The following is a 57,671-nucleotide window of genomic DNA, read 5'->3' as shown; positions in this document are numbered from 1 at the left end:
CCGTGCTGGCCGCCTCCGCGCCGCACCTCGCCGCCGGCACGGCCGTGAACAGCCCCAGGGCCGGCCATGGCGGTGGCGGTCCGGTGCGGATAGACGACGTCCAGCGGACCGCTGTCGTGGACGGACAGCAGCTGGACCTGACCTATCTCGAATTCGAACTGCTCGCCCATCTCGTGGCACACCCTCACCGGGTGCACACCCGCGACCAGCTGGTGACCACGGTCTGGGGTTACGGGCATGTGGGCGACGGGCGGACCGTCGATGTCCATGTGGCCCGGCTGCGCCGCAAGCTGGGCGCCGAGCACCGCCACACCATCCAGACGGTACGGCGGGTCGGGTACAAGTACGCACCCTGATCTCGCACTGATCCCGCACCGAGCCTGAGCGCGAGCCCGAGCCTGAGCCCTGCCGGCCGGACCGGCAGGGCTCAGTGCGCGCCACGGATGACGCGCGAGGGATGACTCAGTGCGCGCGCCGCCGCGTCCGGGAGCGGGCCAGCAGCCCCAGCGCCCCGTCCAGGACGAGGAACGCCAGCAGGCTGACGCCCAGCAGCGGGACGAACCAGCCGGCCATGGCCGTGACCGCCAGGAGCGGCAGCAGCACGGTCAGCGGCACCTTCCGCCAGGCACCGCGCGGCATCGCTCTGCCCGCGCTCAGCTTCCGCTCCTTGGTGGGCCTGCGCAGCCACCACATCCGGTAGCCCCAGAGGATGATCAGGATCAGCGCGAGGGCGAGGACCGCGAGCGCCAGCTGATTGACGAGCCCGAGGAAGACACCCATGTGGGCGTCGATACCGAACCGGGTGAGCTGGGCGAGCACGGGATAGTCGGCGAAGCGCAGCTCGTCCATGACCATGCCGTTGGCCGGATCGATGGCGACCGAGTCGAGCCGGACCGGGAACTGGGTGTCCGTCTCCGCGACGACATAGCCGCGGCCATCGGTCGGCAGGGTCACCGCGAGCGGCCCGTCGAGACCGGCCTGACGGGCGGCGACGACCGCCAGATCGGCTCCGACGTCCGCCCCGTCCATGCCGGGCATGTCCTCCATCCCCGGCATGGACTCGTGCCCTTCGTGGCCGCCGCCCGACCCGCTGGCGCCTGGTTCGAGGGTGGCGGTGACGACCGGGGTGGCGCCGCCGAGCTGGTCCTGGACCGCGCCGATGTTCTCGCCGGCGAACCGCGACCAGGTCAGGCCCGTCGCGGAGAGCAGGACGAGTCCGGTCACGGCCCACAGCCCGAGCGAGCCGTGCAGGGAGAGGGTCCTGCGGCGGCCGGTGGCCCCGCGCTCGGGCGTGAGCATCGCCCGCTTCGAGGTCCGCTTGCGCGCGGTCCAGAGCAGCAGTCCGCCGAGGGCCACCACCCACAGCCAGCTGGCGGCGAGTTCGCTGTAGATACGGCCGGGCTCACCCAGCTGGAGATGGCGGTGCAGCTCGGAGAGCCAGGTGCGCAGCGGCAGGGCGCCCGAACTGCCGTAGCTGGTCAGCTCTCCCCGCACCTCGGCGGTGTACGGATCGACGAAGACGGCGAGGGACTTGCCCTCCTCGACCCCGGGGGTGGTCATCAGGACCCGGGTGGTCGCGCCGTCCTCGGCCGAGGGGCGTACGGAAGTGACCGTGCCGTCCGGGTGGGCGGCGCGTGCGGCGTCGAGCTGGGCGGAGAGCGGGACGGTACGGTCGCCGACCGGTACCCGCAGCTCATGACGGTAGACCACCTTCTCCGCCTGGTAGGAGAGCGCGTAGAGGAATCCGCTGGTGGCGGCGACCAGCAGCAGCGGGGCGATCAGCAGGCCCGCGTAGAAGTGCAGGCGCAGCACGAGGGGCCGCAGGGAACTCCAGGCGGACGGGGTGCCCGGAGCGGTTTCGGGCGCGGCGGTGGGCCGTTCGGACTCGATCCCCTGTACGGGGTCGTCAATGGCCATGACTGTCCTAGGTGTTGGCGTCGGCATGGGGAAAGGGGCCCCGGGCCTGCCGACGGTCAGACAGTGATGGTGACGGTGGCTCCCGGAGCCGTGGCGTGAGAGGTACGGGGCGCGGGCGGGCCCCGCCGCGACAGGGTGTGCGCGAGGACGACGCCACGGAAGCGGTGCGCGGCGGGGGCGCCGGGCACGGGCCGTACGAGCCGGGGCGCAGCGGGCAGCCCGACCGGGGTGAGCAGCAGCCGCAGCGGGGTGAAGGCCAGGGCGCCGAGGGCGTGCGTGAGCCGGAAGAGCGCGGCCTCGCCCCGGGCCAGCCAGAGCGCGCAGACGGCGGCGGCGAGGAGGTGCGCGGCGGCCATCGCGGCCGGGCCGTCGACGAGGGCGGCCAGCGCGGCCGGCTCCCCCTCGGGCCCGGCGCCCGGGTCCATGCTCATACCGGAGCCCATGCTCATGGCCGTACCGCCGGCGGTATGGGGGTCGTGCGGGGCGGCGGACAGTCCGTACGGCGGCGCCCCCGCGAAGAGCAGATGCAGGGCGCCCTGGACGGTGAGCAGTCCGGCGCCGATGGAGCGCACGCCCCGCCGCCGCCCGCTCGCGAGCCAGGCGACGCCGCCGGTCACGCCGAAAGCCGCCAGCAGCGCGCCGGGCGGGATCTCATGCCCGGATGTGAACGAATGCCCCACCGCCGCCAATGTCACGCATACCGCCGCGAAGGCCGCGGCCCGTAGGGCGCGCATCGGCGACCGGGCATCTGTCATGGTCCGCATATGCTGCCATCCCGGCAGGTGCGCGCGGCAGATGCCAAAAGCACACGATTCCCCTGGCAGCGAATTCGGCTGTCCTTGTCGTCGGCCTCGGGGCAGAGTCGGCTCCATGAGACTCCTGATTCTCGGTGGTACGGAATTCGTGGGCCGCGCTGTCACGGAGGCGGCGCTCGCCCGCGGTTGGCAGGTGACCGTCTTCCACCGCGGACGGCACGAAGCCCCTGCGGGTGTGACCTCTCTGCTCGGTGACCGCACCGCCCCGGACGGTCTGGCGGCCCTCGCCGACGGTGAGTGGGACGCGGTCGTCGACACCTGGTCGGCCGCGCCGGCCGCGGTGCACGCGGCGGCGCGGCTGCTGGCGGACCGGGCCGGCCGGTACGCGTACATCTCCAGCCGGTCGGTGTACAGGTATCCCAGCCCGGCCGGACTCCCGGAGGACGGCCCGCTGGTGGAGGGCGCGTCGGCGGAGGCCGGGCAGATCTCGTACCCCCTGGACAAGCGGGGCGGCGAGCTGGCGGCCGAGGCGGTCTTCGGGGACCGGGCGCTGCTCGTACGCGCCGGCCTGATCCTCGGCCCCGGCGAGAACATCGGCCGGCTGCCGTGGTGGCTGGGCCGGATCGCGAAGGGCGGTCCTGTGCTGGCCCCCGGGCCGCGCGACAACCCGTTGCAGTACATCGACGCGCGCGATCTCGCCGAATGGACCCTGGACGCGGTGCGGGACGGTCTGGGCGGCGCGTACAACCTGGTCAGCCCGGCCGGGCACACCACCATGGGGGAACTGCTGGAGGCGTGCGTACGGGTCACCGGCTCCGGCGCCGAGCTGCGCTGGACCGCCCCGGAGCCGATCCTCGACGCGGGGATCGAGCCCTGGACGGACCTGCCGGTCTGGCTGCCGCCGGGCGAGCTGCACGCCGCCATGCACCGCGGCGATGTCTCCAAGGCCCTGGCGGCCGGGCTGCGGTGCCGCCCCGTGGCCCGGACGGTGGCGGACACCTGGGCCTGGCTCCTCTCGATCGGTGGCGAGGCCCCGCAGCGCCCGGACCGCCCGCCGGTGGGTCTGGCACCGGAGCTGGAAGCCAAGGTGCTGGGCCGGTGACGCGGGGCCGGTGACACCGGGGCAGCGACGCCGGGCAGTGACGGCTGGTCAGTGCGCCGGGCCGGGTGGCGCACTGACCGGTGACGCCGGGTCAGTGGCCTTCCAGGACCACCCCGGGTATCGCCGGTGCCAGGGCCTGGCGCAGCTCGGCGACGCCCTGATGCCAGAGGCCGTTCTCACCGTCCGCGTCGACCCAGAGATCGCGAAGCTCGGACTTGTCCGCGACGACCCGGTCCAGGGCCCGGACCGCGAGGGCCCTCAGCTCCACGGGAAACCGCGGCAGCGGCTCGTCGGGGCCGTACACCGTCTCCACGGGCGGGCCCCCGGGGCACTGCGCGGCGACCAGCGCGGCCGCCGCGACGGCCACCACTCCTTCGTCACTGTCCAGATAGCCGTCGGCGCCGATCGCGCCGAGCAGCGCCTCGCGCACGATCTCCGTACGCCGCCCCTCGGTCGCCTCGTCCAGGTCCGCGGAGAAGTCCGCCGCGGTGTCGTTGTCGAAGTGGCCGGTGTCCCAGGTCCCCATTGCAGCCCCCTGATCGTTCTTCATCCCGTTGCCCCTGATCGTGCCAGGAGCCACTGACAATCGGCCCCGCGCACGAGTCGGCCCGGGCGCCCCCCGTAGGACGCCCGGGCCGACCGCTCGGCGGATCAGCTCGGCGGATCAGCTCACCGGGGCGGCGTGCCGCGGGCCCTCCGGCGCGTCCGCCGCCTCGTCCTGCTCGCCGTGTCCGAGCTCCGGCAGCCACCGCAGCCACTTCGGCGTACGCCAGTTCCGCTCCCCCAGCAGCGCCATCACGGAGGGCAGCAGCACCATCCGTACGAGCGTCGCGTCCAGCAGCACGGCCACCGCGAGTCCCACGCCCATCTGCTGCATGTCCTGCATGGACAGCGTCCCGAAGACCGCGAAGACGGCGACCATGATCGCGGCGGCGCCCGTCACCGCGCCCGCCGTGCGGCGGATGCCCTCACGGATCGCGGCCCGGGTGTCCAGGCCCCGGTCGCGGGCCTCCCGGATCCGGGACACCACGAACACGTGGTAGTCCATCGACAGTCCGAACAGCACCACCAGCACGAACAGCGGCATCCAGCTCTCGATCGCGCCGACCCCCTCGGAGCCGATCAGCTCCGCGCCCCAGCCGTGCTGGAAGACCGCGACCATGACGCCGTACGCGGCCACCACGGACAGCAGGTTCAGCACGATCGCGGTGACGGCGATGACGTACGACCGGAAGCAGAACAGCATCAGCAGGAAGGTCACCACGGTGATGAAGACGAAGACCGGGACGATGCCGCGCTTCAGCTGATCGTTGAAGTCGACGGACCCCGCGAGCGCACCGGTGACATGGACCTCCGCGCCGGTGTCACCGAAGACGGCGGGCACCCGCTCGTCCCGCAGCTCCGCCAGGGCCTCCTTCGACCGCGCGTCGCTGCCGTTCCCGGCAAGCGGCACCTCGATCTCCGCGATGTTCCGCGCCGGGTGCACGGTCACCGTGTCGAACTCCGCCAGCGCCTCCCGGACCCCGGCGGACCCGATGTCGTCGGCCTTCACGACCACCCGGGCAGGAGCGGGTCCGCCGGGGAAGGCCGTGGTGATGTTCCGGTACGCGACGGACAGCGAGGAGTCCGAGCCGAACTGCTTCTCCAGCCCGAGCTCTTCCGTCTTCATGCCGAGCGCCGGCGCGGCCAGCGCCAGCAGCACCGCGACCGCCGCCACCGCGAAGAGCTTCGGCCGGGCCAGGACGGGCGCCAGCAGCGCACCCGCCACGGCGCCGGTCTCCCGCGCCCCCTTCTTCTTCCGGCGGTTCAGGAACGGCACCCGTCCGGCGTCGATACGGTCACCGAGCCAGGCGAGCAGCGCGGGCAGGACGGTCACGGAGCCGAGCATCGCGATGAAGACGACCAGAATCGTGGCGAGGGCGAAGCCCTTGAAGAGCATCAGCCCGGACAGGAACATCCCGGCCATCGCGACCATCACCGTCACCCCGGAGACCAGCACGGCCCGGCCGCTGGTCGCCGCCGCGATGCGCAGTGCGGTCTCGGCGTCACGTCCCGCGGCGCGCTCGTCGCGCTCGCGCCGCAGATAGAACAGGCAGTAGTCGACGCCGACGGCGAGGCCCATCAGGAACATCACGGAGTACGTGGTCTGGAAGAGATGCAGCTGATGGCTGGCGAGGGACAGCAGTCCGAAGGCGGCCATGCACGCGGTGAGCGCGAGCCCGACGGGCAGCAGCGCGGCGACCACGGCCCCGAAGGCGACCAGCAGGATGCCCAGCGCCAGGGGTACGGCAGTGAGCTCGGCCTTCTTGAGGTCGTCGGCCAGCAGATCGCCGAGCCACTTGCCCGAGCTGGCGTCGCCGAACTGGTAGAACCGCACGTCCTGGTGGGTCTCTCCGGCGTCCCGTACGGCGTCGAGGACGGGCTGTACCCGGTCGGGCGCGGTCGTCGGATCGCCCTTGATCTCGAAGCGGATCAGCGCGCTCCTGCCGTCGGCCGAGGCGAGCGGCTTGTCGATCTTCTGCGTCTCGCCCGTCGCGCGCAGGCCCTCGGTCACGTCGCGGGCCGCGTTCTCCCAGCCGCCCGCGGTCCGGCCGCTGATCATGAGCAGCTCCCCGGCCGGATGTTCGATCCCGGCGTCGTCGAGGATCTTCTCGGCCTTCGCCGACTCACCCGCGCCCTGCTCGGAGGCGGACATCTCGACCATGCCCGAGGCGCCGCCGACGCCCGCCGTCAGCACGACGAACAGCAGCCAGCCGATGATCGCGGTCTTGCGGTGGTGCGCGCTCCACACGCCGATTCGTGCCGCGAGGTTCTTCCTCATGGCGTTTCGCCCCCAGTGGTAAGCAGAGTTGAGCAACGGATGTGTCAGCTACGACGCTAGAAACCGGAGGCCGCCCGCCCCAGCCGTCAAAGCCCCTGATCGGGGGTGGTGCTGGCTACACCACCGGCCGGGGGGAGACCCGGCTGCCGGCGCGGGGCGGGTCCGGCCAGACTGAGGGCCGTGCCCGGAGGTCGGGCCGTCGGGGGCCGTCCCGGCCGGCGAAGGGGAGAGACCACCATGAAGACGAGGACGCGACGTTCGCTGGAGGCGGTCGGGCAAGGGCTGGCGCTGTCGGTCATCTCGCTGGCCGGCTCGATCACGCTGTTCGTGGTGGCGGTGGTCTCGATCTGCCTCATCCTGCTGGGTGTCGGTGTCCTCACCACCCCGGCCGTACTGACGGCGGTCAGGGCGCACGCCAATCAGCGCAGGCTGCTGGCCGCGAAGTGGTCGGGCGTACGGATCCCCGTCCCGTACCGCGCCTTCCCGCCGGACCTGCGCGGCGGGATCACCGGGCAGGTGGAGCGCTGCTCCCTGCTGCTGAAGGACCCGGCGACCTGGCGTGATCTGGGCTGGCTGCTGGCCGACATGACCGCGGGCTTCATCACCGCCGTCTTCTCCTGCGGCCTGCTCCTCTACGCGGTGGAGGGTTTCGTGCTGGCCGCGGGGCTGTGGCGGGTGTTCACGGACGACCGGTACTGGTACGCGTTCGTCCCGGTCTCCAGCCAGCTGACCGGACTCGCCGCGGCGGCCCTCGGCCTGGTGCTGTTCGCGCTCGGTCTGCGCTACAACACGGACCTGCTGCGGCTGCACTTCACCCTGGCCAGGACGCTGCTGGCGCCGCGTCATGACCAGGAACTGGCCCTGCGGATCGAGCGGCTCACCGAGTCCCGGCACGACGCCGTGGACACCTCGGCGGCCGAACTGCGCCGCATCGAGCGCGATCTGCACGACGGGGCGCAGGCCCGGCTGGTCGCTGTGGGCATGGACCTGTCCACCATCGAGGCGCTCATCGAGAAGGACCCGGCCAGGGCCAAGGAGCTGATCGGCAAGGCCCGCCAGTCCTCCAAGGAGGCGCTGACGGAACTGCGCGACCTGGTACGCGGCATCCATCCACCGGTGCTCGCCGAGCGCGGTCTCGGGGACGCGGTGAAGGCGCTGGCGCTACGGCTGCCGGTGGAGACCGAGGTCGATGTCGAGCTGCCCGGCCGGGCCGGCGCCCCGGTCGAGTCGGCCGCGTACTTCGCGATCAGTGAGGCGCTGGCCAACGCGGTGAAGCACGCCGCCGCGGACCGGATCTGGGTCGATCTCTCGTACGCCGAGGGGATGCTGCGGGTCGCGGTCACCGACAACGGCGGCGGTGGCGCGGCGATCGGAACCGGCTCCGGACTGAGCGGACTGGAGCGCCGGCTCGGTACATTCGACGGCATCCTGGCCGTCAGCAGCCCCGCCGGCGGTCCCACCATGGTGACCATGGAGATTCCTTGCGAGTTGTCCTAGCCGAAGATCTCTTCCTACTGCGCGACGGTCTGGTCCGGATGCTCGAAGCGTACGACTTCGAGATCCTGGCGGCGGTGGAGAGCGGGCCCGAACTGACCAGGGCCCTGGCCGAGTTGGAGCCGGACGTCGCCGTCGTCGACGTCCGGCTCCCGCCGTCCCACACGGACGAGGGTTTGCAGTGCGCACTCGCCGCGCGGCGTGCCCGGCCCGGTCTGCCGGTCCTCGTCCTGTCCCAGCACGTCGAGCAGTTGTACGCGCGCGAACTGCTGGCGGACGGCAACGGCGGGATCGGCTATCTGCTGAAGGACCGGGTCTTCGACGCGGACCAGTTCATCGACGCGGTACGGAGGGTCGCGGCGGGCGGCACGGCGATGGATCCCCAGGTGATCGCGCAACTGCTCTCCCGCCGCGCCCAGGACAAGCCGATCGGCGGTCTGACGCCACGGGAGCGCGAGGTCATGGAGCTGATGGCGCAGGGCAGGTCCAATGCCGCCATCGCCGGCCAGCTCGTGGTCACGGAACGGGCGGTGGCCAAGCACACCTCGAACATCTTCGGGAAGCTGGGCCTGCCGGTGTCGGACGACGACAACCGCCGGGTGCTGGCGGTGCTCGCCTATCTGGACCGCGGCCGGTAGGTCCTGTCCCCACGGACGCGCCTCACCCCGCAATGGGTATGTCCGCCCGGTTTGTTGAGCGAGTTCTTCATGAATTCCCGCGACGGCTGAACAGGCCGCGCGGCACGTCCGTATGCAACGGAGCGCTTCGCTTCACCCCCTGCCGAGATTTCCCTGTTCACGGCGACGAAGCTTGAGGAGTTCCATGGCACGCGCATCGAGAAAACGTTCCACACTGGCAAACCGGGCGATTGCCGCCTCGGCTGCCTTGCTCCTGGGCGGGGGTGGGCTGGTAGCGGTCAATGTTTACGCATCCGCGGGTGAAGGCTCGGCCGGCAAGCCTCCGCAGCAGCAGACCGAGAATGCCGGGCAGCAGATGTCGACCATCGACTGCCCGGATGTGGCGAACGAACTCACGGACGTACCGGAAGCGGCGCGCGCGGAGGTCGACCGGGAGCTGGCGGCGATCGACGGCCAGATCACGGACGCGTACCAGCAGTTCGCCGATCAGAAGGCGCAGATCGAGCGGGATCCCGCAATCGCCGACAATGCCATTCTCAATCCGCTGAAGGGCAAGCGGCTGGCCGCCCTCGACCGGATCGCCCTCGCGATCGGCCGGGTCGGGGAGCCGCCGCAGGGCCTTGAGGCGCTCGCACCGTGCACCCTGCGGGCCGACGACAGCGGCCAGGGCCAGGATCCGGGCCAGAACGACGGCCAGGACCAGGGCCAGGGTGACGGCCAAGGTGACGGCCAGGGCGGTGACCAGGGCGATGACCAAGGTGACGGCCAAGGTGATGACCAGGCCGGCGGTCAGGGCGGCAACGGCCCTGAAGCCGCCGACTTCGTCGACATCACGACCGTCCAGCCGAACACCAAGCAGCCCCGGCCGCGCCGCGGCGCGTCGAGAGGCGCGTTCACCACCGATTGCGGGCGGAACGAGGCCGGAAAGTTCAATTCGGACAATGTCATCGTCGCCCCAGGTGTGAGCAATGGCGCACACCATATGCACGATTACGTCGGCAATCAGGCCAATGACGCGTTCGCCAGCGACGACGCTCTCGCCAACGGAGAGAGCAGCTGCCGCAATCAGGGTGACAAGTCGACCTACTACTGGCCGGTGCTCCGTCTCCAGAACGGACAGGCCGAGGCGGACGCCAATGCGGACGGCGGCGGCAAGGAAGGCAATGTCGGAGAGATCCAGACTCCGGCCCAGGTCACACTGAAATTCGTCGGCAGCCCGGTCTCCCGGGTCACCGCGATGCCGCGCTTCCTGCGCGTCATCACCGGTGACGCCAAGGCATTCGTCAACGGCGACGCCAACGCCAATGCCTCGTGGAGTTGCACCGGATTCGAGAACCGCCAGCTCAAGGACAAATACCCGATCTGCCCCGAGGGCAGCAAGGTGGTCCGTACCTTCAATTTCCAGAGCTGCTGGGACGGCCAGAACACCGACAGCGCCAACCACCGCACCCATGTGGCGTTCGCCGATAAGAACGGCCGGTGCCAGAACGGATTCCGGGCGATTCCGCAGCTCCAGCAGCGCATTGTGTACGACGTGCCGCCGGGGCCCGGGTTCGCCGTGGACTCCTTCCCCGAGCAGCTGCACAAGCCCGTCACCGACCACGGTGACTTCATCAACGTCTTCGATCAGCGTCTGATGAACCGGGTGGTGAGCTGCATCAACAGCGGACGCAAGTGCCGCTGACCCTAGCCCCTGTCTGACACATCCCGCCTGGCTCGCGGGGCCTGGCACGCACACTCGCCGCGTTGTCGGAGTCATCCAAGTACGTCCAGTACGAGGACGATCCTCCGCCTTGCGATTGCACGCACCAGACCCCGCGAGCCCCGCCCTGCGGGCGGACGGCGCTCTGTGTCAGACAGGACCTAGCCTGCGCGGTCAGCTCGTGTGGTGACCGGAGTGACTCTCGTTCCCCCCGCCGCCACCACTGACCCCCGAGTGGTGGCGGGACGAGCCGGTCTCCACCGTCCCACCGAGCCGGCCGCGCAGCGCCGCGACCACCTTCGCGTCGCCGACCGCGACCCACTTCCTGCCGACGAGATACGAACCGCCGTAGTCATTGGCCTCGTTGATCCACTCGCGCTGGCCGCGGTCGGTGGCGAAGGTGGCCAGCACGTACTTCCCGTCGTCCGTCGTGCAGTTGGCCTGCCGCAGCTCCGTCGCGTCGGTCTGCAGGTCAGGCTCGCACTCCGCCCGCGAGGCGATCTCTTCGAGGCTCCCGGTTGCCGTCTTCGGCACCTCGGGGGCCTCGTCGTCGTTCGCGCCACAGCCCGCGATCAGGGCCAGGGCCAGGACTGCAAGTACCACTCGGGGTCGCTCCGTACGCATGCGGCCATCGTGCCCCGTGAGCACCCCGTCGCGCCGGGGAACGGCAGGACCGGGGTGACCATCGGACCATCCGCTCGTTCTGCTGGACGTGCGCCCACACGAAGACGTCACCGCTCCCGTGTCCCCCGGTTCCGCTCCCGCGCTCGTCGGCGTCGAACAGGCCGAGGCGGCCCTCGTCGAGCACTACCCCCGTCTCGTACGGATCGCCTATCTCGTCCTGCCGCCGTCACTCGACCGCCAGCGGCGTGTCCTGACCGCGCACGCGCTGGCGCAGCGCTCGCTGCCGCGCGGCCGTACGGCGGGCGACGCCCCGGGGATCCCCGCGCCGCGCCGTATCGAAGGGGCCGCGCAGGACCCCCTGTACGCCTGTCTGCGCGGGCGGGTACTGCGCCAGGCACTGGACGCCGGGCGTCCGCCGCTCCGCCGGGCCCTGCCCAGGCGCGCCCAACTGCCGCCGCTGCTGCCGCACGTATGGGGGCTACGGCTGTTCCCGCGCGCGGGCGGGGCGGACGAACTCGCCCTGGAACAGCGGCTGTCCGCCCTCTCCGGCGCGGCGCGCGCGGCGTTCGCCCTGCGCGCTCTCGACCGGCTGACGGACGCGGAGGTACGGCAGGTGCTCGGCGCGGCGGGCGCCGACGACGTGGACACGGCGCTTGCCGAGGCGGCCGGCGCCGGGACGGCGGACGCCGCCGCGCTGCTGCTCTCACCCGAGTTCGATCCCTGCTCCTTGCAGGCCAGGCCCACCGATCTGGCCCGCCGCCGGCGGCGGGTGAGGGCCGTGCTCGCCGCCGGCGCGGCGGCACTCGTCTGCGGCGCGCTCCTCGCGCTGCCCGGCGGCGGCTGGGGCCCCGATGGTGCGGCGGCGCCCGCGTACACCCGTAACGCCGCGGCCCAATCGGCCCTCGACCCGGCCAAGGTGCGGCGGATCGCGCCCGCCGCGTGGCAGATCTCGACCCGTACGGACTTCTCCGTCTGGCCCACGCGCGGCGCGCTGGCCGAGGATCGCGGCCTGCTGCGCCGGGCGCTGGCGGTCTGGGCCAGGCCCGGCGCCTCGGTACGGGTCTCGGCGACCCCCACCACCCCGTCGGGTCCGCCGATGGGATCGCCGCAGCTGCTGTACGCGGGCACGGTCGACGGGGCGCGGGTGGTGCTCTTCCACGACGGACTGCGGGTCGTGCGGTACGCGGAGTCCGAGGACGGCGGCGAGGCGGCCCTCGACTTCGCGCGGGCCGACGGCGCGGACGGCGCGGCCTCGGGTGCGCTGGTCGCGGGCCGCTCGGGCGGCGACGTCCGCTATCTGACGGCGCCGTGGGTGCGCCGTACGTCCGTACGCGACCTGCTCGACCCGGCAGGGTCCGCGCGGCCGCTGCGCCGCGACGCGGACGGGGTGACCGATCCGCTGGCCAGCCCGGCGACGGCCCGCGACTGCCGGTCCTGGAACACGCTGTCGGTACGCGACGGATCCACGGACCGGCTGCTCAGCGACCTCGGCGAGCTGATCCCGGCGCGGCTGACGTCCGGGCCGCCGTCGGCGCCGCTGGACGTGACGAGCGCGGCGGACCGGGCGACGTGGGCCAGGACGGCCTGTCTGCTGCCGGCGGTGCGCTCGCACGGCGTACGGTCCGTGAACTCCTGGCAGTACGCGCGCCAGCCGCTGCCGGAGTCCAACGGCACCGCCAACTGGCTGTGCACCCGCGCGGAGACCTGGCGGGGCAGGGGCAGCCGGGTGCTCGCGCAGTTCCAGGCGCCGTCCCGGCGGCCGGCCGCCCCGGGGGCCGTAGCGGCGCGGGCGGAGGACTCACCGGCGTGCGGGGTCCGGGATCCGCGGGTGCTGGCCGGTGTGCTGTGGAAGTCGCGGGGCGGCCGGTGGTACGTGCTGGCGGCGGGCAGCTCACAGTTCCGCGCGCTGGTGACGTCGGGAGGGGTACGGGGGGAGGCGGCGGGCAACGTGCTGGCGGTACGGGCGAAGCGCGGGGCGCGGGCGGAGCTGTGGGGCCGCGTCTCGGACGGCACCCGGCTGGGCGTCCTGCGGTAACGACGGGTGGCCGGGGGCCCGCACCGGCCCCCTGACCCCGTGGGCGCGACCCCGTTACGGCAGCAGGAGCCAGTCCGCCCCCAGCGCGGCCACCAGGCCCGCGCCCAGCAGCCAGGTGCCCAGGCGGGTCCGCCCGTGACGGCTCAGCTCGATCACCACGCCGCACAGGATCATCGCCAGCCCGTACACCCCGACCACCAGGACCGACGTCCGCTGCGCCAGACGTACCGCCAGCAGCACCGCCAGCGCCGCCAGCAGCACCGATGCGAGCGCGACCCGGGCGGCCCGGGCCTGACGTGGGGTCAGGCCGGTGCGCTCCGCCTCCGGTTCGGGCTCCGGTATCGGCGTGTCCACGGCTTCGTCCTGGTCAGATGCGCTCATGGACCGGGAGCGTAACGGACACGCCCGGAGACCGCCTCCCAGGTACGGGGCTGCCCGGTCAGGCGTAGACCACCGTGATCGAGGTGAAGCCGAGGGACCGCAGCAGGCCCTGGAGCATGGCGGTGGTGTTCTTCTCGGCGCGCGCGGTGAGTTCGCTGTCCTTCGCGGCGTCTCCGATGTGCCGCGCGGCCAGCCGGTTCACGGCCCGCTCGTCGGCCGGGTTGTCGGAGAAGAGATCGCCGAGCCGGTCGAGCAGCCCCCGTTCCTTGGAGACCGCGTACGAACGGTCCGCGTCGAGCGCAGGCTTGCCCAGCTGGGCGTGCGGCAGCCGGATCGTCGCGGTGGTGCGGGCCTCGTTGACCTGGACGTTGTCCTTGGCGATCCCGCTGAAGTCCACGTAGGAGCCGACGGTGCCGGCGCCCACATAGAGGGTCCGGGTGCCGCGGATCGCGTCCGGCAGGTACTTGGCGTCCTTCTCCAGGTCCACGACGACCTGGAAGTTGCCGGAGGCCGCCTCGTACCGGTCCAGGTCCTGGATGGATGTGAGCAGGGTCGGTCCCGTACGGTCCTGTGTCTCCTCGCCGAACAGGTCGCCGAACCCGGGCAGCAGGTCGAGGCGGCTGCCGAGGAAGAGCAGCGCGGCCACGACGAGGAGTGCGATGGGCAGTGTGCTCCACCGGGACAGACGCGACGCGCGCGTCCGCTTCCGGCTCTCTTCGGGTTTCACGTCGGTGGACGTCATACCTACCAGGTTTTCCCGCACGGGCCGGTTCACACAGTCACGTTCAGGTCTCCGAAGGCAGATGCCCCCGGAGCGCGCGGGCGAGCCCGCTCTCACCGTCGTCGACCAGGCCGCGGTGGAACGCGTCGTCGTAGGCGAGATTGCCGGCCGCCGCGCGGGCCCGCCGTTCGCACTCGGCGCGGACCGGCGCGAGCTCCGGCGTACCGCGCTGCGGGTGGCCGACCATGCGCCAGTACGCCTGGCCGGTGCCGTAGGCGTGCGCGGCCCGTTCGCCGTCGCCCTGGGCGGCGATGGCGGCCGCCAGCAGGTCGAGGCCGAGCGCGATGCCGAAGCTGTCGCCCAGCAGCTGCTTGGCGCCGATCATCGAGCGGGCGTGCGCCTCCGCCTCGTACGGACGGTCCTGCAGCAGACGCACCAGCGCGAGCTGGTAGTCGGCGTAGGAGCGGGTCCAGTACTCGTCGTGGTCCAGGCAGAGCCTTCGCAGGTCCGCGGCCTCCGCGCCCGCCTCGTCGAGCTTGCCGGTCGCGGTGAGCGCGAAGATACGGATCAGCCGGCAGCGCAGCCGGGACGGGGAGCCGAAGGGTTCGCCCGGCAGGGCGAGCAGGGCGCGCTCGGCCACGGTGAGGGCGGCCTGCGGGCGGCTCATCATCAGATAGGTGATGCCGAGGAGATAGGCCGCGGAGAGCATGGCTTCGGGGTCCTGCTCGTGCCACGCGGCCAGGCCACACCGCTCGCCGAGCCGGTGGGCGGTCTCGTGGTCGCCCTGGAGCACGACGGTCATGCCGAGCGCCCAGAGGGCGCGGGTGCGGTGCGGTCCCGCGGTGCGGTCGGCGTCCAGCGCGCGTTCCAGATAGATCCGCGCCTCGTGCAGATGGCCGCAGCAGAACCAGAAGAAGCCGACCCGGCCCGCCATGTGCACGGCCGCCTCCGGGTCTTCGGCGAGCAGGTGGTTGAGGGCGGCGCACAGGTCGGCGTGGGTGTCGGCGATCCGCCGGTACCAGGCGACCTGCGCGGGCCCCAGCCACGCGTCGTGGGCCTGCCGGGCGAGCTCGGCGAAGTAGGCGGCGTGCCGGTCGGCGAGCAGCCGTTCCTCGCCGAGTTCCGCCAGCCACATGGCGCCGTACTCCCGGATGGTGTCGAGCATCCGGTAGCGGGTGCCGTCCAGCCGCACCACGGACTGGGCGACGAGTCCGGCCAGGGCCGTACCGACGTCGTCGGTGGTGAGGGGGCCGCCGGCGCAGACGGCCCGCGCGTCGACCGGGTCGATGTCGCCGCGGAAGACGGAGAGCCTGGCCCACAGGAGGCGTTCCAGGGGGGCGCACAGCTCGTGGCTCCAGCCGATGGCGGTGCGCAGGGCGCGGTGGCGCTCGGGCCAGGCGTTCTCGTTGGTGAGCAGGTCGAGCCGGAAGGTGAGCAGGTCGGCGATCTGCTCGACGGAGTTCTCGTCGAGCCGGGCGCAGGCGAGTTCGACGGCGAGCGGGATGCCTTCGAGCCGGCGGCAGATCTGGACGGCGGCCGCGGCGGTCCCCGGATCGTCCAGGGACACCTGGGGCGCCGCGTCGGCGGCGCGGTCGCGGAAGAGCTGGAGGGCGTCCTCGTCGCCTTCCAGCGGCAGCGGCGGTACGTCCAGGAGGTGTTCGCCCTTGGCGCCGAGGGGCTGTCTGCTGGTGGTGAGGACGGTGAGCCCGGGGGCGGCGGTGAGCAGTTCGCCGACGAGATGGCCGCAGGCGGGCACCATCCGCTCGCAGGAGTCGAGGACGAGCAGCAGCCGCCGGTCCGCGAGCCATTCGCAGAGCGCCTCGATGGGCATGCGCAGGAAGTAGTCGGAGAGCCCGACGGCGTCGGAGACGGTGGCGAGCAGCAGCCGGTCGTCGTAGAGCGAGGAGAGGTCGGCCCACCAGACCCCGTCGGGGTAGCGCCCGCGCGACGCGGCGCCCCGGCCGGCGGCGCGCAGCGCCAGCCGGCTCTTGCCGACGCCGCCGCTGCCGGTCAGGGTGATCAGCCTGTGCTCTGTGAGCGCGCGTTCGAGACGGACCAGTTCGGTCCCGCGTCCTACGAAGCTGGTCGTTTCTTCGGGAAGGTTCCCCACCACGGGGACAGTCTGGACCAGGTGAGGTTCAGTCCTGACCCCCATGGTGGGAAACAGTCACAAACGACCGGAAGTGGTTCTTGTCCGGTCAGTTCGGCTCACTGACGCGCCGCGAAAACCGCAACGGTCCGCGCGGGCACCGTGAAGGTTCCCGAACTCCTTTCGTATGCCGATTCCTTGACCGTACGGTCCGCTCCCCCGGCCTGGACCGGGTGCAGCGCGTACGGCTGTCCGGCGAGCCCGGCCACCCGCTGGCTCTGCGCCCGCGGGGTCGCGTTGAAGACCACCACGAGCTCGCCGAGCCGCATGGTGATCACTCCCGGTGTCTCGTCGGGCCCGGAGAGCGGGAAGGCCAGCGCGGACTGGACCGCCTCCGTGGAGGTGAGGCTGAAAGCCCGCTCCGTGGACCGGATCCGCTGGAGGTCCTGGTACGCGGCGGAGGCACCGGTGATCTCCGGGCAGCCCACGGTCAGCGCCGGCTTGCCCAGCAGGGACGCGGCGAACGGCCACTTGTCCTCGTTGTCGGCCGCGGGCGGCAGCCCCCGGCCGAAGCCGTTGCCGTCCCGGCAGTCCCAGTGGATCGCGTTGAACCAGTCGCCGCTGTCGTACGAGTTGCGGTCGAGGGACTTGGAGCGCAGCAGGTCCGACCCGGCCTGGGAGAGCGCCGGGCCCTGGGAGAGCGTGGCGGTCGCCATCGCGAGGACCTGCATCCTGGCCCGGTCCGCGGCCGTCACCGAGGGCGGCAGCTTGAAGGCGAGCGTGTCGTAGAGGGTCTCGTTGTCGTGGGCGTCGGCGTAGGCGAGGGCGTCGCCGGGGACGTCGGCGTAGCCGGCCGGTGCGCCGTTGTAGTCGATCTCCGAGCCGCGAGCCGTACGGCCGGAGGTGTCGGTGAAGGAGTATCCGGCGAGGTTGCCGGTCAGACCCACCTTGATCAGGTCCTGGTAGTGCAGCAGCCGGGCCTTCTGCTCGGCCGGGGTGCCGTTGGCCGGTGAGGAGTTGGGGTCGGTGTAGAGGCCGGAGGCGAAGCCCTGGACCCCCGGGTCCTCGTCGAAGGGGCTGCCGCCGCGCACGGCGTCGCGGGCCCGGTCCGAGAAGGTCGCGATGCCGGTGCCGGCCATGTGCTTCTGGGTGGCCTGGACGAAGCGGGCGTCGTCGGCGATCTCGCCGAAGTTCCACCCCTCGCCGTAGAGGACGATCTCCTTGCCGTTGACGCCGTCCTTGGCCACGGTCAGCGCGTCCAGCGCCTTCCGTACGGCGAGGATGTTGGCCTTCGGGTGGTGGCCCATCAGGTCGAAGCGGAAGCCGTCGACCTTGTACTCGCGCGCCCAGGTGACGACCGAGTCGACGACGAGCTTGCCCATCATGGCGTTCTCGGGCGCGGTGTTGGCGCAGCAGGTGGAGGTGGCGACGGTGCCGTCCTCCAGCAGCCGCTGGTAGTAGCCGGGCACGATCCGGTCGAGGACGGACTTGTCGTCCTGGCCGCTCGCCACGGTGTGGTTGTAGACGACGTCCATGACCGTGCGCAGCCCGGTGCCGTTGAGCGACCCCACCATCTGGCGGAACTCGACCGTACGGCGCGTCCCTTCCGGGTCGGAGGCGTACGAACCCTCGGGCACGGTGTAGTGCAGCGGGTCGTAGCCCCAGTTGTACGCGTCCTTCGCGGCGCTCTTCGCGACGCAGGCCTGCTGCTCCGGCGAGTCGGGCGCATACACCTTCAGGTCACAGGCGGGCGTCTCCTGTTCGGACGCGCGCTCCGGGATGGTCCCGATGTCGAAGGCCGGGAGGAGATGGACGTACGACGTGCCGGACGCGGCGAGCGCGCGCAGCTGCTTCATCCCGTCGGAGCCGGTGTCCGTGAAGGCCGCGTAGCGGCCCGGGTGGCCGGACGTGGGGTCCGCGATCGAGAAGTCGCGGATGTGCAGCTCCTGGATCTGCGCGTCGCGCAGCGGGACAGCCGCGGGCTTCTTGAGCGCGGACCATCCCGCGGGCGCCAGCTTCGGATCGGCGAGGTCGACGACCAGACTGCGGGCCGAGCCGGTGGTGAGCGCGGTCGAGTACGGGTCGGTGACCTTGTTGGTGACGACCTTCTGGACGCTCGGCGCCCAGACCTTGACGGCGTAGCGGTACGGCTTGCCCGCCCAGCTCTTCGGGCCGCTGACCGACCAGACACCCGAGGCGGGGTCGCGCTTCATGGCGACGGTACGGCCGTCGAGTTCGAGGTCGACCCGCTGGGCGGTCGGTGCCCACAGGGAGAGCGTCGGGCGGCCGTGTGCGAACACCGGGCCGAGGTCGGCCTCGACCGCCCGCGCGCTGTACAGATCGTCGAGGACGCCCGGCGTCTGTACACCGGTCGCCGCGAGCAGCGCGCCGTTCGCGGCCCGCTGGGTGGCGATCAGCTGGCCGGACAGCGACTCGCGGACCCTGTCCCGGTCCCGTACGTCCACGGTGAAGGCCGGGTAGTCCTTCAGATGGGGGTACGCGGCCTTCTGCGCGTCGGTCAGGGCCGAGGGGTTCAGCCGGAGCCACCGGCCCTCGTCGGACAGCGCGCCGTCCTTGACCGTGATGCCGCCGTCACGGGCGTACACCAGCTGCTGGCTGGTCGCGGCGGTCGCCTTCACCTTCCAGACGACGGTGTCCGCGTCGAGCCACTGGGCCTCGGCCTTCGCCAGGTCCAGGACCGGTCCGGAACCGGTCTGCGGCAGCAGGTACGTGGGCTGCCCGGCCAGCAGCCACACCTCGTTGCCGTAGGTCGCGAGGTCCAGCGACCGGTCGGTCGGGAGGTCCTTCTCGTCGCCCTTGTGCAGGATGTAGCTGAGCGAGGTGGCGCCTTCGGCGAGCGGCACCTCGAAGGTCACCCCGTAGGCGTCCTCCTTCACCGGCGGCAGCGGCTTCGCCCAGTCGGTCGGCTCCTTGGCGCCGGTCCAGGTGTGCAGGCCCCAGCCGTCGTAGTCGCCGTCGGCCCGCTGGTAGTGGAGGACGGCCTTGGTGGTGTCCTGCGGCGGGTACGCGCCGTCGGGTGCCTGGTCGGTCTGTCCGTCCCGGCCCTCCTCGATCCAGACCTCTCCGGTCTTCGCGAGGTCGACGGTCCGCTCGGGACCGTCGGTGGCGCCGTCCTTCGCGACGGTGTACGGGACGGCCGACGCGCCGTCGGGGACCTTGACCCAGGCGAAGGCGCCGTAGGCGTCCCGCCCGGTGAAGGGCGCGGTCAGCTCGCCGGAGCGCAGCTGCCAGCCGTCGTAGTCGCCGGCCGGGCGCTTGTAGTGGACGACCGCGTAGTCACGCTCGACGGCCGACGGCTTCTCGGGCGGCGGGACCTGGCCCGTGGTGCTCGATGCGAGGGCGCTCGCGGTGCGTCCCGCGCTGTCCACGACGACCGCCTTGTACCGCAGGGCGGTTCCGGCGGACAGCTTCTCGTCGAGGTACTGGGTGACCTTGTACGGGGCGTGGTCCGCGGTGCCGAGGGTCCGCCACGGGCCGTTGCCGGTCTGGGCGGCGAAGACGACCCGGTTCAGCTGACCGCCGGTGACCTGCGCGGAGAGCTCTACGGTGCCGGTGGCGCCGGCCGCCGGGGCCTTCAGCACGATCGAGGGCTTGGCGGCGGGCGGGGCCAGGGGCTTGGCCGCCTTCAGCACCAGCGAGGACAGTGCGGGCACGGTCACCTTGACGGTCCCGTCGGCGCTCGCGCGGACCGTACCCGAACCGCCGTACAGCGTACGGAAGTCGGTGCCTGCGGCCGATCCCGCCGGGATCTCCACGGTCTTCTCGCCGGTGGCGTTGTTCACGGCGACGACGTACTCGGAGCGCGTCTTCGCGTCCGTACGGGAGAAGGCGTAGACGGAATCCTTCGCGTACCGCTCGGTCTGGACGCCGTCACGCAGCGCCGGATGCTCCTTGGTGAGCGTGGAGAGCGCGGCGATCGACCGGTACAGCGGATGCGACGGGTCGTACGCGTCGGAGGCGTGCGTGCGGTCCGTGCCCAGCTGGTCGTCGTCGAGATAGTCGGCCGTCCGGGAGGCGAAGAGGGTCTGGCGGGCGTCCTTGTCGCCGCCCGCGCCCGTGAAGCCCTGCTCGTCGCCGTAGTAGACGACCGGGTTGCCGCGGGACAGGAACATCAGCTCGTTGGCGAGGCGGGCCCGCCCGACCAGCTCGGCGTCACCGGCGTCCGGGTTGTCCTGCCGGACGAAGGTGCCGATGCGGCCCATGTCGTGGTTGCCGAGGAAGGTCACCTGCTCATAGGCGTTGGCCCGGTCGGTGGTGTAGCGGTAGTCGTCGCCGAAGACCGCCCCGAGCCGTCCGGCGGACGCGCCCTGCGAGGCGTACGCGCGCGCCGCGTCCTGGAACGGGAAGTCGAGCGTCGCGTCGAGCCGGCCGCGGGTCACATACGGCGAGGTGACCTCCGTGTCCGCCGAGAAGACCTCGCCGAACATGAAGAAGTCGTCCCGGCCGCGCTTCGCCGCGTACGCGTCGAGCGCGGTCGCCCACTGGGTCCAGAAGTCCAGGTCGACGTGTTTGACGGTGTCGATGCGGAAGCCGTCGATGTCGAAGTCGCGGACCCACTTCTCGTAGATCTTCTCCATCCCGTCGACCACCTCGGGACGCTCGGTCCACAGGTCGTCGAGGCCGGAGAAGTCGCCGTACTCGCTGCTCTCGCCGGCGAAGGTGGAGTCACCCCGGTTGTGGTACATCGTGGGGTCGTTGAGCCAGGACGGGACCTTCTTCTCACCGCTCCGCGGCGCCGGCGTGTACGGGAAGGAGTCGAGGCCGGCCTTGGCGGTCCGGTCGCGGACGTCGAACGGACGGCCGTCCTGGTCGAGATACGGATAGGCGCCCTGGGGCCGGTAGCCGTAGGTCTTCTCCGCGTAGTCGACGGTGTCGGCGGTGTGGTTGGTGATGACGTCGAAGAAGACCTTCATGCCCTTGCCATGGGCCTTGTCGATCAGCGTCTCCAGGTCGGCGTTGCTGCCGAAGTGCGGGTCGACCTGGGTGAAGTCGGTGATCCAGTAGCCGTGGTAGCCGGCCGAGGCGTCCTTCCCCTCCCCCTGCACCGGCTTGTTCTTGAAGATCGGCGCGAGCCAGATCGCGGTGGTGCCGAGGCCCTTGATGTAGTCGAGCTTGCCGGTCAGGCCCTTGAGGTCGCCGCCCTGGTAGAAGCCCTTGTCGGCGGGGTCGTATCCGGTCTCCAGGCGCGAACCGGTCAGCCCGCCGCGGTCGTTGGCTTGGTCGCCGTTGGCGAAGCGGTCGGGCAGGACGAAGTAGAACTGCTCACGGGTCAGGTCGTGGCGTGCCGGTTCGGCGGCGAGCCTGGCGTCCGACGGCGGGGCGGGCGGCTTGGCCGCGGCGGCCGGCAGGGCGGGCACCAGCGCCGCGCACAGGGCGGCGGCGAGGACGCCGGTCGCCGTTCTTCGCAAGGGCGGGCGTATCACGCGGGTCTCCTCGGAGGCAGGGGAAGGGGGCCGCCCGGCGACGGGTCAGGACGTCGCCGGGCGGCCGGAATTCGGGGGGGGTGGAATTCGGGGGTGGAATTCGGGGGGTGGTGTCAGCAGGAACGGGCGCCCGTGTGCAGGGCCACCGCCGTGTTCGCGCCGAGCGTCGCCGTGAACTGTCCCGAGCCGTTCACGGTCACGGTCCTGGCGTTCTGCACATCGCAGTAGGTGCCGCCGGCCAGTGAGGTCTGGAAGGTACGGGTCAGCGCGGAGCCCTCGTGGTTGATGGCCACATAGCCCTTGGAGCCGCGGCCGAAGGCGATCTGGTCGCCGCCGTTGTCCCACCAGTTGGTGACGGCCTCACCGCGGGTGGTGTTGCGGAAGCCGACCATGGACGAGATCTCGCGCCAGGCGTGCTGGCACTTCCAACCGTCGCTGTAGCAGGCGTTGACCGTGCCGCCGTTGGGCGGTCCGGCGTCCCGGTCGGTGTACTCGTAGCCCGAGTGCACATCCGGCGATCCGTACGGCCAGGCCAGCATGAACACATTGGCGAGCGTGTAGTTCGCGCCGTCCTTGTAGCTGAGGGTGTCGCCGCCGCGCTCGGTGTCGTGGTTGTCGACGAAGACGGCGGACTTGCCGGACTGCATGTAGCCCCAGCCCTCGCCGTAGTTGTTGAGATAGGCGAGGTTCTCGTTGTTGAAGACCCGCTTGAGGTCCCGGGCGTAGCGGAATTCCTGGACGTCTCCGGTGCCGAGGTACTCGGTGGGCGAGACGGCCTCGCCCGCGCCGAAGATGACCTCCTGCTTCCAGTACGCGCCGGGGTTGGTGAGCCGGCTCTTGATGTTGGCGAGGTCGGTGGCCGGCATGTGCTTGGCGCCGTCGATCCGGAAGCCGTCGACCCCGAGCGAGAGCAGGTCGTTCAGATACGTGGCGATGCGGCCGCGTACGTACTCCTCGCCCGTGTCCAGGTCGGCGAGACCGACCAGTTCGCAGTTCTGCACGTTGCCGCGGTCGCCGTAGTTGCTGATCTGCGACCGGCAGTCGTCCATGTCGGCGCCGGAGTAGATGCCCGGGTAGTTGTACTTGGTGTACGAGGAGCCGCCCGTACCGGTGCCGTCACCGGCCGACATGTGGTTGATGACGCTGTCGGCGACGACCTTGACGCCCGCGGCGTGGCAGGTGTTCACCATGCTGGAGAAAGCGGCGCGGTCCCCGAGACGGCCGGCGATCTTGTAGCTGACGGGCTGGTACGAGGTCCACCACTGGCCGCCCTGGATGTGCTCCTGGGGCGGCGAGACCTGTACGTAGCCGTAGCCGGCCGGGCCGAGGGTGTCCGTGCACGCCTTGGCTATGGAGGCGAATTTCCACTCGAACAGTACGGCGGTGACGTCCTTGCTGCCGGGCGGGGCCGCCTGGGCGGTCCCGGCGGGGACCACGAGGGCGGTGGCGCCGGCCACAAGGGCGAGCGCGACGGCCAGGGATCTGCGAGCCATGGTTCCTCCTGCACTGGTGGGGGGAGGTGCGGGTGACGATGGTGCGGCCTCGCGTGGCGTGTTCTGCCCTCAAGGCCCCTTGCGGGTGGTGCTGTTGGTGCTGGTGGTGCCTTTTGTTTCTCTGGTACTGCGGAAATGGTCGGTGGGGTGGGACGTGTGCGCGCGGGACGCGGGCCGGCGGGACGCGGGCGAGCCCGCGGTGGAGCCGCGTACGACCAGCTCGGGCTGGAAGACGTACTCGGTGCGCTGGACGGGACTGCCCGCGATCTCCTCCAGCAGCGCGCCGACGGCCGCCGCGGCCATCGCGCGTACCGGCTGGCGGACCGTGGTGAGCGGAGGGTCGGTGAAGGCGATCAGCTGCGAGTCGTCGTACCCGACGACCGACAGGTCGCGCGGCACGTCGAGTCCGCGCTCCCTGGCCGCCCGTACCACGCCGAGCGCCATCAGATCGCTGCCGCAGACGATGCCGGTGCAGCCGCGGCCGAGCAGGGTGCCCGCCGCGACCTGCCCGCCCTCGACGCTGAACAGCGTGGAGCACACCAGTTCTTCGGCCTCGCTCCACGCCAGCCCCAGCAGCCCGACGGCCGCGTCGAGGAAGCCCTCGCGCTTGCGCCGGGAGGGCACATAACGCTGCGGCCCGATCGCCAGCCCGATCCGCCGGTGTCCCAGCTCGGCGAGATGGCTGACGGCCATCCGTACCGCCGCGTGGTCGTCGGCCGAGACGAAGGGCGCGCTGACCCGCTCGTTGTAGCCGTTGATCAGGACGTACGGCACCCCGCGCGCGGCGAGCGCGGCGTAGCGCGCCGGGTCCGCCGAGGTGTCGGCGTGCAGTCCGGACAGGAAGACGATGCCGCCGACGCCCCGCTCGACGAGCTGCTCGACCAGCTCGTCCTCGGTGGCGCCGCCCGGCAGCTGGGTGCAGAGCACCGGGGTGTAGCCGTGCCCGGCCAGGACCTGTTCGACGGCCTGGGCGAAGGCCGGGAAGACCGGGTTGGTGAGCTCGGGCGTCACCAGCCCGATCAGTCCCTCGGTGCGCTGCCTCGGCCGGCCAGGGCGTTCCTGGCCGAGGGTGTCGAGCGCCGCGAGCACCCGCTGACGCGTGGTGTCCGCGACGCCCGGCCTGCCGTTCAGGACGCGGCTGACGGTCGCTTCGCTGACCGACGCCTGGCCGGCGATGTCCGAGAGCCTCGGTCCGCCGCCGCCCTGCGGCAGGAGGACGGTCACACCGTCCACCACGCCGTGGTGTCCGCGGGCAGCTCGGCGCCGGCGCCGTCGGCCGTCACCGGACCGCTCGCCAGCAGCAGGGTGCCGGGCACCGCGACCCGTACCGCCGTGTCCGTCGTATTGACCGTGCAGACGAATCCGGGGCGGGCGAGGATCAGCACACCCTCCGGCGCGTCCAGCCACTCGACCTCGGTGCCCGCGCCCAGGCCCGGGTGCTCCCGGCGGGCCGCCAGCGCCGACCGGTACAGCTCCAGGGTGGAGTGCGGGTCGCCGGTCTGCGCCTCGACGCTGAGTCCGGACCAGCTCTCCGGCTGCGGAAGCCAGCTGGATCCGCTGCCGAAGCCGTACGAACTGCCCTCGCGCGTCCAGGGGATGGGCACCCGGCACCCGTCACGGAAGCCGTCCTGGCCGTCCGCCCGGAAGTACGACGGGTCCTGCCTGGCCTCGTCGGGCAGATCGGTGACGTCGGGCAGCCCGAGTTCCTCGCCCTGGTAGAGGTACGCGGAGCCCGGCAGGGCCAGCATCAGCAGGGTCGCCGCGCGGGCCCGGCGCAGTCCGAGCTCCCGGTCGCCGGGCTCCCGGGTCTGGGTGCCGGCTCCGGGCGGTCCCGCGAACCGGGTGGCGTGCCGGGTCACGTCGTGGTTGGAGAGCACCCAGGTGGCGGGGGCGCCGACGGGACGCATCGCGGCGAGCGAGACCTCGATGACCTCGCGCAGCGCGGGGCCGTCCCACGAGGTGCTCAGATACTGGAAGTTGAAGGCCTGGTGCAGCTCGTCGGGGCGTACGTAGTTCGCGGTGCGCTCGACGGTCGGGGTCCAGGCCTCGGCGACGGCGATCCGGTCGCCGGGGTACTCGTCGAGGATGGTGCGCCAGCTGCGGTAGATCTCGTGCACGCCGTCCTGGTCGAAGAACGGCATGACACCGTTGCCGAGGAGCCTGAGCTGTCCTGCGTCGCCGATGTCGGGCAGTCCCGGGGCCTTGACCAGTCCGTGGGCCACGTCGACCCGGAAGCCGTCGACGCCCATGTCCAGCCAGAAGCGCAGGATCGAGCGGAACTCGTCGGCGACGGCCGGGTGGTCCCAGTTGAAGTCGGGCTGTTCGGGGGCGAAGAGGTGCAGATACCAGTCGCCGGGGGTGCCGTCCGGGTCGCAGGTCCTGGTCCAGGCGGGGCCGCCGAAGATGGACTCCCAGTCATTGGGCGGGAGTTCGCCGTCGGCTCCCTTGCCGGGGCGGAAGTGGTAGCGCTCGCGCAGCGCGGACCCGGGCCCCTCCCGCAGCGCGCGCTTGAACCATTCGTGCTCCTCGGAGGAGTGGTTGGGCACGAGGTCGACGATGACGCGCAGGTCCAGCTCGTGCGCGTCGCGGATCAGCGCGTCGGCGTCCAGCAGGGTGCCGAACATCGGGTCGATGGCCCGGTAGTCGGCGACGTCGTACCCCGCGTCGGCCTGGGGGGAGGCGTAGAAGGGGCTGAGCCAGACGGCGTCGACACCGAGCTCTCTGAGGTACGGAAGCCGGCGGCGTACCCCGTCGAGATCGCCCATTCCGTCGCCGTTCCCGTCGGCGAAGCTGCGTGGATAGACCTGGTAGATCACCGCGTCCTGCCACCAGCCCGAGCGGTGGCCCGGGGCGTCGTCGGACGTGCCGGTGAGGGGGGCAGCGAGGTGCTGGGTCATGTCGTCCCTGGAGTGTCTGGGGGCGGGAGCGGCGCCGGGCGTGCTGAGCCCTGCGCCGCCGTCGAAAGAACGCGGTGGTACGAGGTACGGGTAAGGCCGGTCAGCCCTTGACGGCGCCGGCGGACATGCCGGTGACGAGGTGGCGCTGGGCGAAGAGGAAGACGAGCGCGGCGGGGATGGCGATGAGCACGGACGCGGCGGTCATCGGTCCCCACTGGGCGCCGTACTGGTTGACGAACTTCTGCAGGCCGCCGGCGAGGGTGAGGTTCTCGTCGCCGACCATGAAGGCGGAGGCGTAGGCCACTTCGCCCCAGGCGGTGATGAAGGAGTAGAACGCGGTCACCGCGAGCCCCGGCTTGGCGAGCGGCAGGATCAGCCGGAAGAAGGTGCCGAACGGGGTCAGGCCGTCCACCATGCCGGATTCGTCGATCTCCCGGGGGATGGTGTCGAAGAAGCCCTTCATCATCCAGGCGCAGAACGGCACGGCGATGGTGAGGTAGGTGATCACCAGGCCGGCCGAATTGTTGAGCAGTCCCAGGCTCGCCATGATGTTGTAGATCGGCACGATGAGGACGGCGACCGGGAACATCTGGGTGATGAGCAGGGTCCACATCAGACCGCGCTTGCCGGGGAACCGGAAGCGGCTGACGGCGTAGCCGGTGGTGGCGGCCACGAAGACCCCGAGCACCGTGGTGAGGGCCGCGATGAGCAGCGAGTTGCCGAACCAGGTGAGGAACGGGGTGTCGCGCAGCAGGTTGGTGTAGTTGCTGAACGTCGTCTCTTTGAAGAAGTCCGTGGTGGTCGCGTAGCTCGGCGGCTTGAGCGAGGTCAGGAAGACCCACAGCACCGGGAAGACCGCTATCACGGACGCCACGACCAGGGTGGTGTGCAGCGCGACCGAGGCCAGCGGTGAACGGCGGCCGCGGCGCGGGGTGCCGGCCGCCGTGGGGGACGCGGGGCGGGGTTCGGCGAGGGTCACCACGTATCTCCCTGCTTACGGAGGACTCGCCGGTAGACCGCGGCGAAGAGCATCAGGAGGACCAGGATCAGCACGCCCCAGGTGGAGGACTGCGCGAAGTCGCGCGGGCTGATCTCGAAGGAGAACTTGTACGCCTGGGTGACCAGGATCTGGGTGGCCTCGCCGGGTCCGCCGCGGGTCAGCAGGAAGATCACCGGGAACATGTTGAACGTCCAGATGGTGGAGAGCAGGATCACCGTCGTACTGACCGCGCGCAGCCCCGGCATCGTGATGTGGCAGAAGCGCTGCCAGGCGTTGGCGCCGTCCATCTCGGCCGCCTCGTACATCTCCCCGGGGATGGACTGGAGTCCGCCGAGCAGCGCGACCATCATGAACGGCACCCCGAGCCAGACGTTCACGGCGATGACCGAGAACTTGGCCCAGGTGGGGTCGTTGAGCCAGGGCACGGCGTCGATTCCGCCGCCGGCCAGGATCTTGTTGAGGAAGCCGCGGTCCTCGTTGTAGAGGAAGCGCCAGGCGAAGACGGAGACGAAGCCCGGTACGGCCCAGGGCAGGATCAGCAGCATCCGGTAGAAGGAGCGGCCGGCGATCCGGCGGTTGAGGATGTTCGCCAGGGCAAGGCCCAGGGCGAAGGTGACGCTGACGCAGGAGACCGTCCACACCAGCGTCCAGCCGAGGGTGGACAGGAACTGACCACCTGTCAGCGCGTCGGCGTAGTTGTCGAGCCCGACGAACTCGTACGTGGCGGGCAGGTGGTTGACGCCGATATTGCGCTCGACATTGCGCTCATTGGCGTCGGTGAGCGACAGATAGACGCCGCGGACCAGCGGATACCCGATGATCACGCCGATCACGGCCACCACGGGGGCGACCATGGTCCAGGCGTACCAGTGGGTCGACATGCCCCGCCGGAGCCTGCCGGGTGGGTTGCCAGAGCCGCGGCTGCGGCCGCGGGCGAGGTCGTCGCCCGCGGCCTTCGCCACCGACTGGCTGGTGTGGACAGCCATCAGCCGGCCTGCCTTCCTGTTACTTCCAGCCCTTGAGCAGCTTGCGGTACGAGTCGCCGGTGGACTGGGCGCCCTTCTCCGGCGTGGTCTGGCCGGTGAGGACCTTGGTGTACTCGGTCACCAGCGGCGCGAACAGGCTGCCGGTCTCCGGGATCCAGGGACGCTCGACGGCCTTGTCGACCACGGGCTTGAAGAAGCCGACGATCTCGTTGTCCGCGACGCCCGGCTGGGAGTAGACGGACGTACGGGTCGGGAGCAGGTTCAGGTCCTTCGCGACCTGGGCCTGGCTCTCCGCGGAGGTCATGTACTCGGTGAACGCGTAGGAGGCGTCGAGGTTCTTGGAGCCCGCGTAGACGGCGAGGTTGTGGCCGCCCTGCGGCGCGCCCTGGCCCGCGGAGCCGGCCGGTACGGGGGCGATGCCCAGGTTGGCCTTGTCCTTGAACTGCGGGCCGCCGTAGGTGTCGGCGACCGCCCACGGACCGTTGATGATCATCGCGACCTTGCCGTCCTTGAACGACGACTGCATGTTCTCCCAGCCGTCGGTGGCGTCGGTCTTGGCGGCGCCCGAGTCGACGAGGTCCTTGACGACGGTCAGGGCCTTGACGCCCGCGGCGTTGTCGACGGTGACGGTCTTGCTGCCGGCGTCGACGAGGTTGCCGCCCTCGCCGTACAGGAACGACAGGAACCAGTAGGCGTCGTCACCGCGCAGATACAGGCCGGTCTTCCCGGTCTTGTCCTTGATCGTCTTCGATACGGTCTTCAGCTCGTCGACGGTCGTGGGGACCTCGACGCCGGCGTCCTTGAAGATCTTCTTGTTGTAGAAGATGCCCATGGAGTCGATGACCTGCGGCGCGGCGTAGGTCTTGCCGTTGTACTTGGTGGACGCGGCGGCCTGGGCCAGGAAGTCCTTGTCGTTCTTGAGCGCCGGGGTGCCGTCCAGCGGCGCGAGGTAGCCGAGATCGGCGAACTCGGGGGTCCAGGCGACCTCGGAGCGGATCACGTCGGGGGCGCCGGAGCCGGACTGCGCGGCGTTCTTGAACTTGTTCTGGGCGTCGCCGAAGGGCACGTTCACATACTTGACGTCGACCTTCGGGTGCTTCTTCTCGAAGCCCTCGGCGAGCTTCTTGAAGACCTTGTCCTCGCTGCCGACGGTCGAGGTGTCCCACCAGGTGACCGTTCCCGAGAGCTCGCCGCCCGAGCTCTTGCCGCTGCCTGACTCATCGTCACTGCCGCAGGCGGTCGCCGCGAGCGCCAAGGTCGCGGCCAGGGCGGTGGCCGTTATGCCACGTCGCATCCGAACTCCTTCAACTGCCGTACCGCTCCGTCGCGGCGCCGGGTCGGACGTGAACGTAACAGCGATGAAAGAAGGCCGAAAGACCTTGCGGAATTTTTCTGCAAGGGCCGCTGATCGTTACCGGCATGTGTCCTGTCGGTTGCACGCCACACTCTTGACGGGGAGCCACACCACCTGTCAGGGGCGGTCCGTGCTGGTCGGCGGGTTCCTGAGAAGCCGTCATGACGCCTGCGGGAACGTTTCGCAAGATCTTGCAAGAACTTGCTGCCGTGGCCGGATTCCGTGCCCGGTGGGCAATCCGACAGACGCCCGGTACAGTCCACTCACATGACCGCACGGCTTGCCGACATCGCATCCCAGGCGGGGGTCAGCGAAGCGACGGTCAGCCGCGTTCTGAACGGCAAGCCCGGGGTTGCCGCGGCCACCCGCGAATCCGTACTCGCCGCGCTCGACGTCCTCGGATACGAACGTCCCGTACGGCTGCGCCGCCGCAGCGCGGGGCTGGTCGGCCTGATCACCCCGGAGCTGGAGAACCCCATCTTCCCGGCCCTGGCGCAGGTCATCGGCCAGGCGCTGACCCGGCAGGGCTACACGCCGGTGCTGGCGACCCAGACCCCCGGCGGATCCACCGAGGACGAGCTGACGGAGATGCTCGTCGAGCGGGACGTCTCCGGCATCATCTTCGTCTCCGGGCTGCACGCCGACACCTCCGCCGATATGCGGCGGTACGACAAGCTGCGCACCCAGGGCGTGCCCTTCGTGCTGGTGGACGGTTTCTCACCGAAGGTGCAGGCGCCCTTCATCTCGCCCGACGACCGGGCCGCCATGCGGCTCGCCGTGACCCATCTCGTCTCGCTGGGCCATCAGCGGATCGGGCTCGCCGTCGGCCCCAGGCGCTTCGTGCCGGTGCTCCGTAAGATCGAGGGCTTCAGCGCCACCGTCCAGGAGCTGCTGGGGCTGACCTCCGAGGAGACGGACCAGCTGATCCAGCAGTCGCTGTTCACCCTGGAGGGTGGCCAGGCCGCCGCCTCCGCGCTGATAGAACGCGGCTGTACGGCGGTGGTGTGCGCGAGCGACATGATGGCGCTCGGCGCGATCAGGGCGGCGCGGCGACTCGGTCTGGAGGTGCCCAGGGACCTGTCGGTCGTCGGTTTCGACGACTCCCCGCTCATAGCGTTCACCGATCCCCCGCTGACGACGATCCGCAAGCCGGTGCCCTCGATGGGGCAGGCGGCGGTCCGTACGCTCCTTGAGGAAATCGGCGGCACGCCTGCGCCGCACAGCGAATTCGTCTTCATGCCCGAGCTGGTCGTTCGCGGTTCAACCGCTTCGGCTCCGGCCCCCGGCCCGCTCCCGGCAACAGGGTCACGCGCTCGTCCCTGAGGCGTAGCGAATGCGCCGGGAACCCGACCGGGGGATGATCGGTCGGTGGGTGCGAATCTGGCAGACTCTCTCACTATGGGTGACTCGACCGTGAAGACAGAGGAAGGCCGGACGGCTACCCCATCACCCATCGGCGCGAGCGTCGTGGCGACGTCCGGGGCGGCGTCCGGGGCGGCCGACGACCGTACGCGGCTGCGGCGGCTGCGGGCACCCCGCCGGCCGCGCATCTGGTTCGAGATCCTGCTGATCGCGGTGAGTTACTGGACGTACTCCCTCATCCGCAACGCGGTGCCGGAGCAGCGCGCCAAGGCCCTGCGGAACGCCGACTGGATCTGGCAGGCGGAACAGACCCTCGGCATCGCGGTCGAACAGTCCGTCAATCACGCCATGAATTCGGTGACGTGGCTGATCGTGGCCATGAACTACTACTACGCGACGCTGCACTTCATCATCACGATCGCCGTGCTGATCTGGCTCTTCCGCCGCCATCCGGGCCGCTACGCCGCTGCCCGCCTGGCGCTCTTCGCCACCACGGTCGTCGCGCTGCTCGGTTACTACCTGTATCCGCTGGCTCCCCCGCGCCTGATGAAGGGGCAGCACTTCATCGACACGGTCGCGCTCCACGAGACCTGGGGCTCGATGGCGTCCGGCAACCTCAAGAACATGTCGAACCAGTACGCCGCGATGCCGTCGATGCACATCGGCTGGTCGCTGTGGTGCGGTCTGACCGTCTTCGCGCTCGCCTCGGCGCCCTGGGCGAAGATCCTCGGCCTGCTCTATCCGGCGCTCACCCTGCTCGTGATCGTCTCCACCGCCAACCACTTCTGGCTGGACGCGGTGGGCGGGATGCTCTGTCTCGCGTTCGGCTTCGCCCTCTCGTACGCCTGGTACGGCGCGCTGCCCTACCGGCTCCCCCGCCGGCCGGAGAACGACCGGCCCCGGTGGCGCGGCCGCCGGCGGCTGACGGCCGGGGACGCATCAGACCCGGGCGCGTCCGACCTGGGCGCGTCGGCTTCGGGCGCGTCGGACCTGGGCGCGTCCGCTCCGGGCGCGTCGACGGCCGCCACTCACACCGCGCCGTAGAACAGCTCCTCCACCACCGCGCGTGCCCTGCGGGTGGTGCGCCGGTAGTCGTCGATCATGTTGCCGCTGTATCCGCTGTGCGGCTGCCGCTGCTCCGGTCCCGGCCCGTACCCGAGGTAGCGGCCCATCGCGCCCAGTTCCCGGCCGTCCGAAGGGAACGTGTCGCCGGGCCTGCCACGGACCAGCATCACGCCGTTGCGGACCCGGGTCGCCAGGACCCATGCCTCGTCCAGGATCTGCGCGTCCTCCGCCGAGAGCAGGCCCGCCGCCTGGGCGGCCGCGAGGGCCTCGCGGGTGCGCGTGGTGCGCAGGCCCGGTTCCGCCCAGCCGTGCCGCATCTGCAGCAGCTGGACCGTCCACTCGACATCGGAGAGGCCGCCCCGGCCCAGCTTGGTGTGGAGCGTCGGGTCGGCGCCCCGCGGCAGCCGTTCCGTCTCCATCCGCGCCTTGAGCCGGCGGATCTCCCGTACCGCGTCCTCGCCGAGCCCCTCCGCCGGATACCGCAGCGGGTCGACCAGCTCGATGAAGCGGCGGCCGAGATCCGCGTCGCCGGCCATCGGCTCGGCGCGCAGCAGCGCCTGGCTCTCCCAGACCAGCGACCAGCGCCGGTAGTACGCCGCGTAGGAGGCGAGCGTGCGCACCATCGGGCCGCTCTTGCCCTCCGGCCGCAGATCCGCGTCGATCAGCAACGGAGGATCCGAGGTGGGGACTTGGAGCAGCCGTCGCATGTCGGCGACCACCGCGTTCGCGGCGCGCGCCGCCTCGTGCTCGCTGACGCCCTCGCGCGGCTCGTGCACGAAGAGCACATCCGCGTCGGAGCCGTAGCTCAGCTCATGACCGCCGAAGCGGCCCATGCCGATGACCGCGAACCGGGTGGGCAGGGTGTCGCCCCAGCCTTCCCGTACGACGGCACGCAGCGCGCCCGCGAGCGTCGCCGCGTTCAGATCGGTGACCGCGTTCCCGACCCGGTCGACCAGCGCCCCGTGGTCCTCCTCGGCCGGGCTGTCCTCCGTACCGTACGAGCCGATGATGTCCTCGGCCGCCGTACGGAACAGCTCGCGCCTGCGCACCCCGCGCGCCGAGGTGACCGCGCCCTCCGCGGTGTCCGCGCGCCCGACCGCCGCGAGCACCTCCTGCTCCAGCAGGTCACGGCCGCGCGGCAGCAGCCCGTTGGGATCCCCGAGGATCGACACCGCCTCGGGTGCGCGCAGCAGCAGATCGGGGGCGAGCCGGCCGGCCGACAGCACCCGCGCCAGATTCTCCGCCGCGGCCCCCTCGTCCCGCAGCAGCCGCAGGTACCACGGCGTCTTGCCGAGCGCGTCCGACACCCTGCGGAAGCCGAGCAGCCCGGCGTCCGGATCGGCGGAGTCCGCGAACCAGCCCAGCAGCACCGGCAGCAGCGTCCGCTGGATCGCCGCCTTGCGGCTCACCCCGGACGCCAGCGCCTCCAGATGCCGCAGCGCGGCGGCCGGGTCGGCGTATCCGAGCGCTTCGAGGCGCTGCCCCGCCGCCCTCGGGCTGAGCCGGATCTCGCCGGGCGCCAGCTGGGCGACCGCGTCGAGCAGCGGCCGGTAGAAGAGCTTCTCGTGCAGCCGCCGCACCACGGAGGCATGCCGTCGCCACGCCCTGTTCAGCTCGGGGACCGGGTCGTTGCGCAGCCCGAGCGAGCGCCCGAGGCGGCGCAGATCGGCCTCGTCCTCCGGCACCAGATGCGTCCGGCGCAGCCGGTAGAGCTGGATACGGTGCTCCATGGCGCGCAGGAAGCGGTATGCCTCGTCGAGCTGCCTGGCGTCCGCCCGCCCCACATAGCCGCCCGCCGCCAGCGCGGCGAGCGCTTCGAGCGTCGAACCGCTGCGCAGGGTGACATTGTTGCGGCCGTGGACCAACTGGAGCAGCTGTACGGCGAATTCGACGTCCCGCAGCCCGCCGGGACCGAGCTTGAGCTCGCGCTCCGCCTGTCCCGCGGGGAGGTTGTCGACGACCCGGCGGCGCATGTTCTGTACGTCGGGTACGAAGTGGTCGCGCTCGGCGGCCTGCCACACCAGCGGTGACACGGCGTCGATGTACTCCGCGCCGAGCGCCGGGTCACCGGCCACCACCCGGGCCTTGAGCAGCGCCTGGAACTCCCAGGTCTTGGCCCAGCGCTGGTAGTACGCGAGATGGCTGCTCAACGTCCGTACGAGCGGTCCGTTGCGTCCTTCGGGCCGCAGGTTCGCGTCGACGGGCCAGATCGTCCCCTCCATGTTGGACTCGGAGCAGATCCGCATCAGATGGGACGCGAGACGGGTCGCCGCCTGAAGGGCCTTGCCCTCGTCGGGGCCCTCGTCCGTCCCGTTCGCCGCTTCCCCGACAAAGATCACGTCCACGTCGGAGACGTAGTTCAGCTCATGGCCGCCGCACTTGCCCATCGCGATGACCGCGAGCCGGCACGCCGCGGCGTCCTCGGGCGCGGCGGCCTTGGCGATGGCGAGGGCGGCGCGCAGGGTCGCGGTCGCGAGGTCGGCGAGTTCGGCGGCGGTCTGGGCGACATCGGTCGTACCGCAGACGTCCCTGGCCGCTATGGCCAGCAGACAGCGGCGGTAGCCGATGCGCAGCGAGACGGGGTCGTTGGCGTCGGCGAGGCCGTGCTCGAACTCCTCGACGCCGGGGTGCAGATCGGCCGACTCGTAGGTGACCAGGACATGCCAGTCGGCGGGGTGCCTGGCCAGATGGTCACCGAGCGCCTCGGACGCGCCGAGCACGCCGAGCAGCCGGTCCCGCAGCGGCTTCGCGGTGACCAGGGTGTCCAGCAGCACCCGCCGCTCGTCGGGGTGCGCCGCCTCGGCGAGCCGGACGAGGCCGCGCAGGGCGAGATCGGGATCGGCGGTCGCGCCGAGCGCGTCGAGCAGCAGCGGATCGGACCGTATGGGCGACATCTCGGGGGCGTCGAGCAGCCGCTCGGCGGCGGACGGATCGGTGAAGCCGTGCCGCAGCAGGCGGGTGAACGTACTGCTCCTGCGTCCCGGCAGCGTCATCGTGGCGTCTCCTGTCCGCGTACCCGTCCGATCCAGCTCAGGAATCGAGCCTAGGCCCTGTCTGACACATCCCGCCTGGCTCGCGGGGCCTGGCACGCACACTCGCCGCGTTGTCGGAGTCATCCACGTACGTCCAGTACGAGGATGATCCTCCGCCTTGCGATTGCACGCACCAGACCCCGCGAGCCCCGCCCTCCGGGCGGACGGCGCTATGTGTCAGACAGAACCTAGCCGCAGGTCGCGGCGGAGGGCGGTCCGCGTAGGACCTACGCCCTGTCCGGTCGGCGCGGACCGATGAGTCCTGGCCGCGCGCCCGGTCCATACATCCAGGAAGCCGGGCCCCCGCCCGGTCCGGCACGTGAGAGGACGGCACCATGCCCGTGAAGGAACCCCGCACCGAGCTGGACGCCCGCTACGGCGATCCGGCGGCCACGGCCACCGACTGGTCCGAGGCGGTCGCCCGTCTCACCGAGGCCGAGGTCTTCTGGCTGACGACCGTACGGCCCGAGGGCCGCCCGCATGTCACGCCGCTGCTGGCCGTCTGGTGGGACGGCGCGCTGCACTTCTGCACCGGCGCCGCCGAGCGCAAGACCCTGAACCTCGCCCAGAACCAGGATGTGGTCCTCACCACCGGTGCGAACGCCCTGCGCGGAGGCTGTGACCTGGTGGTGGAGGGCACGGCGGTCCGGGTGACCGACGAGGCGCGGCTGACCGCGCTCGCGACGGAGTGGGAGGCGAAGTACGGACCGGACTGGCACTTCGACGTACGGGACGGATCGTTCGCGGGCGAGCACGGCAATGTGGCGCTGGTCTTCCAGGTCGCTCCCCGTACGGCCTTCGGCTTCGGCAAGGCCCCGTACAGCCAGACCCGCTGGCAGTTCTGACCCCCGCGTCCCGCCCGCCACTCTGATGGAGGAACACCCATGGACTGGACCCTGGAAGCCGTCGTCATCCCGGTCACCGACCTCGACCGGGCCAAGGCCTTCTACGCGGAGCAGCTCGGCTTCACGGTCGACCACGACACGCGGATGGGCGACACGGTCCGCATCATCCAGCTGACCCCGCCCGGCTCCGGCTGCTCGATCGTCATCGGCTCGGGGATGTCCTCCCCGGACAAGGACAAACAGGAGCCCCGGCCCGGCACGTACCACGGCATGCAGCTCTGCGTCCTGGACATCACCGCGGCCCACGCCGAAGTCGTCGCACGCGGCGTCGAGGCGGGCCCGGTCAGCCACATCGAGGGCAACGGCTGGGCGGAGGGCCCCGGCGGCCCGTGGAACTCCTTCTTCTCCTTCCCGGACCCGGACGGCAACACCTGGACAGTCCAAGAAACCCCCACCCCCCTCGCCCAACGCACCCCCTGAAACCCCGGGCCGGCACCGTGCGGGCGCCGGCCCGGCCAGGACCTACAGCACCTGGAGGTCCGTCCGCTGCCGCAGCATCTGGATGACCTGTGGCTTCTTCATTGGCTGACTCCTCCCTTTGCGGTGATGCGGAGGGTCTGACCGTCCAGCACTGCTGTGCGGGCGGCCCAGGCGAGGGTGCTCTGCGTGCGGGCGGGCAGTCCCAGCCGGTTCCAGTGAAAGATCACGTGGTAGGCAAGGACTTGGCGCAGGCCTCGCTCCAGCCTTCCCTCACGGGCAGCTTCACGGAGAAAGGTGCCCAAGGCCCGGAAGGCATCTATCCAGTCGGTGGCGAACGCCGCAGGGCCGCCATCACTGAGCAGCGGCCCGTCCGGGTAGAGGTCGGCCAACAGCACAGGCCTCAGGCATGCGGCCATCGACTGGAGCCGATCGGGCATGGCGTCGGAGGGTAGGGGGCGCTCGGCGGAGACCCGTTGCCAGACGTCGCCCTGTTCGTACCACTCCAGTCCGGCGCCGCGCATCAGGGCGGTGCACAGCAGGACGGACAGTTCGCGGCGGCCGACACCGTGATGGGTCTCGTGGGGCAGGGTGAGGATGGCGCGGCTGTCGGCGTGGAAGAGATGGTGTGCGGCCTTCATCGCCTCCGTGCCACCGAAGGCTGCGGACTCCGGTTCGTAGATGCCTGTCCACCAGCGCCGGATGTGGCCGGTGGCGGCGAGTTCGTCCAAGGCGGTGCTCACCGTGGCTTTCGTGCTGCCGGGATGGCCCTGGGTGTACAGGCGGACTCGCCAGCAGGGGTGTTTGCGGATGAACCACCACTCGATGTCGGCCTGGTCCAGGAGCGGGGCGAGGTGGGTGGCTGCCGTGGTCTCGGCGGTCGCCCAGTCGGGGAACTCGACGTAGATCTGCCACCAGTCCGGAGTGGCGGCCTGCTGCTCCAGGGCGCGGCTACCCGCTTGGCGGAAGACATCGACGGCCGCTGCCAGCTCCGTCGGGTCCATGCCCATAAGGTCAGCAGCCTTGCTGAGCGGTGTTCCGGCGAGGACGTCGAGGACGGCGGTCACGGTCTTCTGGACTCCGGCGGGGCTCAGTCGATCAGCAGGCATGCGTCCCATCCGGAGAGCGGGGCCGCGTCGCGGGCGGCGGTGGTCAGGGCGAGGGCTGTACCGGCTTTGCCGTCGAGGAAGCCGGGACCGGTTGTCGTCCCGTTGCTGGCGGCGTCGGTGAGGGCGGAGACCATGCGAGGCAGGGCGGCCCGGAGTGCTGGGTCCTCGGCGTCGCGGGCGGCTCGCCATGCAGTCTGATAGACGCCCGCCCAGCCGTGGCACAGGCCGGAGTCGATGAGTCGTGCGAGCTGGGTGGGGTCGGTCAGACAGTCGGTCAGGTGCTGTTCGGCCGCACGCTGACGCTCGACGTCATGGGTCGCGATGGCGGCGAGCTGGAGCGCGCGGGCGATGCCGGGAGTGCCGTAGCACCAGCTGGGCCGGGCAGGACCGGTCTGGCTGGGCCGGCCGTGCCGCAGATCAGTGAGGGTGATGCACTCGGGCCACCACGCTCCTGTCGCTCCAGGCTGTTGCCATTGGTCAAGCCAGGCGCAGATCGTGGCGATGGCCCCGCGCTGGCCGTCCACCGTGATGCCATGGCGCATCGCTTGGGCAAGGAACGAGAGCGGCCCGGTAATGCCGTGCGCGGCTCCTTGGTTGCTGTGACCGTACGGAAAACGGGCGGCGGTACGGGTGTACTGATCATGACCGACCCACCAGCCGGGTACGGTCCGTCCTTCGTGCCGCAGCGGTCTGGAGAGGGCGACGAGGTAAGTCAGCACGCCTTCGAGTGCGGGGTCAGTGGGATCTCGGTGCAGCAGGTAGGCACCGATACCGGTCAGCCCGGAGAAGATGTCGTACTCGCGGAACGCGGGAAGGTCACCGCGCTGAATCCGATCCAGCCCGGTGGCGGTGCGGCAGTACGCGAGTTCGGCGACGCTTCGGTCGATCGTGGTGCGGGCGTGGACGTAGCGCGCGGAGGAGCCGGCGGCGGCGTGCACCATGAAGGCGATGGCGGGTGCGCCCAGGTAGAGGCCGCTGCTCTCGCCGGCGCTCACTTCTCCTGCGACAGCGCTGGTGATCCACCGATGGGCCTGTCGCCAGGTTCCGGTCCCGGTGTGGGCCCGTTCAATGTGCAACAGAGCTGTTCCGGCTGCACCCTGGGCCAGAGACTGCGTTGCCCAGGGCTCGTCCGGGGGCGGAGGTCCTGGCTCGGCCAGGTTTTGCGCGAAGCGCTCGATCAGGTCGGTAGGTGCGAGGGGCGGAGTCATCGGGACTTCCTGGCTGTGTGGCGGAGCGCGCAGGTACGGATCAGACGGCGGGTGACCCGTTCCCGGTCGGGGTCGATGCCGAGGGCACGTACGTGGTGCAGGTGCAGAAGAGGCCCCAGCACGGTGAGTGGGTCGCGCTGTGCTGACAACTGCTCGCGGTAGGCAGCCAGCACGGTGGCCCTCTGTTGCCACGCCGCAGCCACGGCTTCCGTGCCGGGTGCAGACCCCAGCCCGGAGGCATTGCCGTAGGGGTCGGCGAGATCGAGGGCCCTGTCGCGCAGCACCCGGTCCAGAGGTCCCTTCTCGTGCGGCAGCTCCTGGGCCAGCCAGCGAAGCCCTTCCTCGACGTGGGGTGCGAAGCGGGTCGCGAGATCCACCAGGCTGGCCGCTGCGAGCGCCTGACCGTCCATCCCGCCGGGGGCCGCCTGGATCTGAGCGACGGCTGCGGCCGAGTCGGCGGCGAATACCTCATGAGCCGTCTCCATTGCCGCGCCGTGCCCGTAGCGGCCGGACGGGGGGTGGTAGGTGGCGAGCGTGAGCTGCGCCAGCAGGCGTCGACGGCGTAACCCCTCCGACCAGTCGTGGACCCGTTCGGCCGCTCTCCCATACGCGCCGGGGTCCGGCAGCGCCAGGCACAGCGCGAGATGTTGGTCCGCGTCCGGGCGGGGCGTGGCGCGGTGGCGGCTGAACCACCACTGCGGGCGGGCTTCGAAGGTGCCGATAAGGGCGGGCAGATGCTCGGTCAGAATCTCGCCGAAGCGGTCCGGATGGGCGTGGATACGCGCGTGAAGGATGGCCGAGCGGCCTGGAAGGTGGTCCGCGTCGGTCGCGGTGGCGCGGAGCGAGGCCGTTATCCCTCGGCTGACTGGCTCGGCCAGGGTCAGGGGGAGGAGGAGTTCGTGCGCGCGACCGAGCCAGCCGACATCCTGCGGTCCGGGGGCTTCGCGCAGTTCGAGGCGCCGGGATCTATCGAGACGGGTACGCAGGAGCAGCCGGTGAATCGGATGGGTGAGGTCCAGGGGCAGCCGTTGGTCATGCTCCACCATGGCGATGCGCTCGGGCACCCGCAGTTTGGCTCTCCACGTGGCCAATGCCGTGTCCCACTCGGCGGTGGAAGTCTGACTGCCGGGCAGCACCTGGGCATTCAGCAGCCAGCGGGCCGGGGCGAGGACAGTGCGCCGGTAGCGCACCCGGGGCAGATACGGCAGGTGGGCGGCGGCACCGAAGTCGAAGGACTTGTAGACCGCGCAGCGGGCGGTGTTGATCTCCGCGAGGAAGCGCGCCAGCGGGGGCGTGTGCACACCGGCCTCCAGCGCATGCAGCACGCGAGGCTCGACAGCGCGGCCGGTGGAGAGTTGAACGAGGTGGAAGCGCCGGGAGTCCGCCGTGACCGCGAGGTCCGCCGGCTCGATCACGGTTTCGTCCTTCGGCCGGTGCTCGGAGAGCGAGATCACGTGCGGGAGGAGCCGCATGGTGCGGGCGATGTTCTCGTTGCGGCGACGACGCGGGACGAAGGAAAGCTGCGCGGCCAGCGCATCGGGGGACGTTGCCTGGTAAGTGGCCGCGAGCCGGACCCGGTCCTGGCCGGGCAGAAGGTGGGCGAATCGCCCCGCCATACTGCTGCCCGGCCTCGGCGTGCCGGTCACAAGCAGTTGATACGAACCACGGGCCAGTGCAGCCTGCGCGACTGCGTGGATCTCGACGGCCACCTCCACCCGAGGCACCGGCGCCATGCCGTCGGCGTCGGCCGCCAGATCTGCCATCATCGGCTCGGTCAGTACGATCTCACCGCTTCCGTCCAGCGTTGCTTGCTGGACCAGGCGCAACAGCTTCTCGTCGCGCTCGGTCAACTGCCGACCCGGGCTCTTGTACGGGGAGCCCAGATATCCGGCCGGGAAGCCGAGACCGCTGTCGGCCACCAGATCCAGGACGGGAACCACCGCTCCTGCTCCGTACCGGGCCCGGAAGCGTCCGTGGTAGTCGCGCCAGGCCGGATACCCGAACGGATACGGCGACAGCCTGCACAGAACTCCAACTGCTTCCTGTGCTTCCCGCACCACGGACTCGGGGATCTGGATGTCACAGTCCGCGGCGGTATCGACGGTCTGCGGCACTGGCGCGGTGCCGCAGAGGGCCCTCATCCGCTTCGCCGGCCCGGCCTCGCCCGTACCTGGGTCTGCGATCTGATCCTGTATCGCGAACAGTTCGCCCACCAGGCCCTCGATACCGGGGATGCCCCGGGCGTCGATGGCCTCCAGCTCGGTGCACAGGTGCCCGAGGGCGTCCAGGTGGGTCATCGGCGCCCATAGGTGGGTGAGCAGGATGTTCTCCGAGACCAGTCCGCTGAGCATCACGTCGATCCGGCCCCTGGGAGCAGTTGGGAACCGCTCGGTGAGCAGTGCGCCCAGCTCGTCGTACCCAATGGGGGAGGCAGCGCAGGCGAGTGCGGCTTGAACCGGGCCGGTGTGTCGTACGGATACCTCGACCGGAGCCAGAGCCTGAGCGCGATCGTCCGTCGGCAGGCCTGGTGCGACCCACCGGTTGCCGCGCACCTGCCCTGTGTTCGCGGCCACCACATGCAGTCGATCGAGCAGTTGAGGACATCGGTGGAGGCGGGCGATGATCCCCGCCAGCCAGGCCGTGTCCGCTCGTACCCCCGTGCTATGCCTTCCTCCCCACGAGACCCGCGGTACGTCACCGATCCGCACCGGGGCGACGCCGGCAAAGCGTCCGAACGGCGTCGAACGGCGCTGCCAGCGCAGGAGGTAGGACGCGAGGGACAGCACAGTCCGCCGTACTCGCCGGGCGTCGCATCGCCGGCCGTTCACGATCTCGCCGATTCGGTCACTCAGGGCGGGGCTGGCCGCGCTCACCGCGACGCGGACCTCTTCACGCTGCCAGGCGGCTGTCAGCCACTCGCGTCCACGCGCTGCGGCGTCCGCACCGGACAGATCGAGGTCTCGGGGCAGGTCCAGCCCGCCCGGATCGGTGGTGACACGCAGCAGCGCACCATCCTGGCACCGGTAGTTCACTGACTGCTGTGCTGTCACGATTTCCCCCTCCGTGGTGCTGGACGAGGTGCCGGGCGGGAAAGGCCGGCCCGGCACCCGCGCAGCTGTCAGTGCCGATCAGACCGGGTCGTCGATGAACGAGTCACACGCGCTGGCGCCGTTCTGGCAGGTGTTGCCACATCCGTCGTCGGTGGGGCAGTCGCCAGCACTGCCGTGGGGGCGGGTGGCCACTAAGACACGTACGTCCAGCGTGAAGTCGTCGAACTCCGTAATCCGCGGTTCGGCCAGCGCCGTGGCGCCGTCAGAGAACCCGAGATCCGACATATCGATCACTCTCCTTCTTCTTTGGTGGGGTGGTGGGGAACGTCCCGGTCCTCAGCCGGAGCCGTGGGCCAGGAGAGTGCGACCCGGCTGTGCTTCTTGTCGATGACACGACCGTCGGCCAACTCGGGAATCTGGCCATCGGGAGTTCCCGCCGGGTAGACGGTGATGCGTGGGCCCGATCCGCCTCGGTGGTCCCGGCCCCAGGTGCGGAGGTGACCGGCGATCTTGTCGGCGAACGCGGCTGCTCCGGGACCGAGGGCGTCGACCCCGTACTCGAAGAACGTGTCGTCGGTGGCGGGGCGCGGGGTGATGTAAGCGAAGTTCCGTCCGTCCTCGGAGACGGCGGCCAGAGAGAACCGCTTGTTGCGCGGGGCGACCACACCGGTGTCGAGATCCGGGTCCACGGCCATGGTGCAGAAGCCCGGCAGCATGGTGGCCATGTACAGCTGCAGGGAGTCCACCGGCACCCCGCGTTTGACCGTTACCCCGGTCCAGGTCTCGGTCCGCGGCATGCGGACCGCGTTGTCCAGAAGGCTCGGGTCGGGCGGGAGCCCGTCGTCGAACCGCAGGGTGATCTCATCAGTGCCGGTGAGCAGCAGCGCTTGGGACTCACGGGCTCCCGTGCCCTGCATGGGTACGAAGCCACAGATCCGCGCCGAGGTGCTGACCAGATGATCGCTGATGCGCTGGAGCGCGACTGAGCGCATCAGCCCGCGCATCCGCAGAGGAACGACGATGCGGCCGTGCTCGGTGAGCTGGGTGATCCAGGCGGGCGGAATGTCCCAGGCTCCGACGGTGACCACGATCCGGTCGTAGGGGGCGTGAGCCGGGACGCCGTTGTGGGCGTCGGCCGTCACCACACGAACCTGCGGGTAGCCGTTCTCTTTGAGCAGGCGGCTCGCACGGTTGGTCACCTCGGGGTCGATGTCCACCGTGGTGACTTCACCGGCTTCGCCGACCAACTCTGCAAGGTAGGCGGCGTTCAGGCCCCCGGAACCGATCTCCAGTACCCGCATTCCGGTCCGGATCTCGGCCTGTTCCAGCATGAAAGCCTGGATCTGGGGAGCGGATACGGAACTCACGGCCAGGCCGTCGCCGTCCCGTTTGGTGATTACCGCGTTGTAGGCGCTGTAGGCGTCCTCCAGGGACGCCTCGGGCGCGAACAGGTGCCTGGGGACGGTGCGCAGGACGTGCGCGACCGCATCCGAGACGATCGCGCCGTCCGCAGCAAGCTCGTCGACGACCTGTTCACGCAATCGTGCGGCACGAGCCTCTTCGGTCAGTTCAGGCATAAATGAATGGATTCCTTCCTGGGGGCTGTTCTGAGCACGGGAGGTGTGGGAGGCAGAGGAAGCGCCGCAGTGTAGTCATCCCGTTACCTCTCCGTCGGGCGATGAGCGCGAAGGGTCGGAGTGCGGCTGCCGTGTCTCAGTCAACGAGAAGGCGTCACCGAGCGTGCGGAAAATTGGCTACCGCATGGCTCGCGATGGACCGGTAATTTCCGGGGTGTTCGGTTCTGCGGCGAGCACGGGCTGGCTATGTTGAGGGCGTGGAGGGCAACCAGATCCTCAAGAAGAAGATGGCCGAGGCGGGCTTCACCCAGACTGAGCTGGCCGAATCAGTCAACGCCGACCTGCGTTCGGCCGGGTACGGGGGCACGGTGAGCGACCGCACCGTCCGCACCTGGCTGACAGGTAAAACCCGCTGGCCGCACCGCCGCCAGCGTGCGGCGTTAGAGGCAGTTTTCCACTGTCCCGTCACCGACTTGGGCTTCACGCCGAGACAAGAACCCGCCGCCGCTCGCATGGACTCATCGGAGGCCCCTGTGCTTCGTCGCCGCTTCATCAGCGCCTCCACCGGCATAGTTCTGCCTCTCGGTGCCGCCGCTCCCGGTCACGCCGCACCACGCCGAGTCGGATCGAGCGACGTGGAACGGCTGCAGAGCAAATTCGCCGTCCTCGTCGCGAGCGACCATCGGTACGGAGGCAAGCTCACCATCGAGACCCAAGCCGCCGCCCTCGCCGGGGAAGCCCTCGCGCTCCAGGCACGGGGCACCGCCGGCCAACGGGTACGCGGAGCGCTGTACGCGTGCGCGGCCTCCTTCACTTCCAGCGCGATGTGGGCCGCCACCGACGGCCGCCGATTCGACGCCGCACAACGCCACTTCCACCGGGCGTCCAGCCTGGCCGCCATGTCCGGCGACCCGACCATCCAGTTCCGCATCTGGTCCCACGCCGGAAGCCTCTACCGGCACATGGCGCGGCCGGCGGATGCCCTGGCGGCCAACGATGTCGCCCGCAATCTGCCGATCACCCGCCGCGACCCTATGTTCGCCTCACTCGGGCACGCCCGCCACGCCGCCATTCTCGGCCTCACCGGAGACTCCCGAGCCGTCCGCCAGGTCCTCGGCCACGCGCAGACAGCGCTGGAGCAGTCCCACCCGGGCGAGCAGCGACCCCTCTGGCTGAACGCCTTCTACGACCAGGCCGAACTGGACAACCTCGCCCTGGCCGCCTGCCTGTCCCTGGGGAACTACGAGGACGCCGAGGCCCACGCCCACCGCAGCCTCTCCCTCCTCCGCCCCGACATGCTGCGCACCCGGGCCATCACCACCGCCCGCCTAGCCCACGCCCAGCTGGGTCAGGGCGACCTGGAACCCGCCGTGACCACCGCCATGTCCATCCCAACCGACTCCGCCGGCCGGCATCCGCGCATCGCTGGGCTCCTGGAAGCCTTCGGCAGCACGCTCCGCATCGCCGCTCCCTCCAGCGGTGCCGCCCGCACCTGGTACCAGTACACCCACGACAGCTGAAGGAACCCCCCGTGACACCGGACAGCATCGAGCTGCGCCACGCCATCGACATCGACCAGGTCTGGGACACCCTCATCGAGGTCTACGCCGAGGTTCGCACGGACAAGCTGCACCTGGCGCACTACTCCGTGGAGCGCTACGGCGAGCGCCTGGCCAGGCACGCGTCGGAGCCCGGCTGGGAGGCCGTTGTCGGCTTCGACGGCGCCGAGCCGGTCGGCTACGCCTACATCAACACCCTTCAGCCCGACGACCGCTGGTGGCGGCGAATGACCACACCTCTGCCGCCCGGGTGCACCGGCCTGCCCACCGTGGCGCTGAAGGAGATCATGCTGCGCGTGCCCTGGCGTGGCACCGGCACCGCCCGGCGTATACACGACGAACTCCTCGCCGCCCGTCCCGAGGAACAGGTCTCCCTCCTGGTCAACCCGCTCGCCGGGGACGGCAAGGTGAAGGCGCTTTACGAGGCATGGGGATACCAGGAGATCAGCGCCCAGCAACCGGCACCCGACGGCCCCGTTCTTACAGCCATGCTGCGTGCCATACGGGAGCGGGCACAGGCAGCCGAGGGAGTATCCGCACCTCGGTGACCGTGGGCGGCACGTACGAGGGGCCGGTACAGCGGGCGGTCCTGGCGGAGCCCACGCCGGGCGTCGGGCCGGCTCCTGTCGATCATCTGGCGGGCATGTACGGCAAGCCGTCGCGTGGCCGGCCGTGGTCTCCGACAGGCTTGCGCAGTGCGCTCGTGCGGAGGCGGCTCCGGGCGATCAGGAAGGAAACCCGTTACGCCTGTGTGAAGGCTTGTGGGATACCGACGGCGCGGGGCATGAGGCAGGGCTCTCAAGACGAAGGGACTCGAATGACCACGTCAGTAATCATCGGTGGCACCAGCGGACTGGGACGGCACATGGCTGAGTGCTTCGCCGCACGTGGCGAAGACGTGGTGATCGGCAGCCGGGACGGAGCGAGAGCTGAGGAAGTGGCCACACAGATCGGTGACACGGTAAGCGGAATCGGTGTGGATCTCTCCCGTCCCGACACCATCGAAGACGCCCTGCGCGGCCTTGGCGGCGTGGACCATCTGGTGATCACGGTCGCCGAGCCCAGCCTGAACAGCCTCGCGGCGTTCAGCGTGGAGAGTGCCGCACGTTCGGCCACCATCAAGTTGGTCGGCTACACCGAGACCGTGAGAGTCCTCAAGGAACGTTTCCGTCCCGGCGCTTCGGTCGTTCTGTTCGGCGGTCTGGCCAAGGAACGCCCCTACCCGGGATCTACGATCGTCAGCGCGGCGAATGCCGCTGTCACGGGACTGACGCGGACGCTGGCGCTCGAACTGGCTCCGGTCCGCGTCAATGCCCTGCACCCCGGAGTCGTCGGTGACAGCCCGCGTTGGCGTGATGTGCCGGACCACCCGCACCTCGCTCGCACACCCATCGGACGATTGGTCACGATGGCGGAGATCACCCACGCCGCCGACTTCCTCCTCCACAACGGGGGGATCAACGCGATCGATCTCTATGTCGACGGCGGCCTGCGCGTCGGCTGAAGCCGTGCCCGTTCGGCCCGACGCGTCAATCAAGCAAGGAAACTCCGCTGACCCGCGGCTACAGGACCGGGAGGTTCTTGCGGAGTTCGAAGGCGGTTACCTCCGAGCGGTATTCCTCCCACTCCTGCTTCTTGTTGCGCAGGAAGAAGTCGAAGACGTGCTCGCCGAGCGTTTCGGCGACCAGTTCGCTGCGCTCCATCAGGGAGATCGCCTCGCCGAGGTTCTGCGGGAGGGGCTCGATGCCCATCGCGCGGCGTTCGGCGTCGGAGAGGGCCCAGACGTCGTCGTCGGCGCCCGCCGGGAGTTCGTAGCCCTCCTCGATGCCCTTGAGGCCCGCGGCGAGCAGCACCGCGTACGTGAGGTAGGGGTTGGCGCCGGAGTCGATGGAGCGGACCTCGACGCGGGCCGAGCCGGTCTTGCCGGGCTTGTACATCGGAACGCGGATCAGCGCGGAGCGGTTGTTGTGGCCCCAGCAGATGTACGAGGGGGCCTCGCCGCCCGAGCCCGCGGTGCGGGTGGAGCCGCCCCAGATGCGCTTGTAGGAGTTGACCCACTGGTTGGTGACGGCCGAGATCTCGGCGGCGTGCTTGAGCAGGCCGGCGATGAAGGAGCGGCCGACCTTGGAGAGCTGGTACTCCGCGCCCGACTCGTAGAAGGCGTTGCGGTCGCCCTCGAAGAGCGAGAGGTGGGTGTGCATGCCCGAGCCCGGGTACTCCGAGAACGGCTTGGGCATGAAAGTCGCCTGCACGCCCTGCTCCAGCGCGACCTGCTTCATGACCAGGCGGAACGTCATGATGTTGTCCGCGGTGGACAGCGCGTCCGCGTACCGCAGATCGATCTCCTGCTGGCCGGGGGCGCCCTCGTGGTGGCTGAACTCCACCGAGATGCCCATGGATTCCAGCATCGTGATCGCCTGGCGCCGGAAGTCCATGCCGACGTTCTGCGGGGTGTGGTCGAAGTAGCCGGAGCTGTCGGCGGGGGTCGGGCGGGTGCCGTCGACCGGCTTGCTCTTCAGCAGGAAGAACTCGATCTCGGGGTGGGTGTAGAAGGTGAAGCCGAGATCCGAGGTCTTGGCGAGCATGCGCTTGAGGACATAGCGCGGGTCCGCGTAGGACGGCGAGCCGTCAGGCATCAGGATGTCGCAGAACATCCGGGCCGTACCGGGGGCCTCCGCGCGCCAGGGCAGGATCTGGAAGGTGCCCGGGTCGGGCTTGGCGATCATGTCGGATTCGTACACCCGGGCGAAGCCCTCGATCGCGGAGCCGTCGAAACCCATGCCCTCGTCGAAGGCCTGCTCCAGCTCGGCGGGCGCGACGGCGACCGACTTCAGGAAGCCGAGCACATCGGTGAACCACAGGCGCACGAAGCGGATGTCGCGCTCCTCGAGCGTACGGAGCACGAATTCCTGCTGCTTATCCATTTCCACCCATCCTTGCTGGTCAGGCCACCTGCTCCCCTGCCGCGGGGCACGTTGCGGCACACGAGCATCCCACCACACGATTTCCGGCGCGTTGCGAACCCCCGTCCAACGTCCCGCGTCGTGCGCGTGTACGGGTCTCTGTCCATAGTGCCTGTACGTCTGGTGCCCATGTAACAGGTGATCGCAATCCATGGTGCTGATAGATGGCGCGAGGTTGCCGCGCCCGCCACTGCCCGCTCCTGCCCGTTCCCGCTCGCTCCCGGTGGACCCCGGGTCCGGTCCCGTCAGCCCGTCAGCCGTTGCCGTGCCGGGCGTGCGTGTCCGACCAGCCCAGAGGGTACGGCTCCGAATCGTCATCCGGAACCACCGGCTCCCCGCCCGCCTCGGTGAAGGCGGTCAGGGCGCCCACCAGGGCCGAGCGCTGCTCGGGGGTCAGCCGTTCGACGATCGCCGAGATCTCGCGATGGCGCGCGGCCGAGACGTCCTCGACCAGCCTGTCGCCCTCCGGGGTCAGCCGCAACATCGTCTCGCGGCGGTTGTCCGGATTGCTCTGCCGGGTCGCCAGGCCGGCGGCGATCAGCCGGTCCAGCATGCGCATGGCGGTGGAGGGGTTCACGCCCAGCCGCTCGGCAAGCTCCACCAGCTTGGCGTCGCCGTGGGTGGCGAGAACCATCAGCAGCCGGAACTGCGGCAGGGTGACCCGGTCCGCGACGGCGGCCAGGGAGCGGGTGGAGACCGCCACCAGCAGCCGGGACGCGGTCAGCACCGCGTGGGTCACCGCGTCGACGTCGGCCGGGCCCTGCTGCGGGGGCGTCGGCTGGGGAGGGTGGGCCATGCCTCTTTGTACCGCGCCGGGCCCGGGTCCGTACCGTCGCGGGTGGCCACAGGGTCCGGCGCGGTACGCGACCGGGTCCGGCGCGGGTGGCGACGGAGTCCGTACGGTCGCGGCGGCGACCGGGTCCGTCACCGCGCCAGGGCCGTACCGTGCCCGGTTCGTACCACATCGGCTCCGTCCAGGGGCGGGATCCGGCCGCAGAAGCGGCTCCTCACTGCTGCGCGGCGGGGAGTACGCACTACGATTTGCGCCCATGGGGGGACCGCGTCGCACAGGCATCACGCGTCCCACGGCACTGGTGAGTGCCGTGGCGACGCTGTTCGCCGCGCTCTTCATATGTCTGGGGCCAGGACCCGGTCCCGCCGACGCTCATCATCGGCCCGATTCGGCCGCCGGGGCCACCGCCGCCGGCAGCCGGGCCCCGCACGTCCAGCACGTCCGGGCCGAGCAGGTCAGGGCCGAGGACCGGTTCAGCTGTCCGTACGACAACGGCGACTGCGGGCTCTTCCCGCATCTGAGCCCGGCCGTGCTCACCGTACCGCCGCCGGCCGCCCCACTCACCGGCGGCGTACAGCTCCAGCACCTCGAACCGCCGCACCCCACCGGCCAGGTGCCCCGCTCCGGAGCGCTCGCCCGCGCGCCGGACCTCCACGTCCTTCAAGTACTGCGGACGTAGCCGGGCCCGCACCCGCACCGGGTTCCCGTATCTCCTGATCTCCGTTCCGCAGGTATCCGCGTTCCGTAGTTATCGCAGAAGGACATACATCATGGCTTCCAAGTCCCAGTCCGCCGAGCGCAAGGCCCGCATCGAGCAGATGCGCCGCGCCGAGCAGGCCCGCGAGCGGCGCAACCGCCTCATCACGATCACGGTGAGCGCCGTCGTGGTGGCCGCCCTCGTCGGCTTCGGCGCCTTCATCCTCAACAAGGAGTCCGACAAGAAGGAAGAGCAGCAGGCGGCGGCCAAGGCGCCCGTCAAGGGCGAGAAGTCCTGGGATGCCAAGAAGCTCGGCCGCAACCATGTGACCGAGGCTGTGAAGTACCCGATGAAGCCGCCGGTGGGCGGTGACCACAACCAGGTCTGGATGAACTGCGACGGCGTCGTCTACAAGGACGCGATACCGGACGTGAACGCGGTGCACTCGCTGGAGCACGGCGCGGTCTGGGTCACGTACAACGACAAGGCCGCCGACGCCGATGTGAAGACGCTCTCCGAGAAGGTCGAGAAGACCCCGTACACGCTGATGAGCCCGGTCAAGGACCAGTCCGGCGCGATCATGCTGAGCGCGTGGGGCAAGCAGGTCTCGGTGGACAACGCGGCGGACCCGCGGGTGGAGCAGTTCCTCACGAAGTACGTACAGGGCTCGCAGACCCCTGAGCCGGGCGCTACCTGCACGGGCGGGCAGGGCGCGCAGTGAGCTCGGTGACCCGCACCCAGTGGGCGGCGATCACCGCGGTCGTACTGGCGCTGCTCTTCGCCGGTACGGCCACGGTGGCCTCGGCCGGGCGTGACGACGGGCCGGGCGCGCCCCGTACCCCGTCGGCGGACTCGGCGGACGCGGGCTTCGCCCGTGACATGGCGGTCCACCACCAGCAGGCGGTGGAGATGTCCTTCATCGTCCGGGACAGCACGGACGACGAGGAGGTGCGCCGACTGGCGTACGACATCGCCAACACCCAGGCGAACCAGCGCGGGATGCTGCTGGGCTGGCTGGACCTGTGGGGGCTGCCGAAGGCCGAGGCGGGCCAGGAGCCGATGGCCTGGATGCGGATGCCGATGGACATGGGCTCGGACGACGGCGCCGCGATGGATCACGGGCACGCGGAGCATCAGGCCCGCGACGGCTCGCTGATGCCGGGCATGGCCACGAAGACGGAGCTGGAGCGGCTCCGCCAGGCCCGTGGCAAGCAGGCCGAGATCCTGTATCTCCAGCTGATGACCGACCACCACAAGGGCGGCGTGTCGATGGCCAAGGGCTGCGCCGAGATGTGCGCGGTCGGCACGGAGAAGGACCTCGCCGAGGGCATGGCCGCGGCGCAGCAGTCGGAGCTGAACCTGATGGCGGACCTGCTGAAGGCGCGCGGCGCGAAGCCGCGCACCGGCTGACGCGCGCGGGCCGTCGGTCCCCCGGGACCGGCGGCCCGATGCGGTGCGGCAGACGGTCCGGCCCGGCCCGGTGCGGCACGCGGCCCGGTGCGGCTGGCGGTCCGATGCCGGTCAGCGGCCCGCGCCCGGCGCCGGCCCGCGTTCAGGGCTCAGCCACCCGTTCGGGTGCCACCGGTCGCGTCACCCGAACGGCTGCACGATGATGGTTCTGGCTCGGGGTGGACGGCACACAGGAGGCACGAAACCCATGACCACTGCCAAGGACATGATGCACGCGGGGGCCCAGTGGATCCCCGCGCACGAGACGCTCGACCGCGCCGCACAGATGATGCGCGATCTGAATGTGGGCGCGCTGCCCATAGCCGACTCCGACGAGCGGCTGACCGGCATACTCACCGACCGTGACATCGTCGTCGGCTGTGTGGCGAAGGGCCATGACCCGGCGAAGATCACGGCGGGTGAGATGGCCCGGGGCACACCCCGCTGGGTCGACTCGGACGCGGACGTGGACGAGGTCCTGATGGAGATGCAGACCCATCAGATCCGCCGGCTCCCGGTGATCGAGGACAAGCGTCTGGTCGGGATGATCAGCGAGGCCGATCTCGCCCAGCATCTGACCGACATCCAGATCGCCACGTGGGCCGAGAAGGTCTACGCGCCCCGCTGACCCGTACGCGCCCCGCTGACCCGTACACGCTCCGCGGACCCGTACGCGCTCCGCTGACCCGCCACCATCGGGGCGCGCGGCAGTCCTGGCCGCGCGCCCTCGGGTCAGCGCCGACGGGGGCCGAGTGGGACGGCCCACACTCCCGCCCCAGGACATCGTGTCAGTCAGACGATTACACTGGGCGCCGTGCCTCAACTACGCCTCGCCCTGAATCAGATCGACTCGACCGTCGGCGATCTCGCCGCGAACGCCGAGGCGATCGTGCACTGGACCCGGCACGCCGCCGAGCAGGGAGCGCACGTCGTCGCGTTCCCCGAGATGGTGCTGACCGGCTACCCCGTCGAGGACCTCGCCCTGCGGTCGTCCTTCGTCGAGGCGTCCCGGGCCGCCGTGCGCGCGCTCGCAGTGCGGCTCGACGAGGAGGGCTTCGGGGAGCTGCCCGTCATCGTCGGCTATCTCGACCGCTCCGAGAAGGCCCAGGCGCGGTTCGGCCAGCCCGCCGGCGCCCCGCGGAACGCCGCCGCCGTGCTGCACCGCGGCGCCGTCGCGCTGAACTTCGCCAAGCACCATCTGCCCAACTACGGCGTCTTCGACGAGTTCCGGTACTTCGTCCCCGGCGACACCATGCCCGTCGTCCGGATCCACGGCGTCGACGTCGCGCTCGCGATCTGCGAGGACCTCTGGCAGGACGGCGGCCGGGTGCCGGCCACGCGGTCCGCCGGGGCGGGGCTGCTGATCTCCATCAACGCCTCACCGTACGAGCGGGAGAAGGACGACACCCGGCTCGACCTGGTGCGCAAGCGCGCCCAGGAGGCCGGCTGCACCACCGCCTATCTCGCGATGATCGGCGGCCAGGACGAGCTGGTCTTCGACGGCGACTCGATCGTCGTCGACAAGGACGGCGAAGTCGTCGCCCGTGCGCCGCAGTTCGCCGAGGGATGCGTGGTCCTCGACCTCGATCTGCCGGCCGCCGCGGCCGAACCGCCGTCGGGTGTCGTGGACGACGGGCTGCGGATCGACCATGTCGTCCTCTCCGAGGAGCCGCTGCCCGCGTACGAACCCGAGCTGGCCGGCGGCTACGCCGACCGCCTGGCGGACGACGAGGAGGTCTACTCGGCGCTGGTCGTGGGCCTGCGCGCGTACGCCGCCAAGAACGGCTTCGGGTCCGTCCTGATCGGGCTCTCCGGCGGTATCGACTCCGCGCTCGTCGCCGCCATCGCCTGTGACGCGCTCGGCGCGCAGAACGTGTACGGCGTCTCCATGCCGTCCAAGTACTCCTCGGACCACTCCAGGGACGACGCGGCCGAGCTGGCCCGCCGTACCGGGCTCAACTTCCGTACGATCGCGATCGAGCCGATGTTCGACGCGTACATGGGGTCGCTCGGTCTCACCGGTCTCGCGGAGGAGAACCTCCAGTCGCGGCTGCGCGGCACGATGCTGATGGCTCTCTCCAACCAGGAGGGCCAGATCGTGCTCGCGCCGGGCAACAAGTCCGAGCTCGCGGTGGGCTATTCGACGCTGTACGGCGACTCCGTCGGCGCGTACGGCCCGATCAAGGACGTCTACAAGTCGGCCGTCTTCCGGCTCGCCCGCTGGCGCAACCGCGCCGCCGAGGAGCGCGGCCAGACCCCGCCGATCCCGGAGAACTCCCTCTCCAAGCCGCCGAGCGCCGAGCTGCGCCCCGGCCAGGTCGACACGGACTCGCTGCCGGACTACGACGTACTGGACGGGATCCTGGAGCTGTACGTCGACCGCGACCAGGGCAAGGACGCGATCGTGGCGGCGGGCTTCGACGACGAGCTGGTCACGAAGACCCTGCGGATGGTGGACACGGCGGAGTACAAGCGGCGCCAGTACCCGCCGGGCACCAAGATCTCGGCGAAGGGCTTCGGCAAGGACCGGCGGCTGCCGATCACGAACCGCTGGCGCGAGTCGACGAGGAAGTAACGGCCTGGTGCGCGTTCTCCTGCGGCCGGGGGCCTTCCGCGACGACGCGGGAGGTCCCCGCCGCCGTCTCCCGGCCGCCCCGGTCCAGCAGGCCCGCCGTCACCGCGATGGCCAGGCCGACGACCGCGAGCACCGCGCCGACCAGGGTCGGTGACATCCAGCCCCAGCCCGCCGCGATGGCCGCGCCGCCGAGCCAGGCGCCGCCCGCGTTGGCGAGGTTGAAGGCCGAGTGGTTGGAGGCGGAGGCGAGCGTGGGGGCCTGCCTGGCCTTGTTCATGACGAGCATCTGGAGCGGCGTGGTCGTCATGAAGCCGACCGCGCCGAGCACCACCACCGTCACCAGCGCCGCCCACTGCACCTGCGCCGTGAAGCGGAAGGCGACCAGCACCACGGCGAGGGTGGCGAGCGAGCCGTACAGCGTGGGCCGCAGCGCCCGGTCCGTCAGCGGTCCCGCCGCCAGCGCGCCCAGCGTCATACCGATGCCGAAGAGGGCGAGGACCAGCGTCACGGACGACTCGCCGAAGCCCATCACCTCGGTGGTCATCGAGGCCAGGTAGGAGTACACGGCGAAGACCCCGCCGAAGCCGAAGACCGCGGTCGCCAGCCCGAGCAGCACCTGACGGTTGCCGAGGGCGCGCAGCTCCCGGCCCACGCTCTGGTGCGCGTCGACGGGTACGTACGGTACGAGCCGGGCGAGCGCCGCCATCGCGACCAGGCCGATCACCGTGACCACCAGGAAGGTGGCACGCCAGCCGAGGTGCTGGCCGAGCAGGGTGGCCGCGGGGACGCCGACGATGTTCGCGATGGTCAGGCCGAGGAACATGGTCGCCACGGCCCGCGCCTGCCGGCCTTCGTGCACCAGCCGGGCGGCGACGACCGCGCCGACGCCGAAGAACGCGCCGTGCGGCAGCCCGGCGAGGACGCGGCCCGCCAGCAGCCAGCCGAAGCCGGGGGCGAGCGCGGAGGCGAGGTTGCCGACGATGAAGAGGCCCATCAGCAGCAGAAGCATCCGCTTGCGCGGGATACGGGAGCCGACGGCGGTGAGCAGCGGGGCGCCGATGACGACGCCGATCGCGTACGCCGACACGAGATAGCCGGCGGTGGGCACGGACGTTCCCAGATCGTCCGCGACATTGGGCAGCAGACCCATCATCACAAACTCGGTCGTACCGATGCCGAAGGCGCTCACGGCGAGAGCGAGCAGGGCCAGGGGCATGAAGAAAGACCTTTCCGTAGTAAGTACCTCTACGGAACAAAGCCTCTCAGGCCGTTTGTTCCGGCAGATGAACACCGGATTGCGCGGATCGCTCCGCTCAGCGCAGTTCCACCCGGGCGGCGATCGGCAGATGATCGCTGTCCGTCCGGGGAAGGGTCCACGACGAGGTCGGTTCGACGCCCTTCACCAGAATCTGGTCGATCCGCGCCAGCGGGAACGCCGCCGGCCAGCTGAAACCGTACCCGTGGCCCGCCGCGCCCTGCGTCGAACGCATCTGGGACGTGACGGCGTTGAGCGAACGGTCGTTCATCGTACCGTTGAGGTCACCGAGCAGGATCACCTGGCCGAGCGGCTCGTCGGCGATGGCCTCGCCCAGCGCGTCCGCGCTCTTGTCCCGCTGGTTGGCGGTGAACCCGGCGTTCAGCTTGACCCGTACCGACGGCAGATGCGCCACATAGACGGCGACCTGCCCCTCGGGCGTGGAGACCGTGGAGCGCATGGCACGGACCCAGCCCAGCCTGATGTCGACGGGCCGGCTGCCGGTCATCGGGTACTTGCTCCACAGCCCGACCGTGCCCTGCACGGAGTGGTACGCGTACGTGCCGGCCAGCGCCTTCTCGTACACCGGTACGGCGTCGGCCTTGAGCTCCTCCAGCGCGACGACATCCGCGCCCGATTCCGCGACCTTGCGCGCGGTGCCCTCCGGGTCGGGGTTGTCCGCGTTGACGTTGTGCGTGGCGACCGTCAGGTCACCGCCGCCGCCCGACTTGTCGGTGAGGAGCCCGCCGAAGAGATTGAGCCAGACCACGGCCGGCAGCAGCAGCGCGATCAGTGCGGTGGCCGAGCGCCGTACCAGCGCGAGGACCAGGATCAGCGGGACGAACAGACCGAGCCAGGGCAGGAAGGTCTCGGTGAGACTGCCCAGGTTGCCGATCTTGTTCGGGATCTGAGCGTGGAAGATCATCAACAGCGCTGCCGACACGGCGAGGAACGCGAGGACGATGCCGCGCCGCCAGATACCGGGGTCGCGGCGCCAGCGGTCGAGCTGGGTTCTGACGCGGGATGCGGTGCGGTGGTCGTCCCCGTCGGCCGTCACCGACTGCGCTGTGTACTCCTGCGTCATGTGCTGCCCTCACTGCCTTGCTGTGCACGCCCGCCCCCGACCCTAGGCGATGGAGCGGGCGCTTTCTCCGCCGTCCCTGGACGGCCGTACTGCCACGGAGACGAAAGAGACGGCACGACGGGTTCCGATCAAGGACGAATGACCGGCAGCTGTGACAGAACACGCACGGTCGCGGCAGGCCCGGTCCGGTGCGATCGGCCGGGCCGCCGGGCGTTTCGCCGCCCGGCTGCCTCACTTCCGGGGACTCAGGCCCTGGAGCACCGCACTGATGATCTGCTCGGCGAGGTCGTCGTCCAGTGGCGCGTCCGGCCGGTGCATGGTGCGGACGAGCATGGGGCCGACCAGCAGGTCGTTCATCAGCTCCACGTCCAGGTCGTCACGGAGCTCACCGGAGGCGACCCCCCGGCGGATCACGTCCAGCGTGGTCTGGCGGCGGGGCTCTATGACCGTCCTGCGGTACTCGCCCCACAGGGCCGGCCGGCTCTTCATCTCCGCGAAGACGTTGTGCAGCAGGGCGGAGGAGCGCTGCGCGAGCCCGCGCGTGCGCAGCGACTCCAGGATCACGGCGAGATCGTCGAGGGCGGAGGTGCCGGGCAGTGCGGGATCGGGCGGTTCGATCTCCCGCAGGACGTCGACGAGGAGTTCGTCCTTGCCCTGCCAGCGCCGGTAGATGGTGGCCTTGCCGACGCCCGCCGTGCGGGCGATGCGCTCGATGGAGAGGGCGCCCAGCGGCACACCGTCCTCCAGCAGGGCCACGACGGCCTCCAGGATCGCCCGCTCGACCGCCTCACTGCGTGGCCTGCCGCGCCGGTGTTCCTTCGCGTGATCCTGCCCCTGCACGTGTTCCACCTCTCGCCCGCCGTTCACCGCCTGCCGTTCACCGCGCGCTCTTCATCGCGCCGTTCACCGCACTCGTCGCTGCGCCGATTCTCGTACACCGCGGGGGTGTTCGGTCCCGGCCGCCCGCCCCCGCCCTGCCGCGGGACGGGCGGCCGGTACGGGCGTCAGCTCCGGGCGGCGGCCGGCTCGGGCAGTTCCTCGCTCCCGGCGGGCTTCGGCGCCGGCGGCCGTCCCGGCAGGAAGAGCGCGACCACCACGGCGCCGATCAGCGCGACGGCCGCCGAGCCGAGAGCCGTGACATGCATGGCGTGGAGGAACGCGTCGTACGCCGAGCCGATCAGCGGCCTGCCCGCCGGGCCCAGCTTCGCCGCGATGCCGAGGGTCGCCTCGATCGACTCCCCCGCCGCGTCCCGCGCCGCGGGCGGGACGGCGCCGAGATGTCCCTCGATCCCTCCCCGGTAGGTCGCGGAGAGCACCGAGCCGAGGACGGCGACCCCCAGCGCCCCGCCGACCTGGCGGAAGGTGTTGTTGATGGCCGAGCCGGAACCGGCCTTCTCCCGGGGCAGCGCCTGCATGACCGCGACGGTCACCGGCGGCATGATGTGGGCCATGCCGGTGCCCTGGACGAAGAAGACCAGGCAGAGCACCCAGACGGGGGTACCGGCGCCCAAGAGGGCGAAGGCCGCGAGGCCGCCCGCCACCAGCAGCATGCCCACCGTGCAGACCGCGCGGGCGCCGAACCGGTCCACGACCAGCCGGGCGCGCGGCGCGAAGACCATCTGGGCGGCGGCCAGCGGCACCATCAGCAGTCCGGCCTCCAGCGCGCTGTAGCCGCGCACGCTCTGCAGATAGAAGGCCGAGAAGAAGGTCACGCCCATCAGGGCGAAGAAGACCAGCGCGATGGCCGCGACGGCGGCGGCGAAGGCGGGCTCCTTGAAGTAGGAGACGTCGATGGCCGGGTGGCTGCTGCGCTTCTCGTGCCAGACGAAGGCGGCCAGCACGGCCAGTCCTGCCAGCAGGGGCAGCAGCACCGTCGGTTCGGTGAAGTCGGCCAGTTCGCCGCCGCGGATGATGCCGTACACCAGGAGGACCAGCCCGACGATGGACAGCGCGACCCCCAGCGGGTCGAGCCGGCCGGGCCGGGGGTCCTTGGAGTCCGGCACCAGCAGCACCATCGCGATCAGCGCGACGACGGCCACCGGGACGTTGACCAGGAAGATGGAACCCCACCAGAAGTGTTCGAGCAGCAGACCGCCGGTGATCGGGCCGATGGCGATG

44 protein-coding genes and 1 pseudogene (2 of these 45 running past the window's edge) are annotated in these 57,671 nt (G+C 70.7%); 18 read left to right on the top strand and 27 right to left on the bottom strand.

Features of this window, described 5'->3' with window-relative positions:
• Positions 1-356, top strand: partial view of a winged helix-turn-helix domain-containing protein gene (locus ACFVWW_RS25990; protein WP_386877885.1) — the 3' portion only. Its footprint begins 271 nt before the window's first position; only the last 356 of its 627 coding nucleotides appear in the window; its start codon lies off the left edge, out of view; the stop codon is at positions 354-356.
• 106 nt (positions 357-462) lie between these two features.
• Here ACFVWW_RS25990 and ACFVWW_RS25985 read toward each other — a convergent pair whose 3' ends face one another.
• Positions 463-1,917 carry a PepSY-associated TM helix domain-containing protein gene (locus tag ACFVWW_RS25985; protein ID WP_386877886.1) on the bottom strand — a complete coding sequence of 485 codons (1,455 nt, stop codon included), beginning with the start codon at positions 1,915-1,917 and terminating at the stop codon, positions 463-465.
• Between the two features lie 56 nt (positions 1,918-1,973).
• The gene (locus tag ACFVWW_RS25980) at positions 1,974-2,672 is read right to left on the bottom strand and encodes a hypothetical protein (protein WP_386877887.1); all 699 of its coding nucleotides are present in this window, start codon (positions 2,670-2,672) and stop codon (positions 1,974-1,976) included.
• A 115-nt stretch (positions 2,673-2,787) separates the two neighbouring features.
• Here ACFVWW_RS25980 and ACFVWW_RS25975 point away from each other — a divergent pair, with 115 nt between their 5' ends.
• Entirely contained in the window at positions 2,788-3,774 is a 987-nt protein-coding gene (locus ACFVWW_RS25975; RefSeq protein ID WP_384336628.1) for an NAD-dependent epimerase/dehydratase family protein, read from the top strand.
• Between the two features lie 91 nt (positions 3,775-3,865).
• Here the strand turns inward: ACFVWW_RS25975 and ACFVWW_RS25970 are convergent, their stop codons facing one another.
• Both ACFVWW_RS25970 and ACFVWW_RS25965 read right to left on the bottom strand, forming a co-directional pair.
• Positions 3,866-4,300: a DUF4259 domain-containing protein gene (locus ACFVWW_RS25970; protein ID WP_386877888.1), complete on the bottom strand. Its 435-nt coding sequence runs from the start codon at positions 4,298-4,300 to the stop codon at positions 3,866-3,868.
• A 138-nt stretch (positions 4,301-4,438) separates the two neighbouring features.
• Complete coding sequence (locus ACFVWW_RS25965) at positions 4,439-6,595, bottom strand: MMPL family transporter (protein WP_386877889.1); 2,157 nt, start codon at positions 6,593-6,595, stop codon at positions 4,439-4,441.
• 237 nt (positions 6,596-6,832) lie between these two features.
• Between ACFVWW_RS25965 and ACFVWW_RS25960 the strand changes: the two genes are divergently transcribed.
• From ACFVWW_RS25960 to ACFVWW_RS25950, 3 genes are all read left to right on the top strand, one after another.
• Entirely contained in the window at positions 6,833-8,092 is a 1,260-nt protein-coding gene (locus ACFVWW_RS25960; RefSeq protein WP_384188634.1) for a sensor histidine kinase, read from the top strand.
• Positions 8,077-8,727: a LuxR C-terminal-related transcriptional regulator gene (locus tag ACFVWW_RS25955; protein WP_384188633.1), complete on the top strand. Its 651-nt coding sequence runs from the start codon at positions 8,077-8,079 to the stop codon at positions 8,725-8,727. The genes ACFVWW_RS25960 and ACFVWW_RS25955 overlap by 16 nt, the downstream gene beginning before the upstream one ends.
• 184 nt (positions 8,728-8,911) lie before the next feature.
• Complete coding sequence (locus ACFVWW_RS25950; RefSeq protein WP_386877890.1) at positions 8,912-10,411, top strand: DUF1996 domain-containing protein; 1,500 nt, start codon at positions 8,912-8,914, stop codon at positions 10,409-10,411.
• 192 nt (positions 10,412-10,603) lie between these two features.
• Here ACFVWW_RS25950 and ACFVWW_RS25945 read toward each other — a convergent pair whose 3' ends face one another.
• Positions 10,604-11,053, bottom strand: coding sequence for a hypothetical protein (locus tag ACFVWW_RS25945; protein WP_384188631.1), 450 nt, complete (start codon positions 11,051-11,053; stop codon positions 10,604-10,606).
• Positions 11,054-11,141: 88 nt separating this feature from the next.
• On the opposite strand from ACFVWW_RS25945, the gene ACFVWW_RS25940 reads away from it, so the two are divergent.
• Entirely contained in the window at positions 11,142-13,088 is a 1,947-nt protein-coding gene (locus tag ACFVWW_RS25940) for a hypothetical protein (RefSeq protein ID WP_384336616.1), read from the top strand.
• A 54-nt stretch (positions 13,089-13,142) separates the two neighbouring features.
• Here the strand turns inward: ACFVWW_RS25940 and ACFVWW_RS25935 are convergent, their stop codons facing one another.
• The 10 genes and pseudogenes from ACFVWW_RS25935 to ACFVWW_RS25890 all read right to left on the bottom strand — a co-directional run bounded on the left by ACFVWW_RS25935 (position 13,143) and on the right by ACFVWW_RS25890 (position 29,393).
• Positions 13,143-13,469: a hypothetical protein gene (locus ACFVWW_RS25935; RefSeq protein ID WP_384188628.1), complete on the bottom strand. Its 327-nt coding sequence runs from the start codon at positions 13,467-13,469 to the stop codon at positions 13,143-13,145.
• Positions 13,470-13,527: 58 nt separating this feature from the next.
• Entirely contained in the window at positions 13,528-14,211 is a 684-nt protein-coding gene (locus ACFVWW_RS25930; protein ID WP_384188626.1) for a DUF4230 domain-containing protein, read from the bottom strand.
• Between the two features lie 43 nt (positions 14,212-14,254).
• A complete protein-coding gene (locus ACFVWW_RS25925; RefSeq protein WP_384336652.1) occupies positions 14,255-16,300 on the bottom strand; it encodes an ATP-binding protein in 2,046 nt (681 codons plus the stop codon).
• Positions 16,301-16,398: 98 nt separating this feature from the next.
• Positions 16,399-21,723, bottom strand: a complete 5,325-nt coding sequence (gene pulA / locus ACFVWW_RS25920; protein WP_386877891.1) for a pullulanase-type alpha-1,6-glucosidase — start codon at positions 21,721-21,723, stop codon at positions 16,399-16,401.
• Between the two features lie 116 nt (positions 21,724-21,839).
• Positions 21,840-23,216, bottom strand: a pseudogene (locus tag ACFVWW_RS25915) (alpha-amylase family protein); the annotation flags it as partial.
• A 69-nt stretch (positions 23,217-23,285) separates the two neighbouring features.
• Complete coding sequence (locus ACFVWW_RS25910; RefSeq protein ID WP_384336608.1) at positions 23,286-24,452, bottom strand: LacI family DNA-binding transcriptional regulator; 1,167 nt, start codon at positions 24,450-24,452, stop codon at positions 23,286-23,288.
• Positions 24,437-26,113: a glycoside hydrolase family 13 protein gene (locus ACFVWW_RS25905; RefSeq protein WP_384336606.1), complete on the bottom strand. Its 1,677-nt coding sequence runs from the start codon at positions 26,111-26,113 to the stop codon at positions 24,437-24,439. Before ACFVWW_RS25905 ends, ACFVWW_RS25910 begins: the two co-directional genes overlap by 16 nt.
• Before the next feature lie 100 nt (positions 26,114-26,213).
• Positions 26,214-27,092: a sugar ABC transporter permease gene (locus ACFVWW_RS25900; RefSeq protein WP_384336604.1), complete on the bottom strand. Its 879-nt coding sequence runs from the start codon at positions 27,090-27,092 to the stop codon at positions 26,214-26,216.
• A complete protein-coding gene (locus tag ACFVWW_RS25895; protein ID WP_384188617.1) occupies positions 27,089-28,099 on the bottom strand; it encodes a carbohydrate ABC transporter permease in 1,011 nt (336 codons plus the stop codon). Before ACFVWW_RS25895 ends, ACFVWW_RS25900 begins: the two co-directional genes overlap by 4 nt.
• 19 nt (positions 28,100-28,118) lie before the next feature.
• On the bottom strand, positions 28,119-29,393 hold the full coding sequence (locus ACFVWW_RS25890; RefSeq protein WP_384188615.1) for an extracellular solute-binding protein: 1,275 nt from the start codon (positions 29,391-29,393) through the stop codon (positions 28,119-28,121).
• Between the two features lie 327 nt (positions 29,394-29,720).
• On the opposite strand from ACFVWW_RS25890, the gene ACFVWW_RS25885 reads away from it, so the two are divergent.
• Positions 29,721-30,776 carry a LacI family DNA-binding transcriptional regulator gene (locus ACFVWW_RS25885; RefSeq protein WP_384188613.1) on the top strand — a complete coding sequence of 352 codons (1,056 nt, stop codon included), beginning with the start codon at positions 29,721-29,723 and terminating at the stop codon, positions 30,774-30,776.
• A gap of 75 nt (positions 30,777-30,851) precedes the next feature.
• The gene (locus ACFVWW_RS25880) at positions 30,852-31,859 is read left to right on the top strand and encodes a phosphatase PAP2 family protein (RefSeq protein ID WP_384336602.1); all 1,008 of its coding nucleotides are present in this window, start codon (positions 30,852-30,854) and stop codon (positions 31,857-31,859) included.
• On the opposite strand, the gene ACFVWW_RS25875 is transcribed toward ACFVWW_RS25880, so the two are convergent.
• On the bottom strand, positions 31,844-34,873 hold the full coding sequence (locus ACFVWW_RS25875; RefSeq protein WP_384188609.1) for a bifunctional [glutamine synthetase] adenylyltransferase/[glutamine synthetase]-adenylyl-L-tyrosine phosphorylase: 3,030 nt from the start codon (positions 34,871-34,873) through the stop codon (positions 31,844-31,846). The genes ACFVWW_RS25880 and ACFVWW_RS25875 overlap by 16 nt on opposite strands.
• 374 nt (positions 34,874-35,247) lie before the next feature.
• On the opposite strand from ACFVWW_RS25875, the gene ACFVWW_RS25870 reads away from it, so the two are divergent.
• Together ACFVWW_RS25870 and ACFVWW_RS25865 are read left to right on the top strand one after the other, a co-directional pair.
• Positions 35,248-35,757: a pyridoxamine 5'-phosphate oxidase family protein gene (locus ACFVWW_RS25870; RefSeq protein WP_386877892.1), complete on the top strand. Its 510-nt coding sequence runs from the start codon at positions 35,248-35,250 to the stop codon at positions 35,755-35,757.
• A 39-nt stretch (positions 35,758-35,796) separates the two neighbouring features.
• Positions 35,797-36,237 carry a VOC family protein gene (locus ACFVWW_RS25865; protein WP_386877893.1) on the top strand — a complete coding sequence of 147 codons (441 nt, stop codon included), beginning with the start codon at positions 35,797-35,799 and terminating at the stop codon, positions 36,235-36,237.
• Between the two features lie 98 nt (positions 36,238-36,335).
• Here ACFVWW_RS25865 and ACFVWW_RS25860 read toward each other — a convergent pair whose 3' ends face one another.
• From ACFVWW_RS25860 to fxlM, 5 genes are all read right to left on the bottom strand, one after another.
• Positions 36,336-37,343: a thiopeptide-type bacteriocin biosynthesis protein gene (locus tag ACFVWW_RS25860; RefSeq protein WP_386877894.1), complete on the bottom strand. Its 1,008-nt coding sequence runs from the start codon at positions 37,341-37,343 to the stop codon at positions 36,336-36,338.
• Positions 37,325-38,551 carry a lanthionine synthetase C family protein gene (locus ACFVWW_RS25855; protein WP_386877895.1) on the bottom strand — a complete coding sequence of 409 codons (1,227 nt, stop codon included), beginning with the start codon at positions 38,549-38,551 and terminating at the stop codon, positions 37,325-37,327. Before ACFVWW_RS25855 ends, ACFVWW_RS25860 begins: the two co-directional genes overlap by 19 nt.
• Positions 38,548-41,601: a lantibiotic dehydratase gene (locus ACFVWW_RS25850; protein WP_386877896.1), complete on the bottom strand. Its 3,054-nt coding sequence runs from the start codon at positions 41,599-41,601 to the stop codon at positions 38,548-38,550. Before ACFVWW_RS25850 ends, ACFVWW_RS25855 begins: the two co-directional genes overlap by 4 nt.
• Positions 41,602-41,679: 78 nt before the next feature.
• Positions 41,680-41,886: an FxLD family lanthipeptide gene (locus ACFVWW_RS25845; protein WP_386877897.1), complete on the bottom strand. Its 207-nt coding sequence runs from the start codon at positions 41,884-41,886 to the stop codon at positions 41,680-41,682.
• Between the two features lie 5 nt (positions 41,887-41,891).
• Positions 41,892-43,178, bottom strand: a complete 1,287-nt coding sequence (gene fxlM, locus ACFVWW_RS25840; protein WP_386877898.1) for a methyltransferase, FxLD system — start codon at positions 43,176-43,178, stop codon at positions 41,892-41,894.
• Positions 43,179-43,435: 257 nt separating this feature from the next.
• On the opposite strand from fxlM, the gene ACFVWW_RS25835 reads away from it, so the two are divergent.
• The 3 genes from ACFVWW_RS25835 (at position 43,436) to ACFVWW_RS25825 (ending at position 46,241) form a co-directional block, all read left to right on the top strand.
• A complete protein-coding gene (locus ACFVWW_RS25835) occupies positions 43,436-44,698 on the top strand; it encodes an XRE family transcriptional regulator (RefSeq protein ID WP_386877899.1) in 1,263 nt (420 codons plus the stop codon).
• Between the two features lie 11 nt (positions 44,699-44,709).
• Complete coding sequence (locus tag ACFVWW_RS25830) at positions 44,710-45,285, top strand: GNAT family N-acetyltransferase (RefSeq protein WP_386877900.1); 576 nt, start codon at positions 44,710-44,712, stop codon at positions 45,283-45,285.
• 236 nt (positions 45,286-45,521) lie between these two features.
• A complete protein-coding gene (locus ACFVWW_RS25825; RefSeq protein WP_389680124.1) occupies positions 45,522-46,241 on the top strand; it encodes an SDR family NAD(P)-dependent oxidoreductase in 720 nt (239 codons plus the stop codon).
• A gap of 58 nt (positions 46,242-46,299) precedes the next feature.
• Here the strand turns inward: ACFVWW_RS25825 and glnA are convergent, their stop codons facing one another.
• Positions 46,300-47,661 carry a type I glutamate--ammonia ligase gene (gene glnA / locus ACFVWW_RS25820; protein ID WP_384188601.1) on the bottom strand — a complete coding sequence of 454 codons (1,362 nt, stop codon included), beginning with the start codon at positions 47,659-47,661 and terminating at the stop codon, positions 46,300-46,302.
• Between the two features lie 292 nt (positions 47,662-47,953).
• Entirely contained in the window at positions 47,954-48,496 is a 543-nt protein-coding gene (locus ACFVWW_RS25815) for a MarR family winged helix-turn-helix transcriptional regulator (protein ID WP_386877901.1), read from the bottom strand.
• Positions 48,497-48,749: 253 nt separating this feature from the next.
• Here ACFVWW_RS25815 and ACFVWW_RS25810 point away from each other — a divergent pair, with 253 nt between their 5' ends.
• From ACFVWW_RS25810 to ACFVWW_RS25790, 5 genes are all read left to right on the top strand, one after another.
• Complete coding sequence (locus ACFVWW_RS25810) at positions 48,750-49,172, top strand: hypothetical protein (protein ID WP_386877902.1); 423 nt, start codon at positions 48,750-48,752, stop codon at positions 49,170-49,172.
• Between the two features lie 91 nt (positions 49,173-49,263).
• Positions 49,264-49,911 carry a DUF3105 domain-containing protein gene (locus tag ACFVWW_RS25805; RefSeq protein ID WP_384188595.1) on the top strand — a complete coding sequence of 216 codons (648 nt, stop codon included), beginning with the start codon at positions 49,264-49,266 and terminating at the stop codon, positions 49,909-49,911.
• Positions 49,912-49,916: 5 nt separating this feature from the next.
• Positions 49,917-50,600: a DUF305 domain-containing protein gene (locus tag ACFVWW_RS25800; protein ID WP_384336598.1), complete on the top strand. Its 684-nt coding sequence runs from the start codon at positions 49,917-49,919 to the stop codon at positions 50,598-50,600.
• 247 nt (positions 50,601-50,847) lie between these two features.
• On the top strand, positions 50,848-51,267 hold the full coding sequence (locus ACFVWW_RS25795) for a CBS domain-containing protein (RefSeq protein ID WP_384188592.1): 420 nt from the start codon (positions 50,848-50,850) through the stop codon (positions 51,265-51,267).
• A gap of 186 nt (positions 51,268-51,453) precedes the next feature.
• Entirely contained in the window at positions 51,454-53,214 is a 1,761-nt protein-coding gene (locus tag ACFVWW_RS25790) for an NAD+ synthase (RefSeq protein WP_384188590.1), read from the top strand.
• Here ACFVWW_RS25790 and ACFVWW_RS25785 read toward each other — a convergent pair.
• The 4 genes from ACFVWW_RS25785 to ACFVWW_RS25770 form a co-directional block, all read right to left on the bottom strand.
• Positions 53,180-54,430 carry an MFS transporter gene (locus ACFVWW_RS25785; RefSeq protein WP_384336594.1) on the bottom strand — a complete coding sequence of 417 codons (1,251 nt, stop codon included), beginning with the start codon at positions 54,428-54,430 and terminating at the stop codon, positions 53,180-53,182. The genes ACFVWW_RS25790 and ACFVWW_RS25785 overlap by 35 nt on opposite strands.
• 97 nt (positions 54,431-54,527) lie before the next feature.
• Entirely contained in the window at positions 54,528-55,553 is a 1,026-nt protein-coding gene (locus ACFVWW_RS25780; protein WP_384336592.1) for an endonuclease/exonuclease/phosphatase family protein, read from the bottom strand.
• A gap of 231 nt (positions 55,554-55,784) precedes the next feature.
• Positions 55,785-56,420, bottom strand: a complete 636-nt coding sequence (locus tag ACFVWW_RS25775; RefSeq protein ID WP_384336590.1) for a TetR/AcrR family transcriptional regulator — start codon at positions 56,418-56,420, stop codon at positions 55,785-55,787.
• A 137-nt stretch (positions 56,421-56,557) separates the two neighbouring features.
• Positions 56,558-57,671, bottom strand: the 3' portion of a protein-coding gene (locus ACFVWW_RS25770) for an MFS transporter (protein ID WP_386877903.1). Its footprint extends 491 nt past the window's final position; 1,114 of the gene's 1,605 nt are visible here — the last part of the coding sequence; its start codon lies off the right edge, out of view; its stop codon occupies positions 56,558-56,560.

The sequence above is a fragment of the Streptomyces sp. NPDC058198 genome, from assembly GCF_042882605.1.
Taxonomy (GTDB): Bacteria; Actinomycetota; Actinomycetes; order Streptomycetales; family Streptomycetaceae; genus Streptomyces.
Note: the sequence above shows the minus strand (reverse complement) of the source record. Positions and strands in the feature narration are given on the sequence as shown.

What these genes read in the sequence shown, in the direction of transcription:
- ACFVWW_RS25960 (WP_384188634.1), top strand. Translation starts at nt 6,833, where the DNA reads ATGAAGACGAGGACGCGACGTTCGCTGGAGGCGGTCGGGCAAGGGCTG.
- glnA (WP_384188601.1), bottom strand. Translation starts at nt 47,661, where the DNA reads ATGGATAAGCAGCAGGAATTCGTGCTCCGTACGCTCGAGGAGCGCGAC.
- ACFVWW_RS25890 (WP_384188615.1), bottom strand. Translation starts at nt 29,393, where the DNA reads ATGCGACGTGGCATAACGGCCACCGCCCTGGCCGCGACCTTGGCGCTC.
- fxlM (WP_386877898.1), bottom strand. Translation starts at nt 43,178, where the DNA reads ATGCCTGAACTGACCGAAGAGGCTCGTGCCGCACGATTGCGTGAACAG.
- ACFVWW_RS25805 (WP_384188595.1), top strand. Translation starts at nt 49,264, where the DNA reads ATGGCTTCCAAGTCCCAGTCCGCCGAGCGCAAGGCCCGCATCGAGCAG.
- ACFVWW_RS25980 (WP_386877887.1), bottom strand. Translation starts at nt 2,672, where the DNA reads ATGACAGATGCCCGGTCGCCGATGCGCGCCCTACGGGCCGCGGCCTTC.
- ACFVWW_RS25965 (WP_386877889.1), bottom strand. Translation starts at nt 6,595, where the DNA reads ATGAGGAAGAACCTCGCGGCACGAATCGGCGTGTGGAGCGCGCACCAC.
- ACFVWW_RS25895 (WP_384188617.1), bottom strand. Translation starts at nt 28,099, where the DNA reads ATGGCTGTCCACACCAGCCAGTCGGTGGCGAAGGCCGCGGGCGACGAC.
- ACFVWW_RS25795 (WP_384188592.1), top strand. Translation starts at nt 50,848, where the DNA reads ATGACCACTGCCAAGGACATGATGCACGCGGGGGCCCAGTGGATCCCC.
- ACFVWW_RS25950 (WP_386877890.1), top strand. Translation starts at nt 8,912, where the DNA reads ATGGCACGCGCATCGAGAAAACGTTCCACACTGGCAAACCGGGCGATT.
- ACFVWW_RS25970 (WP_386877888.1), bottom strand. Translation starts at nt 4,300, where the DNA reads ATGGGGACCTGGGACACCGGCCACTTCGACAACGACACCGCGGCGGAC.
- ACFVWW_RS25870 (WP_386877892.1), top strand. Translation starts at nt 35,248, where the DNA reads ATGCCCGTGAAGGAACCCCGCACCGAGCTGGACGCCCGCTACGGCGAT.
- ACFVWW_RS25780 (WP_384336592.1), bottom strand. Translation starts at nt 55,553, where the DNA reads ATGACGCAGGAGTACACAGCGCAGTCGGTGACGGCCGACGGGGACGAC.
- ACFVWW_RS25845 (WP_386877897.1), bottom strand. Translation starts at nt 41,886, where the DNA reads ATGTCGGATCTCGGGTTCTCTGACGGCGCCACGGCGCTGGCCGAACCG.
- ACFVWW_RS25875 (WP_384188609.1), bottom strand. Translation starts at nt 34,873, where the DNA reads ATGACGCTGCCGGGACGCAGGAGCAGTACGTTCACCCGCCTGCTGCGG.
- ACFVWW_RS25815 (WP_386877901.1), bottom strand. Translation starts at nt 48,496, where the DNA reads ATGGCCCACCCTCCCCAGCCGACGCCCCCGCAGCAGGGCCCGGCCGAC.
- ACFVWW_RS25985 (WP_386877886.1), bottom strand. Translation starts at nt 1,917, where the DNA reads ATGGCCATTGACGACCCCGTACAGGGGATCGAGTCCGAACGGCCCACC.
- ACFVWW_RS25860 (WP_386877894.1), bottom strand. Translation starts at nt 37,343, where the DNA reads ATGCCTGCTGATCGACTGAGCCCCGCCGGAGTCCAGAAGACCGTGACC.
- ACFVWW_RS25905 (WP_384336606.1), bottom strand. Translation starts at nt 26,113, where the DNA reads ATGACCCAGCACCTCGCTGCCCCCCTCACCGGCACGTCCGACGACGCC.
- ACFVWW_RS25945 (WP_384188631.1), bottom strand. Translation starts at nt 11,053, where the DNA reads ATGCGTACGGAGCGACCCCGAGTGGTACTTGCAGTCCTGGCCCTGGCC.
- ACFVWW_RS25930 (WP_384188626.1), bottom strand. Translation starts at nt 14,211, where the DNA reads ATGACGTCCACCGACGTGAAACCCGAAGAGAGCCGGAAGCGGACGCGC.
- ACFVWW_RS25810 (WP_386877902.1), top strand. Translation starts at nt 48,750, where the DNA reads ATGGGGGGACCGCGTCGCACAGGCATCACGCGTCCCACGGCACTGGTG.
- ACFVWW_RS25785 (WP_384336594.1), bottom strand. Translation starts at nt 54,430, where the DNA reads ATGCCCCTGGCCCTGCTCGCTCTCGCCGTGAGCGCCTTCGGCATCGGT.
- ACFVWW_RS25855 (WP_386877895.1), bottom strand. Translation starts at nt 38,551, where the DNA reads ATGACTCCGCCCCTCGCACCTACCGACCTGATCGAGCGCTTCGCGCAA.
- ACFVWW_RS25880 (WP_384336602.1), top strand. Translation starts at nt 30,852, where the DNA reads ATGGGTGACTCGACCGTGAAGACAGAGGAAGGCCGGACGGCTACCCCA.
- ACFVWW_RS25885 (WP_384188613.1), top strand. Translation starts at nt 29,721, where the DNA reads ATGACCGCACGGCTTGCCGACATCGCATCCCAGGCGGGGGTCAGCGAA.
- ACFVWW_RS25935 (WP_384188628.1), bottom strand. Translation starts at nt 13,469, where the DNA reads ATGAGCGCATCTGACCAGGACGAAGCCGTGGACACGCCGATACCGGAG.
- ACFVWW_RS25975 (WP_384336628.1), top strand. Translation starts at nt 2,788, where the DNA reads ATGAGACTCCTGATTCTCGGTGGTACGGAATTCGTGGGCCGCGCTGTC.
- ACFVWW_RS25865 (WP_386877893.1), top strand. Translation starts at nt 35,797, where the DNA reads ATGGACTGGACCCTGGAAGCCGTCGTCATCCCGGTCACCGACCTCGAC.
- ACFVWW_RS25825 (WP_389680124.1), top strand. Translation starts at nt 45,522, where the DNA reads ATGAGGCAGGGCTCTCAAGACGAAGGGACTCGAATGACCACGTCAGTA.